This window comes from Rhodococcus sp. IEGM 1409 (assembly GCF_030056735.1).
GTDB lineage: Bacteria > Actinomycetota > Actinomycetes > Mycobacteriales > Mycobacteriaceae > Rhodococcus_F.
In genome coordinates this window covers 91412-147860 of the sequence record NZ_JASHKN010000004.1, presented here as the reverse complement: position 1 = coordinate 147860, position 56449 = coordinate 91412, and the positions used below count along the sequence as shown (strand labels likewise).

Below are 56449 nucleotides of genomic sequence, written 5' to 3'. Positions count from 1 at the left end.
TGTTTGCTGCCCTGGGGCAGTTCGCGTCGTACACGTTCTTCACACTTCTGGTGGAGCAGAGTCTTGGCTCGTCCGGTGGCATCCGTACCGCGATGCTTCTGGTTTACGGCGCCGCCGGCGCAGTCGGAGTGTGGGTCGCCGGAAAGTACTACGACCGCCGCCCGCGCCTCTTCACGCTCATCTCGATCGCGACGGTGGCAGGCGCGCTGGCCATCTTCTGGCTCTTGGCGCCGTCGATGGGAGCGTTCGCAGTTGTCGCCACGATCTTGTGGGGCGCGGCGTTCACCACCGTTCCGATCTGCCTACAGTCCTCGGTTCTGCGCGCCGTCCCGATCGGGACCGATCGTGCCTCGGCCGTTTACGTGGTCGTGTTCCAGATCGCGATTGCGACGGGCGCGTTGCTCGGCGCCGCTGTCGTCGACGGTGGTGGAATCTCGCATCTCGCGGGAATCGGGGTCGCCCTCATGATCGGTTCGTTGGTGATAGTCGGGTTCGGCCGACACGCATTTCCCCGCGAACCACAGCGGTCTACTCACTCCCCCACCGACGCGGCAGCCAACCTCGCGTCGTAGATCAGGGTGTAGCGCCAGAACAGTCGCCTCTTGATCCGGCTACCTGGCAAATACCGGGCGGCCGCGCGCCGGACGTCAGCCATCGACTCACCAGCTTCCGCGGTGGGAGCTGTCATCGACTTCAGCTGCTCCACCGCGGCCTGTCGATGCTTGACCACGCCGACGACGGGATTGCAGACGGCCGCCAACACCGAGAGGAGTCCGTCGGTCACTGTCGTCGATCGATAACACCCGACTACGACGAGCCGACCGCCTGGTTCGAGCAGGCTGCTCAGGCGTTTCATCGATTCTTCGAGTGGAAGATGGTGCAGCGCCGCTACGACCGTGATCGCGTCGTACTTCGCCACGGACGCGAAGTCCTCGATTCGCCGCGCTTCGATGATCACGTTCTCGTCATCGACAAACCTGGCGAGCACGGCGGCCGAGGTGGTGGGGTCGGGTTCCACACCGACCACCACGTCGAACCGCGTGCGCAAGAGGTCGATCAGATTGCCCGTCCCGCACCCCACGTCCAGGGCACGCCCGGACCTGATCCCGCCCAGATTGCGCAGAATCCACCGACCGTAGTGATCGTTGTGACTCCACGGATGGCGCCGGTTGAAACCGTCCAAGCGAGTAATCACACCCATACCCGACGGTATCAATCCGCGCCTCCGGAGCCAGACGTCACAATCGCGGGTCGACCGGCTCCGATTCGAGAGCCAACACCGCGAACACTGCCTGGTGTGCGCGCCATAACGGTTCGCGGTCGACGAGCCTGGATACCGCCTCCATGCCGAGCGCGTACTCGCGCAGCGCCATCGACTGCTTGTGCCCGAGGTTGCGATTGCGTAGCCGAGCAAGCGTCGACGGTTCGAGGTAGTCGGCGCCGTAGATCAGTCGCAGGTACTCACGACCGCGAACCTTGATCCCCGGCTGAACCTTCGCGTTGTACCCGCGAGGTCCGTGAATCTGATTCGCCAGCGGTTTGACGACCATCCCTTCACCGCCCTCACCGGTGAGCGACTCCCACCATTTTTTCGCTTCCGACACCGAGTCTTCGGAGCCGAGATCGACCACCAGTCGACGTGTGGTGGTAAATCGATTCGGCTCGGCCGAGGCCAGGCGGTCCGCAATTCCGAGGTGCCATTCGTGATCCCGATCCCCGTACGACTGGCCCTCGGTCGCCAAGACCTGAAACGGAGCGATGGTGACTCCGTCCAGCCCGTTCGTCGGCCACACGTACCGTCGGTAGGCCTCGCCGAAGCGCTCGATACTCACGGCCCGAACCGATGTCTGCTCGAACATTTCCGCCACGTCCAGACCCCTCGATCCTGCCTGCGCCAACATTGCCTCACGGGCGGCGAGGTCAGTTCGCCCCGCCGCCGCGACCGACGCGTACTGCGAGCGCAGCAGACCTTCCGCTTTGACGTTCCATGGCAACAGTTCGCAGTCGAGGAGCAGCCAGTCGGTGCCCAGCTCTTCCCACAACCCAGCGGAGGTGACTGCGGCGGCGATGTCGTCGACCAACTTCTGAGTCAGCTCGTCGTCGAAGAACTGGCGGCCGGTGCGGGTGTGCACCATGCCGGTGAGCGCATCCGGTGCGTCGAAGCGGGACCGAGCAACCGATCGATCACGGCACACGAGCACCACTGCCCGCGAACCCATGTGCTTCTCTTCGCAGATGACCGTTCCGATTCCGGCGGCCCGGTATGCGTCGAACGCGGTCGACGGGTGTTCGAGATAGTCGTCGGATTGGGCCGTCGCGCACGGCGCCATGGTCGGCGGTAGGTATCGAAGCCATTGCGGCGCGACCGCGAAGCGACTCATCACTTCCAAGGCGCCGGCGGCGTTATCGGTGCGAACGGACACTCGACCGCGGAGTTCAGTGTCGACGCCGGTCGTTTCGAGGACGTCGGCGAGATCGAGCACATCTGGATCGCGAGTCGGCGGAGCCAGCGGCACGATCGGCTCGTACCAAACCTGCTCGGCCGGAACCGACACGATCTCGCGCTCCGGGTATCGAAGTGCGGTCAGAGATCCACCGAACACACAGCCGGTGTCGAGGCAGGCGGTGCTGTTGATCCATTCCACCTCGTGTACCGGGGTATGGCCGTAGAGGACCATGGCAGATCCTCGGTAGTCCTGCGCCCACGGGTATCGAACCGGCAAGCCGAATTCATCCGTCTCACCGGTTGTTTCACCGTAGAGCGCGAAGCTCCGCACTCGTCCGGACGCCCTGTTGTGGTAGTCCTCCTTGAGACCGGCGTGCGCGACGACGAGTTTGCCGTCGTCCAGGACGAGGTGCGCCACCAGCCCGTCACAGAAGTCGACGACGCTTTCGCGGAACTCCGCCGTCTCGGTGGCGAGTTGCTCGAGCGTCTCGGCCAGTCCGTGACTCGCCGTGACCTTCTTGCCCCGCAGCGCTTTGACGAGTTTGTTCTCGTGGTTACCCGGAACCGCTATCGCATGTCCCGCCGCGACCATCCCCATCACCAGACGCAGCACACCGACCGAATCCGGTCCCCGATCGACGTAGTCTCCGAGGAAGACGGCAGTTCGCCCTTCCGGCGGCACGGCATCGACAGCGCCGCCATCCGTTCCGTAGTCGACGGTGTAGCCGAGTTTCGCGAGCAGCGTCTCGAGCTCACTTCGACATCCGTGGATATCGCCGATGACGTCGAACGGGCCACGCTCGACGCGCAGATCGCTGCGGAGCGGGTGACGCGAGAACTCGGCTTCGGAAACCGCGTCCGCGCCTCTGAGGACGTGAACCGAACGGAAACCTTCCTTACCCAACCCGCGAAGCGAACGAGTCAACTGCTGGTGCTGGCGGCGAATGACATCGCGTCCGAACGTCCGATCAGCGCGAGCCTCGTTACGTGCAGCACAGACCGATTCCGGAACGTCGAGCACAACCGCAACCGGCAGTACGTCGTGATCGCGAGCCAACGAAACGAGCCGCTTGCGCGCGGCGGGCTGAACGTTGGTCGCGTCAATCACCGTGAGACGTCCGCGTCGAAGACGCTTGGCTACGACGAACTCCAGCACTTCGAAAGCGTCGGACGTCGATTCCTGCGAATTCGGATCGTCACTGACCCACCCTCTGAAGGTGTCACTCGAAAGAGTTTCGTACTCACCGAAGTGACGCGCAGCAAAGGTCGACTTCCCCGAGCCACTGACGCCGATGATTACCACAAGAGCGAGGTCTGGAATCTCGTACACCGTCATGACGTTCGTGCCTCCTTCGTGAAGATCGCCAACTGCGTCGGCCCGCCGAGGACCGGATCGATTGTTCCGACAAATTCGAACTCCACGGAATAGCCATGGGCTCGGGCTGTTTCGGTTGCCCAGTCGCCGAATTGGGTTCGGGAAAACTCGAACCTGTGATCCGGGTGCCTGAACTCTCCCTCCGCCAACGCCGGATACAGCACGTTGTAGTCGGCATTCGGAGTAGTCAGCAGCACATACTGCGGCGCTGCGTCCACGAAGACCGATCTGACCAATGCCGGCAGGCGCGCCGCGTCGACATGCTCGACCACCTCCATCAGCACGGCTGCGTCGAAGCCTTTCAACCGTGCGTCGCGGTAAGTCGCGGACGACTGCATCAAAGACACACGTTCACGTTGGACGTCGGACATTTCGGTGAACTTCAATCTCCGCTGCGCCCGCGTCAGTTCGCGCGCGCTCACATCTACGCCGACAAGTTTGTCGAATTGTGCGTGGGGCATCAGCGCCTCGATCAGTTTCCCTTCGCCGCAACCGATGTCGACAATTGTTCGAGCATGTAGTCGCTGTAGCGTCGCCGAAACTGCGTCGACGCGAAGCCGTGCGAGCGGCGGATCCGGGCGCGGCAGTTCGATCTGCACCTCCGCTTGTTCGGGAATCAATCGGTCGACTACCGATTCGACCAGGTCACGTCGACGAGCCAGGTAGCGGGACATGATCAGCGCGGAATCCGGATGCGAAACCAACCACTCTCCGGCGACACGGATCAACTTGTCTGCCTCGTCCGGTCCCACCCAGTAGTGCTTCACGTCGTCGAGTACCGGCAACAGCACGTAGAGGTGCCGAAGGGCACTCTGCACGGTGTGTTCCCCGGTGAGTGTCAGCGACACGAAGTCGGAGTTTCCCCAATTCGGCAGGTGCGGATCAAGTTGCACCGGAGTCGCTGTCACATCCCACCCCAGCGGCTCGAACAGACGGCCCGGCAAGTCGGCATCGCCGCCGCACGGAACCACCGGAATCGACACCGTCAACGCGAGTTCTGCCTCGACGAGTTCCGGATGCGACTTGCACGTTCCCGTCAACGCGGTACGGAACAGCTTCGACAGAGCAACCGAGAGTATCGACGACGCCGCATACGGTCGGTCGTTGACGTACTCCCCCAGCGAAAAGTTGTCACCACTCTTTCCGCGCCGGTACCTACTCTGGACCAGCTCGATGGGATCGACATCCACAATTACTGCCACAGTTGTTTTTTCGGCCGAGGCTTCCGGGTACAGAACCGTGGCGGTGCCGATCGCCAAGTCGAAAGTTTGCACTCGGTCGGGATGTTTGTGCAGCAGGTAGCTCAACGCAGTCGCATCAGGAGTGCGTGAGGACGGGATGGACGTCAAAGTCAATAGCACCAGGCGAATGTAGCCTGGCAGACGTCCGGAGCGCCTCCGATTTACGCGCCCCGCAGCAGTCAGAACAAGGTAAGAGCTGCTCCCGCACCCACCAGTTCACGCGGCGCCTCGCGCGATTGCTTGCCAGATGCATTGACGTCTCGATGCTCCGAACGACCACCCAACCCATGACGCTCGACCAGTGGCTCGACCCGATTTGCGAGCCAACGCTTGTATTCGGGAGTGACATACGCACCCCGCCCGTACAGCTCTCGGTAGCGGCGGATGAGTGCCGGGTGTTCCTGAGCAAGCCAATTCATGAACCAGCCCCGAGTACTGCCGCGCAGGTGCATCGGGAAGACCGTCACACTCGTCGCACCCGCCTCGGACAGTGCCTCGAACAGACCGTCGAGGTGACTGGTGGAATCGGTGAGGAACGGAATGACCGGCGCCACCATCACATTGCAGGCGAATCCAGCGTCGGTGATAGCGCGGATCATCTCGAGGCGCGCCCGCGGCGACGGGGTGCCAGGCTCGATCTGCTTCTGAAGTGCTGCGTCGTTGATCGCCAACGACACCCCGATTCCGACGTCGACCTGCGCCGCCGCCATCTTCAACAGAGGCAGATCCCGTCGGAGCAGAGTTCCCTTCGTCAGGATCGAGAAGGGAGTTCCCGATTCGGTCAACGCGCGAATGATGCCGGGCATCAAGCGGTATCGCCCCTCGGCTCGCTGATAGGGATCGGTATTGGTGCCCAGTGCAACCGCTTCCCGTTTCCAGGACTTTCGCGCCAACTCTTTGCGGAGCACCGCGGCGATGTTCGTCTTCACAACCACCTGGGAGTCGAAATCCGCACCGGCGTCGAGGTCGAGATACTCGTGACTCGGTCTCGCAAAACAATATCGGCATGCGTGTGAGCACCCACGAAAAGCGTTGACGGTGAAGCTGAACGGCAACGTCGACTCTTCGGGCATCTTGTTGAGCGCGCTCTTGCAGAGCACCTCGTGAAACGTGATTCCCTCGAACTCCGGAGTCTGCACGGAGCGAACCAAGCCGGCCCGTTCCAGTCCGGGTAGCGCTCCGTCATCTGCATCCAATGCCTGACCCGACCACCTCATGGCCCCAAGTCGAACACTTGTTCTAAGCTATGTCAAGATGGAGCGAATACCCGACCGTGCCTCACCACGGCCGGGAAGTTGTTGGCAGAATTCGAGCCATGTCGAACACAAGCACGCCGAACAGAATCAACATTTCGTCCGGTTCCGAATGGGAACCGAAGATCGGTTACTCCCGCGCCGTGCGCATCGGTAACCAGATCGCAGTCTCCGGCACCACCGCTCCTGGTGAAACCCTCACCGATCAGACACGCACAGCGCTCGAAACGATCAAGGCAGCACTTGCCGAGGCCGGCGCCTCTCTCGGCGACGTCATCCGCACTCGCATGTACCTTCGCGACATGACGCAGTGGGAGCAGGCTGCTCTCGCCCACGGCGAAGTGTTCGGCGAAATTCGTCCCGCCACCACCATCCTCGAGGTCAGCTCGCTGATCGACCCCGCTCTGCTCATCGAGATCGAGGCCGACGCGGTCCTCAGCTGATCGCCAATCCGGACGTTTGCGACAGTGGGCGCCTAGTCTGAGCCGATGAAACCGATGCGGCTGTATCCATTGACGCTCGCGCTGGGCATCACCGCCGCATTCCTCTCGCCCGCCTTCCTCTCGCCCGGCTCTGCACTCGCAGAACCGGGCGAGAGTCTTTCGACGGCGTGCGGCAGCCCGCTGAGCAATGCCGAGGTGGACAGGATTGCCGAACTCAGCGACGTCACGACGCTGAACGGCGGCGGACTACTTCGCCTCGAGACCGCTGTCGAACGTCATCGGGAGATCACGTCGATCCTCGTCTCACACCACGATTGGCGGGGCCTGTTCTCCATCGGCCTCGACGCTGTCGAGCACGAGGCGGTGATGCCGCTGCAGCGAGATCCCGCAGCTTTCGACAATGACGAGTGGGCCCATTCGGTCAGCTATGAATTGCTGCGCAGGTACCTGGTGAACGTCCACGCGGAGTTCACGGGTACCCCCACCGACCCAGCGTGGAGCAACTATTTCACTCTGACGCGTCAGTGCGACGCCAGTCCCGCGCGGGTCGCCATGGCCGGCTACAACGCGCACCTCACCGTCGACCTCGCTCATGCCGTCGCCACCTCCGGAACCACTGCGGAGGATGTTCCCGATTTCTACAAGATCGTCGATTCCATTGCCGTCAAGGGTGGTTCGATCGTGACCCTCACCGAGGCCGAGTACGACGCAGACCTCGGGCCGCTCTGGCGGTTCTACTTCGTCGGCGAAGGACTCGACCGATTGGCCGGAAACTCGCAGCCCTCGGAACTGCTGCTCCGCGCAGCCGACAGCGGATACAACACCATCACACTTGCCAACGGGTTCGCCCTCCAGAATCCGCAGACCCGCCCCGGCGCCGAGCAGGAGATCGACGCACTCTGGCGCACCACGGATTCGGCTCTCGACGTACTCGCACGACTCGGCGGTCTGTGACTTCTCACCCTCTGCCGACCTGAAACGGACACACCTGAGACAATGACCCCATGACGGGGCACTCGGCGGGGCAAGGCATGCAGAGTCCCGCCATGCGCCGGGTACGAGACCTGTTGCGCGGGCCCGCAATTGTCTGCGGCGAACAGGCCACCATCCGTGAGGCCGCCAAGTTGATGACCGACGCGGGCCGCCGTGCTGTTGTGATCCCTACGGATACAACAGGTTTCGGAATCTTCACCGAAGGTGACTTGCGAGCTCGTGTGGTAGTCGGTGGAGTCGACAGCAATCAGCCGGTTTCGACGGTGATGACGCCGTCTGCGGTGACAGTCGACCCTGATCGACTGGGCGCCGACGCCGTGACCGACATGCTCGAGTACGGATTGCGCCACCTCCCGGTCGTGACCGAGGCAGGCACGTTGATGGGTGTGCTCGAACTCAGTGACCTCCTGACTTCGGCCACCAATCAGGGTTTCGAACTGCGAGCAGCACTCGCCACGGCGGAAGACGACGCGCACCTCATCGAAACGGCCCGTGCCGTACCGGTTCTGGTGACCGAGTTGGTGGCGTCGCGGGTCTCACCGCTCGACATCGGCGCCACGCTCGCCGTGCTGATCGACGTCACAGTCAGGCGAGCCATAGAGTTGGTGGTTGGCGGCGACGAACGGCCGGATTTCGCGTGGCTTTCGCTCGGCAGCGTCGCGCGGCGTGAAGCGCTCCCGTCTTCGGATATCGACAGCGCGCTGGTGTGGGGCGGCGAATCCCATCACGAGGGTGCCGACGCCGCGAAGCGCATCCACGACATCCTCGATCTCTGTGGGTTCCCGCGAGACACCAAGAACGCCGTCGCTACCCAGGCCAGGTTTGCTCGAACGCTGCCACAATGGCGCACTGCGCTGCGGAAATGGGTCTCCAATCCGTACCAGGACCAAGCGCTGGTCATGTTGTCGATGCTGGCGGATGCCCGCGTCGTCGCGGGCGACCCGGCGCTGGATCCCCGCCCTGCAGCGTTGGATCAACTCCGACTGCATCCGGCCGTGATGCGTGTACTACTTCGCGAAGCGGTCGGCGACAAGGCAAAACTTCATTCATTCAAGGACGTGATGACGCGTCGGACCGGAACCGTCGACCTCAAAGCCAGCGCAGTCCAACCGATCGTGAATATCGCTCGATGGGCGGGGATTTCCGTGGGCGCCCGCACGAGTTCGACACTCGAACGCCTCAAGGCCGCAGCGGGAAGCGGATTTCTTCTCGACGACGACGCCCAGGTGCTGATCGAGTCTTTCGAGGTGCTGCAGCAGATTCGCGTCCGCCACCAGACCGATCAGTTCTCCGCGGGTAGGCCACCAACCGACGAGGTCGTGATTTCCGAACTCACACCGCTCTCCCGCAGCTTGCTGAGCAACGCAGTGCGTGAGGTCGCGGGTGTGCAGCGACGCCTCGAGTACGCCGCGTCCGCGTCGGCGTTACCCGACATCGACCCGTGAATCGCACTGCGCTCGAAGAGGTTCTGGCCGCGGAACGGCTCGAAGGCTGGGATCCGAACGATGAGCAGATCGCGGAACTCGAAGCCGTCCTGATCGGGATGCTTTCTCGGCGTGAGTATTTCGAGCAGGAATTGGCGCGGGCTGTCGGCCTCTCGTCAGCGATTCAACCGCGGGTCCGCTGGCGAAGGTCAGCGCCGTACGTCTATCGCGGTACGTCGGTACTCAAGAACAACTTCGACGTACGAGATCCCGCGGCATTGCAGTCGCTGGAATTTGCGGCGACTGCACTGCGCCTGGGCGAGGCACATCTCGGAGACGACCTGGTGCCACACACAGGCGACACTGTCGAACTTCTCCTCCTTCACCAGCATGTTTTCCAAGACCTGTACCAGTGGGCCGGCCACATCAGAACCGTCGACATCAAGAAGGGCGCGGCCACCTTTGCTCCGGTTTCCGCGATCCGGAACTACCTGTCCGAGGTCGAAGAGATCATCGCCGCCGTCGACTGGGCCACGCTCGATCGTGGCGCTACGTCGTTCGCGCTCGCGTCGGTGTACTCGACGCTCAATCATGCCCATCCGTTTCGGGAAGGAAACGGCCGAACCGGGACCCTCTTCCTGCATCGACTCGCCGCCGATACCCGGTATCAGCTCGACCTGTCGGGGGTGAGCGGATCCGAATGGGTATCGGCATCGAGAGATTCTGCGCCTTTCCGGCCCTCCGGAACCCCGTCGCCGCGCCCGTTCATCGATCTGTTCAATCGCGCGCTGACTCGCCGGGGAGCCCTGTAGGGGGAGAACTGCTTTGCACGATCACCACAAGCATCCCCTCGTCCGAACCGGACTCGTGAATCTCCCCCGGGCTCCACAACACTGCATCGCCTGACTCCATCGAGACCCGTCGTCCGTCGGCCTCGGCTACCCAACCCGAGCCGTCCACGACGACGAACAACTGCCAGAGGTTCGCAGAGTGCTTCCCCAACAGGCTGTTCGGCCGACACCACGCGAAGTGACTCCTGAATTCTCCACCGTTCACCGAACGGGCGAGCTGCATCATGGTGATGTTCCGGCTGCCGTACTCGTCGGCGTCCAAGCTCCCTGTGGGCAGGGTCACGAATCGCATGGCTGAGTGTGGCCCACGTCGTCGACCAGCGCAACGGCCTGAGATGTCCGCCGGTGCGGACTGAACACCTTTTCTGTTGAGCGAGCACCGCCTCCGACACGCTGGATGCAGTTCTCACTCGGAGAAAACGGTGCTCACTCGTCGACCATCAACCGGGCAGCGAGAACTCCCCCGCATCCGACCATCGCTGACGCTCCGCGCCGAACGCGACGGACTGCATCGCGCGGAACTCCTCGATCGAGCGCGAGTTCGACGCCAGGAACTCCTGATGCTCGGCGAGGGAGAAACTTCCGTCCTCGATTTCGACTCCCCCGCCGCGGCCCGCGGCGGTGTCCGCACGCAGATCCATCAACTCTTCCGGCTCGACGGGATACCAGGAGATCCGGTCGAAGAATCGCAGTAGCCAGGGAGTGCCCTCCTCGAACGGGCCCGACTTCGCGGGGTGGCGGTGGTTCCACACCTGCGTCGTACGTCCGACGAACTGGTACCCACCCGGACCTTCCATACCGTAGATGCAGAGATAGGCACCACCGATCCCGACGGCGTTTTCCGGGGTCCAGGTGCGGGCAGGGTTGTACTTGGTCGTGACCAGACGATGACGCGGGTCGAGCGGGGTCGCGACCGGCGCCCCGAGGTAGACGTCGCCGAGGCCGAGCACCATGTACTCGGCGCCGAAGACGGTGTCGAACACGTCGTTCACGGATTCGAGACCATTCATCCGGCGGATGAACTCGATGTTCCACGGGCACCACGGCGCGTCGGCACGCACTCCGTGCATGTACCGCTGGATCGCTTCGCGCGTTGCCGGGTCGTCCCACGAAAGTGGCATCCGCACAGTGCGACTGGGCACCACGAGTTCGTTGGCCGCGGGCAAGGTGTCCTCCGCCTCGGCGAGCATTCCCATCAGTTTGTGGACGGGCAGTACGTCCGGGTCGACGCGGACCTGCAGGCTGCGGATTCCCGGTGTGAGATCGAGTAGTCCGGCCGGCTTCTCGAGTTCGAGTCGCTGATGTAGTGCGTGTGCACGCGCACGCAGGGCCAGGTCGAGATTCATGTCGCCGTATTCGACCAACACGTTGTCGTCACCCGAGCGGCGATATGTCACCGGGGTGTCACCGTCGCGGCGGGCGATGACGCCGTCGTCGCCGTCACCGCCGGTGGAATGCACAACCGAACTGGACGCTCGACGCGATACTCCCAGGTCACGGCGCGATGCCGCCCGTTCCGCACGGACCGGAACGAAGCGAATCTTGTTGCCGGGAGCCAACTGTCCGAGCTTCCATCGATCGGCGGAAACGACCGTGATCGGGCAGACGAAGCCACCGAGGCTCGGTCCGTCGGGGCCGAGGAGGATAGGCGTGTCGCCGGTGAAGTCGAGTGCACCGATCGAGTACGCGTTGTCGTGGATATTCGACGGGTGAAGTCCCGCTTCGCCGCCGGTGGTTCGGGCCCAATCGGGTTTCGGCCCGATCAACCGGACTCCGGTGCGGTCGGAGTTGAAGTGGACCTCGTACTCGGTCGCGTACAGCGTGTCGATGTCGGAGCGGGTGAAGAACTCCGGCGCCCCGTGCGGGCCCTCGGTCACCGCGAGTTCCCAGCACGTGTGTATCGCCGGAACATGCTCGGCCGGAACAGCTCTCGCGGCCACGGTCGCCTGTCCGAGTTTGAGAACGTCTCCCGCCCGCAGGGTCCTTCCTTCGTGTCCACCAAACCTGCCCAGGGTGAAGGTCGAGGCGCTGCCGAGATAGTCGTCGGTCTCGATTCCGCCTTGTACGAGTACGTAGATGCGCAGTCCCGGACCGCTGACCGTTCCGACGTCGAGCACCGCTCCAGCGGGGACGAAAACGGGTCGCCACTGACCGTGTGCGACGCCGTCGACGGTCACCGACACCGGAGCGCCCGTGACGCAGACTGTGGTGTCTTCGTCGAACGTCATCGCAGGTCCAGCCATTGCGGATTCGATTCCCGGAGCGCCTTCAGGATTTCCGAGTGCGGTGTTTCCCAACCGAAACGACAGGTCGTCCATCGGGCCAGATGGCGGAACTCCGATCTGCCAATACCCGACGCGTCCCGGATAGTCCTGAACCGTCGTCAGCATTCCGGGACGCACGATGGTCAGTTTTGCGTTCATTCGTCTGCTCCCGGCCGTGTGACGATCATGCGGACGGCCGTCGGATCGAAGCCGTTGCACGGGTTGTTGATCTGCGGGCAGTTGGACACGAGGACGAGGGCGTCGCGTTCGGCACGCAACGCGAGGCGCTTGCCTGGCGCTGACAGTCCGTCGACCATCCCGAGCGTGCCGTCGGGGTCGACCGGGACGTTCATGAAGAAGTTGATGTTGGACACCAGATCCCGCTTACCGAGCCCCCATTTGGCGCCCTCTACGAGGAAGTTCTCGACGCACGCGTGCTGATGCTTGGTGTGGTGGCCGTATCGCAGCGTGTTCGATTCCTGAGAGCACGCGCCGCCGACGGTGTCATGGTTTCCGACCTCGTCCGCAACAAGCGTCATGAGCGGAGTTCCGTCGTCGCTGCGGAGCACGGAGCCCGTGGTCAGAAACAGATTCTGCTGGGCTGAGACCGTCGCTGCTGCCGAATACCGAACGCTGTGATCGTCGCCGGCGTAAACGAGTGTGTCGACGGCTTGATTTCCATGCAGATCGACGATGGTCAGGACGTCACCGGCACGAACGAGCGCTGACCACGGCCCGAACGCGTCAGCGATCTCGTCGAGGATCACCGTTCCGGGAACGAGGGCAGGGACATCCAAGGTGGTGGTCATACGATCTCCTCCAGGTTCGAAGCCGTCCAGGCGTCTTCGGTATTGAGCACTGCGCGTTGGTATTCCGGCCCGCGATCGACAAGGCCGCCGAGTTCGTCGGCCGCGTTCCACGCGAGCACTTCGAGGGACGTGGTGGGAAACTCCGGCGCCGGGTCGAGTGGGTGCGCGGTGTTGGCAATGATCACGATGACGGGCAGGTGGATCACAAGGTCAACCGTTGCACCTGCTCCGGCGGATCCGGTGCTGGTGAGAGCGCCGTCGGCCTCGACGCGCACACCGTGGAAGAACGACAACGGAGGCGCTATGTCCTGCGGCCCGAGTCCGTTCTTCGCGGCAGCCACGGTGAAAAGTTCGCGTCCGGCGGGTGAGGCACTGTGCAACGAGCCCTGACCGTATTTCGCCTCGTTGGTGGCGCGCGATGTAGTTCCACAGAACGCGTCGTGGTGACCCGACGTGTCTGCGACGACGGTCGCGAGTACTCGCCCCTGATCGGAGAGCAATGGGTGCCCGACGCCGAGATATGCCTGCCACGGAACCTTGACGGTATCGGCGACGTTGAGCCGCTCCCAGGGAGCATCGGCGCGGTAGAGCAAGACATTTGCGCAGGCGCTGCCAACGACGTCGCGAAGTCGCAATCGGGTGCCACGGGCGAGAACCTTCGTCGTGTATCGCCCACCCGGCACCGTCTCAGCCCAGGTCAGACGCCCCGGGGCGACGTCCTCGGGTGGGTTCGGCCAACGCGTTGCAGGCAATACGGGCATGGAATCGGTGATCGTTCCGGCTTGGGACCGGGCATGCTCGCGGGCGCCGGCGGTGGTCTGGGTAGTCATGGTCAGGCTCCGATCGTGACGGGATTCGGGGTGGCGCGGCCGCGCGGGAAGCAGGCGACTCCAAGCCCGACCACCAGCGCAATCGTGATGGGGGCAGCCCACTGCAGGATGGGATATTCGCCGGTGGGATTGAAGATCTCGGCCCGCGGCCAGGACAGATTGATCACCATCAGCGCGCCGTACACCACCGCCGCGATATTGACCGGCACTCCCCAGATACCGAGGGAGAACAGCTTTTCACCCTCTGCATCGAACTTGGGGCCGGCAGCAGTGCGCGGCCATCCCTTGAGCCGCTGAACCAACAGCGGCACGGTCACCATGAGGTAGGCCAAGTAGATCAAGATGATGCATACGCTGGACAGGGTCGCGAAAATTGCCGAGTTGCCCACGTTGACGGCCAGAACGGCAATGCAGATCAGGCCGATGAGGATGGACGGTGCGATAGGTGTTCCGGTGCGGGGGTTCACCTTTGCCAGAATCGGCGAGGCCGGTAAACGCCCGTCGCGGGCCATGGAAAACATGAGCCGTGATGCAGCGGTCTGAATTGCCAAGGTGCACACGAACACTGCGATCGAGACGTCGATCAGCAGCACAGTGCCCCACGGCGAACTCAGGATAGACGTCAGTACGTACGGCAAACCTTCCGTGGCCAGGCGTCCGTCGGTGAGCGAGGGCGCCGCCATCAACGCGCCGAGGATCATCAAACCGCCACCGAGTGCGGACGCAGACAGGGCAAGACGGATCGTGCGAGGTGCAACGCGGCGGGGATTGCGGGTCTCCTCGGCCAGTTCCCCTGCCGAACCGAAGCCGACCATGACGTAAGCGGCCATCAGTCCGGACATGATCCACGCCCAGGCGTATCCGGGTTGGCCCCCGGCACTGCCGGTGTCGAAGACGACGTCCGGTCCGCGCTGAGCGTGGGTGAAGAACATCCCGACCACAGCGATGACACCGATGATTTCGCAGGTCACACCGATGTTGTTGATACGCGACATCCAGTTGACGCCGATGCAGTTGATGAAGGTGGTGAGAACTAGAAGTACCGAACCGAGCAGCACGGCATTGGCAGCGCCGCTCGAGGAGGTGAGTGCGCTGTCCTCGCCGATGATCTGGAACCCGCTCCACACATTGGGGAGCACGACCTGCAAGGCGATCGCGGCGGCCGACGCGGTGACGATCTGAGCGAGAATCATGAACCAACCGGCGAACCAGCCGACGATTTCACCACCCATCCGCCGAGACCACTGGTAGATGGCGCCCGAAATCGGATATCTGGCAGCAAGTTCCGCGAAGTTGAGAGCAACCATGAACTGACCGATGAATACGACGGGCCAGGTCCAGAAAAACGCCGGACCCGCGAAACCGAAACCGAGGCCGAACAGTTGGAAGATCGTGGTCAGGATGGAAACAAAGGAGAAGCCCGCGGCAAACGACGCGAACTTTCCCAGCGATCGATGCAGCTGCTGCTCGTAGCCGAACTCCGCGAGGTCACCGTCGTCGTGAGGCGAAGTGGCAGGCGAAGATGCGGTCGTGGACTGCGCAGCCGGGGTGGTTGCACTCAACGGCGTACTCCTTCGGCGAAGCGATTCAGAGGCGAATAACTGTCGATTGATAGTTTTCGCGAAATCCACTCGCCGCAGGTGACGCCCGCGTATACGATTCGCCAGATTCTGTAACAGGCTCGTTGAGTACGTTTCGAGCACGTGACCGAATGCTCACAGCGACGGCCACCCCGCATGTAAGGCCTCGGCCTGCCACTATGGAAGGCGTGACCAACGCCGGCCCCGGACGACCCCGCCTGACCGCTCGTCGACGCCCGGGTGGGACCGCCCGTGCAGAGATCTTGGATGCTGCCGCGGAACTGTTCACCACCCGAGGCTTCGCCGCGACGTCGACGCGCCACATCGCCGAAGCAGTCGGGATGCGTCAGGCGTCTCTGTACAACCATTTCGCCACCAAGGACGACATCCTGGTTGCTCTACTCACCGACACCGTGACTCCGGCGCTCGATTTCGCGGAGAATCTCAGGCTTCTCGACACCTCACCCGCGGTGAAGCTGTACGCGCTTTCGTACATCGACGCGGCGCAACTGATCACCGGACGGTGGAACCTCGGCGTCCTCTACCTCTTGCCGGAACTGGGAAGCGACAGGTTCATGTCGTTCCGGGCCGATCGCGACCAGCTTCGCGAGCAATACCGGGCACTCGCCCAGGCAGTGCTCGGCGCGATTGGCGATCCGGCATCGACACAACTGGCCGAGCTTCCGTTTCGCCTGGTCGAAAGCGTGATCAGCGCGCGAGCCGACGCGCTCGAAGGAACGCCGATCCCCGACGCCGCCGTCATCGCCGGGTCGGCGCTGCACATTCTGGGGTGGCACCAGGATCTTGCTTCCCTCCATACGGAAGCGGCAGAGCTCATTTCGAACGCAGAAACGCCGAAATTGTCCGGGGCTGCATCAGCTCCGGACAATTTCGACGCAATGAAGCCTTAGCGGCTTCGACGCAATCAGGCCTCAGCGGCCACGAGACTAGACCGAGAGGGACTGCCCCGGGAAGATCAGGTTGATGTTCGGAACCTGGCTGGCGAGGTTCTCGATCGAGATGCCGTGTGCAGCAGCGATCTTCGAAAGGGTGTCACCTGCCTTGACCACGTAGTTGCCGCTTCCGGTGCTTGCTGCCGGAGCCGACTCGACGGAAGCCTCAGCGGTGACGGGAGCTGCCGCCGCCTCGTAGTTGCCTGCGGTGGTGCCGGTAGTCAGGTACTGACCGCAGACGGGCCATGCGCCGACGCCCTGGCCTGCGAGAACGTTCTCGGCGACACGGATCTGCTCGGACTGGCTGGCGTTGGCAGCGTTGCCGGATCCGCCGAATGCGTTCCAGGTGCTCTGCGTGAACTGCAGTCCGCCGTAGAAGCCGTTGCCGGTGTTGGCGGCCCAGTTACCGGAGGACTCGCAGTTGGCGACTCCGGACCAGTCGTGGCCGGCTGCCGACGCGGTGCCGGTGCTCATGGCGAGCGGGATCGCGACGACTGCGCCTGCGGTTGCAACTGCGCCGAGGGCGCGCTTGAAGGTGATGCTGGTCATTGGGTAAATCCTCTCCGCCACCGCGGACGAGGTCGGCCGGACGCTTTCACGTCTCGTCGATCGACTCGCCTGTTTCACTCCTGCCCCGCGAAGGTTTCGGGAGTACCGGACCCGCGGGGCAGAAGCACGCAGTTGCGGGTCGGTGTTTGCCCGGTAGTTTCGGGCTGTCAACGACCGTAGGCGATGGTCACGGATTGGTCACGGGGCAGTTTTCCAGCACTGCCGTACCAGATTCTGCGAAAAATCGATCAATAGCCACAGGTCAACTGGTTGATTCGAGCTTCAACCATACCGATCGTTATCCGTCCGTTATGTGGCAACCGTCACTGCAATTTTGTGACCGACCGCACCGAAATCGGCCGTGTCGGACCACCGAACAGACTTGTAGGGATGTTAAGAGAGCTCTGGCAACGGGCAAAAACCAACCGCCCCAATCGTTATGGAGAATGAACAGGTGATCATCGCAGTAGAAGGACCCAGCGCCGCCGGCAAGACCACCTGGTGCCGAGCCCAACTCGGTGGAGAAACCGCGATGGAAGGATTCGTGGCCGAATACCAGCCCACCGGCCGCGAGCCGGACGGAACAAATTTCGAAGTACAGGCACGTTACTGGGCAACGGTCAACTCGATACGATGGTCGGAGGCGGAAGAACTCGCATCGAGAACCGGCATCGCGCTCTGTGACAGCGACCCACTGAAACTGCACTACAGCTGGTGCCTCGCCGCCGTGGGCGCGGCACCTCGGGAGCGATTCGAGCACGAACTCCTGGCAGTCGAAAGCGCTTTTGCGCAGCTGACACTAGGTTTCACGGATCTGACCGTCATCTCGATACCGTCACCGGAGCAACTTTTACTGCAGCGCGAACAAGACCACAGCCGCCGCCGACGCCACTTCGAGCTTCACGCGGCGCTCGCCGAGCCGCTCACTCACTGGTACTCGGCGGTCGACCGCGTAGATCCAGGTCGCGTTGTGTGGCACTTCCCGGCGCAGCTCGATCTTTCGCAGTGTCCCCCGAGCCGACCGCACCGCAGCGATCTGGGCCTTCTTCGCGCGGTGATCGACGAATTGCCGCCTCTCCCCAGGTAGGGAGCGGCTGCTCGATCTCAGCGCGCTCGTTCGACCCTGGCCTCGTCCCAAACTGGCGACTCACTCTCGTACACGTTCCCATCCGATCCGAAGACCAGGAACCTGTCGAACCCGCGTGCGAACCAACGATCATGGGTGACCGAGATGACGGTTCCGGCAAACTGGGCGATTCCCTGCTCGAGCGCATCCGCCGAATGAAGGTCGAGGTTGTCGGTCGGCTCGTCGAGCAAGAGCATCGTGGCGCCGGAGAGCTCGAGGAGCAGGATCTGCAATCGTGCCTGCTGACCACCTGACAGGTCGTCGTACTTCTGTTCCGCTGCTTGGGACAGTCCATAACGATCAAGAGCCCGGCTAGCCGCTTCACGCCCCATTCCGTTGCGGTGTTCGTCGCCCATATGCAGGATCTCGAGCAGCGTGTTTCCGGTCAGATCGGGCCTGGAATGTGTCTGCGCAAACAACCCGGGACGAACGCGGGCACCCAGCGTCGCGGTTCCGCCATGCTCAACCGGCGCGATATCGAGCGCCTCGACGGGTAGATGCTCGGTCCCAGGGTCTGTCCCACCGCCCGCCAAGAGACGGAGGAAATGCGACTTTCCGGACCCGTTGGAGCCCAGCACGGCAACGCGGTCTCCGTACCAGATCTCGGTGTCGAAGGGCTTCATCAGACCCGTCAGCTCAAGACTCTGGCAGACCAAGGCGCGCTTGGCAGTTCGCCCACCCGCCAGTCGCACCGTCACCTTCTGCTGCAGAGGAATTGCCTCTGGCGGTCCTGCCTCCTCGAATTTCGCCAACCTGGTTTGCGAAGCGTGATACCGAGCAGCGATGCCGTCGTTGAACTTGGCCTTTTCACGCAATCGCAGAACCAGGGCACGCAGTTTCGCGTGTTCTTCGTCCCAGCGCCGGCGCAATTCTTCGAAGCGAGCGTTGCGATCCTCGCGAGCCTGGTGGTAGCTGGCCAGCCCAGCGCCGTGGGTCCACGATGTCGCGCCGCTGATTCCGGGTTCGAGAGTCACGATGTGGGTGGCCGCATTGGCGATCAGTTCGCGATCGTGGCTGACGAACAAGACCACTTTCGGCGATTCCGAGATCGTTTTTTCCAACCACCTTTTCCCCGGAACATCGAGGTAGTTGTCCGGCTCGTCCAGAAGAAGTGCGTCGTCGGGCCCGGCAAACAGCGCTTCGAGAACCAACCGCTTTTGTTCGCCACCGCTGAGCGAGTTGGCAGCTCGCCACTTCGCACGGTCATAGGGAACACCGAGGGCCGAGGTAGTGACCTTGTCCCAGAAGTCTTCGGTCTCGTATCCGCCGACGTCGGCCCAATCGGCCAGCGCGTGCGAGTATTTCATCTGAGTTGATTCTTCGTCGCGCTCGATCATCGCGTTCTCCGCGGTGTCGAGCGCCAGTGCCGCGTCGCGGATCGGTGCCGGAGAGACGGACAACAGGAGATCACGCACAGTGGACTCGTCACGAACCTGACCGACGAATTGCCGCATCACACCCAGTGTTCCGGATCTGGTGACGGCGCCCTCGTCAGCGACGGCGTCTCCGGCAATGATCCGAAGCAATGTCGTCTTGCCGGTCCCGTTCGGGCCGATCAGTGCAGTCTTGGCACCGTTGCCGACCCGGAAGCTGACGCCGCTGAGCAGTTGTCGACCATCAGGGAGGAAGTAGTCGACGTCGGCGATGTTGAGGTGGGTCACGGGCTCAAGCGAACCCTATCGGCGTCGATCTGCCAAACCATTTGTTCGCTCGCCTGCCTCTAGCTCACTGCCGTCAGAAGAACGTGCGGCCGCGTCGAGTGCCGCCAGATAGCCGAAAACCATTGCGGGACCGATAGTTGCGCCAGGGCCTGCATAGGTATGACCCATCACCGGCGAACTGGTGTTACCGGCGGCATAGAGGCCGCCGATGACCGAACCGTCCGTGCGAAGCGCCCGCGCGCGAGCGTCCGTGTTGATACCGCCCTTGGTTCCCAGATCGCCCGGGACCATCTTCGCCGCGTAGAACGGCCCCTTGGTGAGTTCTCCGAGGCTGGGATTGGGCTTGTTGGTGCAGTCACCGTAGTAATGGTCGTATTTACTTGTCCCCCGGCCGAAGTCGCGATCAACTCCGTCGCGCGCATAACTGTTGAATCGTGTGATCGTCGCCGACAACGCATCCACTGGTACTCCGATCTCGGCAGCGAGTTCGGCAATCGATCCGGCTCGCACAATCGCGCCCGATTCGATCCACGACCGAGGTATCGGCCCGCGCGCCGGAACTCCTGCGAACAGGTAACGGTCACGGTAAGTCTGATCGAAAATCAGCCAGGCCGGGATGTTCTCGGCAGGGCCGTCACCTCGGCCATGTTTTCCGCCGAACATTGCGTGCGCCGCTTCGACGTAGGGAAGTGACTCGTTCATGAACCGATTCCCGCCGGCGTTGACCATCAGACTGCGCGGTAACGAACGTTCCGCCAAGGCGAACCACGGGCCCTTGGGCAGTGGAATCGACGGCGCCCACCACGCGTCGTCCATGTACGAAATTGCTGCGCCGACGCCCAGAGCTGCGCGGATACCGTCCCCGGTATTTGTCGGCGCCCCGAGAGTCCACTGCGCACTACTCGGTCGACGCTGATATTCGCTGCGCATGTCGTCGTTGTTGTCGAAACCGCCGCACGCGAGGATGACGCCGCATCGCGCGTGCAGCGTTGTCTGTACTCCCCCGGACTCGAGTCGCACGCCCACCACACGTCCACTGTCGGTAACCAAATCCACAAGCTTCGTTCCGAGCTTCACCGGCACTCCGGCTTCCCGAACTCCGAGCATCAGTTCCGCCATGAGTGCTGGTCCGAGCCCGATCAGCTTCTTCTTCCTGGCCTTCGCGGCCAGGGATCTCATTCCCACCCGAAGCATTCGTACCGGCCCGCGCCAATGCCGAATCCCCGTGCTCAGCCAACGGTAGTCAGATTGTTGGACAACCATGTTGAGCGGAACCTTCATGTACGGCGGATGAAGTGTCGCGAGATCGTCGCCCAGTGCTCGCGCGTCGAACGGACGCGGTTCGCACGATCGCCCGCTTGCAAGTCCGCCGGGCGCCTCGGGAAAGTAGTCGGAGTAACCCTTCACCCATTCGAGCTCCAGAGCGGAATGCCTGATCAGGAAATCGAGGGCTTCGGGACCTCGATCGATATACGTGTCAATGCGATCGGTGTCCGCGTCCTCGCCGACAATGCTCTTCAGATAGGTTCGCGCAGAGTCGATATCGTCTGCCGGCGCCTCGCGGCGAAGTATCGAATTTCCCGGAATCCACACTCCGCCCCCGGACCGGGACGACGAACCGCCCCAGTATTCGGACTTCTCCACGAGTATCGTCGAGAGTCCGTTGCGGGCTGCGGTGATGGCTGCGGACATGCCGGCCGCCCCCGATCCGACAACAACCACATCCACTACGGGCACATCTACTACGGGCGGCACGGCGCCCTGAGAGTTCTCGTCCATCACTGGTCACGACCTTTCGTGTCATCTTCGTCCTGCGTGTGCCACCGGGATCCTCGAACGGCATCGAGCGCCCCCTCGACGCACACCGGAAGTGATGCCCCGCGCTTTTGGGGGTTACGTATCCATTGCCGATAGCCGAACTCCGCCGCAGCCAACATCAAATGAACGAGAAGTCCTGGGCGGCTGTCGTTTTCCGGATCGAGTTGCATACGTTGTGCCACCAACTCGACCAACCGATCACGATGTTCGGGCGCGATCAGCGCGACTCGATCCATCAGGTGTGGCGCGGTACGGAACGCCGATCGCCACTGATCGATCTCCGAGGACTCGAAAGCATTGGAACGCTCGAGGATTGCCCGTGAGATCGCGAGATCAGCCGACTCGGATGCCGGGCGATCCTCGAGCAGTGTCACGATTCCGGCACCGCCCTGCCTGACCGGATCCAACAGCAGATCCTCCTTGTTACGAACGTGCCGAAAGTACGTGCTCGCCGACACCCCCGCCGCCGACGCAATCTGCTCGGTGGTCACGTCTTCGAAACCGTCACGCGCGAACAGTTCGAATGCCGCACGTTGAATGTCTGCTCGCACCTGCAACCGCTGTCTCTCCCGTAGTGACATCAGCAACGCCCTCTCGCCTCGGCCGAGATCCGGCCACTCTCGATAATGCGAGTCTCACCCATTATGACAGTTACTGTCAATATCCAATCTACTGTCAGATTTCGGCCGACTCCAGCATTTCCTACCCCAGCGTCTCGTTGACAGGGCATTCGATTCCACGACAAGCTTCGAAGATGAAACGATGGTTTGCGGCCGGCCTCGGAACGGCGATCGTCTCCCGATCGCTACTGCGCAAAGCCTTGCTCTTCAAGTTCAGGCGCGACGTCCGGGCGCTCAACTGCGGGAACTACCGTCCGCTACTGGGCTCATATCACCGTGACGCAGTACTGAGATTCGCCGACGGCGATCATCGGTGGGCCGGCGTGCACGACGGAAGGGACCACATTGCGAAATTTCTCCAGGAATTCGTCGCCGCCGGGCTTCAAGGTGAAGTCACCGAAGCGTATTTCGGTGGTCCACTCTGGCGCATGACTCTGCTCGCGCGTTTCAATGACCGAGCGCTCGGCCCCAACGGCTCCGTCATATACCAAAATCGGACAGTGCTTCTCGTTCGAACCAAGTGGGGGAAGATCATCGAGCAGGAGGACTATTACGAGGACACGGCCAGAATCGGTGACTTCGACAAGCGGCTTCGCGAAATCGAAGCCGGACGAACCTGTGGCACAGTCATGGAATGACAGACGTCAGGGCTGACCGGTACCGAAAACTATCGGGATTCCTGTCTTCCCAGAACGATGCCGACCTGGCCCAGCTGGTAGACACTGCTCAAGATTCGAGTGTCGGAGTGGGCGGCGCCGCAGGAATCGTCAGTGTCGGCGAAAACAGGCTCAACGGCGTTCCGGTATTCACCAAACGCATTCCATTGAGCGAACGAGAGCTCGCCGACGTGGGCTCCACTTCCAACCTCTTCGACCTACCCATGTTCTGCCAGTACGGCATTGGGGGCCCGAGCTTCAACGCCTGGCGAGAGCTCGCCGCAAACGTCATCGTCACCGATGCGGTTCTGGCCGGCGAAACACAGTCGTTCCCAATGCTTTACCACTGGCGGGTGTTGCCCGACCGCTCGCCTGTTGCGTCCGAACATGCCGACATCGACGCGGTGCTTGCCGCTCAGGGAGGCAGCCCGGCAGTGCGGGCACGCCTCGAGGCGCTCGCGGCTGCACCATGCAGCCTCGTTCTGTTCTGCGAGTACATCGCACACCCGATATCGGATTGGCTGCAAGACAACCCGGCCGGCAAGGCTGCCGAAGTCGAGCGACAGTTATCGGAGATCGTGGCGTTCTTACGCGATCGACAGTTGCTGCACATGGACGGACATTTCGGCAATATGCGCACCGACATGGAGCGGATCTATCTCAGCGACTTCGGACTGGCCACATCGCCTCACTTCGACCTGTCGACTGCCGAGCACGACTTCGCCCGGAGTCATGCCACTCATGACGCCGACTACGCCGCCATGCTTCTGGTCAACTGGTTGGTGACCGAGGTCTGCGGGGTACCGAGGCCGACGAGCGGCGGACCAGTCGCCCGCAACGAGTACGTACGCCGGTGCGCCACAGGTCATATCCCGGGCGATGTGGCACCGGAGGTGGCCGCGATCTTGACCCGCCACGCACCTGCCGCTGCGGAGATGAACGCCTTCTACTGGCGATTGTTCGACGGCGACTTCGACGCGCCCTACCCTCATATAGCGGCTGTTCCGAGATCCGGTCGAGGACAGGGTTTTCCCTGAACTGCCGTCTCCACATCTCAGGGTTCATGTCATCCTCCGGACCGATGCGCTGGTCAGTCCCGGTAGGGCACAGTTCTCCTCATGATTGAACTGAGGGGATTGACCAAGGTTTACGGACCGACGAAAGCGGTGGACGATTTGTCGTTCACGGTCAAGCCGGGCATCGTGACGGGCTTTCTGGGCCCGAACGGTGCAGGCAAGTCGACGACGATGCGGATGATTCTGGGTTTGGATCAGCCGACGTCGGGTTCGGCGTTGATCGACGGCAAGCCGTACCGCGAGTTGACGACGCCGTTGCGGACGGTGGGGGCGTTGTTGGATGCGAAGTGGGTGCACCCCAATCGCAGTGCGCGGGCGCATCTGCAGTGGATGGCCGCCTCGAACGGGATCCCGAAGTCCCGCGTCGACGAGGTGCTCGGGTTGGTCGGATTGTCCGAGGTGGCGGGCAAGAAGGCCGGCGGGTTCTCGTTGGGTATGTCGCAGCGTCTGGGGTTGGCGGGTGCGTTGTTGGGTGATCCGAAGGTGTTGTTGTTCGACGAGCCGGTCAACGGTCTCGATCCGGAGGGCATCGTCTGGATTCGTAAGTTCATGCAGCGGTTGGCGACCGAGGGTCGCACCGTGCTCGTGTCGAGTCACCTTCTCTCGGAGATGGCGTTGACGGCGGAGCAGTTGGTGGTGATCGGCCGGGGTCGGTTGATTTCTGATTCGACGGTGAAGGAGTTCGTGGATCGTTCGTCGGAGTCGACTGTGCGGGTGCGCAGCCCACAATTGGACGCTCTCCATGCCGCATTGACTGCCCACGGACTGACTGTCCGCGAGGACCATTCAGGCTCGGAGCCGGTGTTGGTGGTGGTGGATTCGACCACCGATGTGATCGGCGGTGTGGCTGGTTCGCAGGGAATCGTGTTGTACGAGTTGGCGTCTGTGCAGGGGTCGCTCGAGGATGCGTTCATGAAGTTGACCGGAGACGATGTCCAGTACCACGCGTCCGGTGTCGATCCGGGTGCTGGTGCACACCACGCAAACACACAGAACGCTATGGGAGGTGCACTGTAATGGCTGTTCTCAGTGCTGAACGTATCAAGATCACCACGACCAAGTCGCCGCTGTGGTGCACGATTACAATCATCGTCCTAGGGTTGGGCGTCGCCTGGATGATCGGGCGTTCGTCAAGTTCGAGCATTCAGGCGTACAACGATGAAGCCGCTACGGGAACTCCTGATTTCGAGAAGTTTCTCCCCACGTTCAATGACGCGGGGCTAGGAGTATCCGGATTCGGCGTCATGGTCCTGATGATCATGGCGGCCCTCGCGATCACCAGCGAGTACCGCTTCGGCATCATCCGTACTACCTTCCAAGCCATCCCGAGTCGGGCTTCGGTTCTGATCGCCAAAGCCGGCCTGATCGGGGCTTTCGGCGCGGTGCTGTCCTTCGTTCTCATGCTGGGCGCGGTGTTCATCACCAAAGCTGCTGCAGGCTCTGAAGGTTCCACCAATCTGGCGCTCGACAGTGCCGATGCCTGGCGCGCCGTTTACGGCGTACCGATCTTCGCGTTCCTCTGCGTCGCCCTTGCTATTGCCGTGGGAGCACTCCTGCGTCAGTCCGCCGGCGCTATTGCACTACTGCTACTGTGGCCACTCCTCATCGAGAGCCTGTTCGGCATGTTCGGATCCTTCGGAAGAAACGTCACACCGTTCCTCCCATTCGCCAACGCCGACCACTTCCTCTCTTCGGGTTCGAGCACCAATTTCCATTGGGGCCCTTGGGGAAGCCTGTTCTACTTCGCAGCATTTGTTCTGGTGATATTCGGAATCAGCATCGCTGTCGTCAACAAGCGCGACGCCTGACCGAGTCACAAACTAACCATGACCAGAACTGGCCGCACCGGAACCCTTCCGGTGCGGTTGTTTTTGCTTTGGCAGAACCCACGGTCCCCACAAATTAGGAAGGCTCACTTCTATTCGAATGGCAACGGACAGCGATGCAGACTCTGACAACCCAGACCATTTCCACTCCGAGCACCGAAATGCGTGTATTGCGCACGCCGGCGCTCGACCGAAAATGTGTGGTCTTCCTGCATGGCGCCGGAGTTGAACATCGAAGGTTCGACGACTTGAAGGAAGGCCACCGCGCCACTCTCAACACTGTGATCGACGACCTGAAGGTCATGCTCGACGTGCTCGAAATCGAACGCGCAACAATCGTCGGACACTCGTTCCGTGGGGCCCCTTTGCCCTTTACAGTGTACGCTAGTCGAGTTCCTGGCGGACTGACCTCACGCTTCAGCGTTCGAGTTGCGCGGCAAGCTCTTTCATCCAACCCAGGAATGCCTGCGGGCCGTCGAACTGGACGCCGTCGACGGCGGCAACTTCTGGTGCAATGTCATCGCCCTTGACCACCAGCGCTTCTCCCCCGGATGCGATGGCCGCAGCAAATGCTGGTAGATCGCCGCGGTCGTCACCTGCGTACGCGACGACGTCGACTCCCGCCGCCTCGATCGCACGAAGAAGACCTGTCCCCTTGTCCTCCTTGACGGGTGGGCGCAATTCTTCGACCAGCTTGCCGGGCTCACGATGCAACCCGGTCCGGCTCGCGATTTCTGTTGTCGCTGCTTCCACCAGGCGCTGCGCGGACGCTCGATCGGCAGCCCGACGCCAATGCACGGCCACCGCAAGGCCTTTGCTCTCGACATGGATGCCAGGAACTGCCGGAGAGTCGAACAAGCGGCGCAGTTCGGCTTCTGCTTCAGCGACGGCATCACTGAACGCCGCGACGGCCGGAAGCACGTCGATTCCGTTTTCGGTCCACGTTTCGACGCCGTAGGAACCCATGAGTACAACCGAATCCAGACTCAGCCGTTCTCGCAGAAACGACACCGGCCGCCCCGAAAGCAGGCCGACTACACCGAGGTGCTTCGTCAGAGTCGCGAGCACATCCTCGGCGCCCGGCAGGAGTGCACTCGCCGACGGATCATCGACGATGGGTGCAAGCACACCGTCGAAATCCATCACCAGTCCCGAACGAGCTGGATCGGACGTGAGTCGGAGGATGACGTCCGAAGCGGTTCGCATGGTTCGAGTGTGCCAAATCGATCGCACCCGCAATACCACCACCGGATCCGAATGTAATCTCTGCCACTTCGTCCAAGTTGTCCGGAACTGCTGGGGAAGTCGCGTTCTCTCCGTGCAAGGGCGGACTCTGGCCGATACAGTTCTCACGACGCTTACCAACTGGGGGGTAATGATGAGCGAATTGACTGTCGTCACTGACGACATCCGTAAGTACGGCTCGACGTCGGCCGAAGCGGCAGGACACATCGCGCAGGCCGCCGTCGTCGATCTGGGCGCCAACATCGCGGCCGTCGCACCGGCCGTTGGCCCCGTGGGGATCGAATTTCTCGAAGCATTCGCGCGCGCTCAGGCCACACACACCAAAGATGTAGCAGCACTCGCTACGTTCTACGCCGGCAACGCGGCGACTGCCGGTGCAGCCGCACAGGCCTACGACACGACAGACCATGCAATCGCGTCAGATCTGACCGGCGCAGCTGGATCGACGAGTGTGAGAGCGTGAACACCGATCGCGTCAACACCGAAGACGAATCGACTACGGTCCTCGAACTCCTTCAAGGTGGTGCGCCGGACCCGGCACTGACCTTGTCTGTGCTCGAGGATCTCTCGGATTTGCTCGCGTCACTTCCGAGCCTGCCGTCGATACCGAGCTTCCTCGGCACTCCACAGGCCCCGGCGCTGCCGAACAACGCGGTCGACTCGATGCTCGCGGGCAAACCGGTTCCGGCGCTCCCCGGAATCGAAGATCTGTTCGCGCCGTTGATCGAACTCGTGAGGAGTCTCGGCACAGGCGCTTTTCCCGGCATCGATCCCGTCGGCATCTTCAACCAGGCGTCCACGCTGATCGACCAAGCCATGGGACTGTCCAAAAGCGCGGTCGCCGAGGTGGGGCAGACATGGAACAGCACCGGCAGTGACGCCGCGACCGAACTGTCGCGATCCGCACAGAACAGCGGCGCAGAACTGAGCGAACGCGGAACCGCGATATCGAAAACCACTGTTGCCGCCGCGGAATCGGTGCAGCGAGGCAATGCAAATCTCGCGGCGATCGCGCAGTCCTTCGCCACCACGGTTGCGGCTGCTGCACCTATCGTGTGGACACCACCCGGGCAGGCGATGTTGCTCGCCTCCGCAGCTGAACACATGCAGGCAGCCGTCGCGGCGGTGACTCAGACTCGCGGCGAAATGCTCGGGCACACCGCTGCCATGAACGCCCTTGCCGGGTCGATCCCCGTTCCGACTCCACCGATCAGTGAGGCGATCGCCAATCTTGCCGGCCCGGAGACAATCGCCGACGCCGCCCGCCAGATCGCCCAACCTCTATCGGCATCAGCTGCGTCGGCGTCGCAGCTGTCTGCATCAACCGATGCCGGCGACGCACCGTACTCCACCCACCCAGGCGCCGACGCAGTTCGGACCTCGGCAGCGCAGGCAGGCGCCGGACTTCCGACCGGCGTCGACAAGCTGTGGGGCGCAGGTAATCCGTCGACGTCACTCGCAGCCGGCGGGTCGCCGTCACCCGGTGCGACAGCGAGATCCGGTGGAGCATGGGTGGGTGGGAACGGCGCGAGCGGTGGAATGATGAGAGGCGCAGCGGGAGTTGCTGCAGTTCAACCGGTTCCGGCGGCAACGCCCGGCCTGGGTGCAACTTCGGCGGCGGTCGGCGGCGGAGGTATGACCCCCGGGGGAATGACGCCCGGGGGAATGATGGGCAGCGGATCGCGGGACGCCGAGTCGTCACGCACCACACCGGGGTATCTCGTCAATGCCGGCGACGAAAATTCGATGGTCGACGATTTACCGATGGTGTCGCCGCCCGTGCTCGGCGCCGAGGATCCCGATCAGTACCTGTTCCGAGATCTCTGATCGGGACTCCCCGGTCGGGTGTCACCGGACCGGGGGGGCAGTTCAACTCAGACGAAGCCCAGCTCCCGGACCGACGCACGCTCCTGCTCCAATTCGCTGACGGACAGGTCGATCCGTTCGCGCGAGAAGTCGTCGATCGCGAGGCCCTGAACTATGGCGAATTCACCACCGGCACAGGTCACCGGGAAGGACGAGATCAATCCTTCGGGTACTCCGTAGGAACCGTCCGAACACACGGCCATCGATACCCAGTCATCCTCGGCAGTACCGATCACCCAGTCGCGGACGTGGTCGATCGACGCGCTGGCCGCACTTGCCGCAGAAGACGATCCGCGCGCAGCGATGATGGCGGTGCCTCGCACCTGCACTGTCGGGATGAAATCGTTCTCCACCCAGTCGTGATCGTCGATCACCGCGAGCGCAGGCTTGCCCGCGACGGTCGCATGTGACAGATCCGGGTACTGCGTCGCCGAATGGTTTCCCCAGACGGACACTTTGCGGACCCACGACGCACGAACGCCGGTCTTCTTCACCACCTGGGCGATCGCTCGGTTGTGGTCGAGACGCGTCAGTGCACTGAACCGAGTGTCGGGTACATCCGGCGCGTTGTTCATCGCGATAAGTGCGTTGGTATTGGCCGGGTTTCCCACAACCAGCACCTTGACGTCCGAGGCTGCGTTGTTGTTGATCGCCTTCCCGTGCGCTGCGAAAATCGCGCCGTTCGCGCTCAGCAGGTCGGCGCGCTCCATCCCCTTGCTCCGCGGACGCGCACCGACCAGCATGCCGACGTTCGCGCCGGAGAAGGCGACTTCTGGATCGTCGGTGATGTCGATGGAGCTCAGCAAGGGAAATGCGCCGTCTTCGAGTTCCATCGCAACGCCTTCGGCAGCGGACACGGCGGCGGAAATCTCGAGCAGTCGAAGTTTGATCGGGACGTCAGCGCCGAGCATCTCCCCCGCAGCTATGCGGAAAAGCATGCCGTATGCGATCTGACCCGACGCTCCGGTCACCGTGACGGTTACGGGCGCAATACTCATTGCCGACTCCTCACCTGCCGTTTTCACGACTGTCCGTTCTACAACGCTGTAAGAACGGTTTCCACGCTAGTCGAGTAATCCGGCCACTTCGTGGTCTGTCAGTGTGGTTCTCGGCACTCGACCCTCCGCCGTCACGAGTTCGACGGCGCGGTACAGCGGACGCTCGGCCAGTCCGGCGCCGCGGGCTTCGGCACGCAACTGTTCGATCAGCACCGAAGACAACGCGGCAGCCGGTACCAACTCGCTGGCAGCGAGGGCGTTGGCGAGCTTGCGGAGTGCAAGGATCTCCAACTCACGCCCACCCCCCGCGGTATACAGCGCGAGCGGGATCCGAACGGTGGACCGTCCGTCGCCGAGTGTCAGGCTGACCTCGCTGATCCGCCCGGATCGCACCGTCAACGCCGCTGTGAGTACCTCGGCCACGTCGACGTCATTGGTTCGAAAACCAGCTTGCGCACGAACCCTGTTGCCGTACAACGTGATGTGTCGTCGCAGCGTCATCAGAATCGCCAGTGACGTCGGCACCGCGATGACGGCGCCGACGATCACTCCAACGGTCGCCGTCGAGAACACACTGACGATCAACCCGACGACCACACCGAACACCACGACAACAACGGCGAACTTCTTCAGCCGCGGCGCGATCAACGCCACGGGAACCAGATCGAGCGAAACCGGTTCGGCCTCAGTGCTCAACGAGATCCCCGAGCTTGTCGACAACCTGGTCGAGCGCAACCGTCTCCTGCTCACCTGTTGCCAACTGTTTGACAACGACGAGGCCCTCTTCGAGCTCACGCTCGCCGAGAACCAACGCGATTGCGGCACCCGAACGATCAGCTGCTTTCATCGAGCCCTTCACGCCACGATTTCCGTACGCCAGGTCGACACGAATTCCGTTGGCACGCAACTGATGCGCGATCTTCACCAGTGCCGCCTTCGCATCGGCGCCCATCGGCACACAGAAGACATCGACACGTGCCGGTGGCGCAACCGACTTTCCCTCGGCCTCGAGAGCGAGAACCGTGCGGTCGACGCCGATTCCGAACCCGATCCCCGAGAGCGGCTGTCCGCCCAGTTGTTCCATCAGACCGTCGTAACGACCACCGCCGCCGATTCCGGACTGCGCGCCCAGTCCGTCGTGCACGAATTCGAAGGTCGTCTTGGTGTAGTAATCGAGGCCGCGAACCATGCGCGGGTTGACGACATAGGGCACACCCAAGGCGTCGAGGTGCGCGAGCACCTCGTCGAAGTGGGCCTTGCAGCTCTCCGACAGGTGATCGAGCATGAGCGGTGCGCCCGCAGTCATCTCACGTACATCCGGGCGCTTGTCGTCGAGCACCCGGAGCGGGTTGATCTCCGCGCGTCGACGCGTGTCCTCGTCGAGCGGAAGTGCAAAGAGAAACTCCTGCAGCAGTTCGCGGTACTGCGGGCGGCAGGTGTCGTCGCCGAGAGAGGTGATTTCGAGGCGGAAGCCGTCGAGCCCCAACGACCGGAACCCGGCGTCGGCGATCGCGATGACCTCAGCGTCGAGTGCGGGGTCGTCGATCCCGATGGCCTCGACGCCAACCTGCTGCAACTGGCGGTAGCGACCGGCCTGCGGGCGCTCGTAGCGGAAGAACGGGCCCGCGTAGCTGACCTTGACAGGCAACTGTCCACGATCGAGGCTGTGCTCGATGACGGCACGCATGACGCCGGCGGTTCCCTCGGGACGCAACGTCACCGAACGGTCGCCACGGTCGGCGAACGTGTACATCTCTTTGCTGACGACGTCGGTGGACTCGCCGACGCCGCGCGCGAACAAGCCGGTGTCTTCGAAGATCGGCAATTCGATGTGGCCGTACCCGGCCAACCTGGCGGCGCGCGTCAAACCGTCACGAACGGCGACGAATTCGGCTGACTGCGGCGGAACGTAGTCCGGAATGCCTTTGGGTGCAGAAAAGGTGCTGGCTTTACTCACGAGAGGTACTTTTCCTTATTCTTGTGCGCTGAGTCGAACGAGAAACGGGTTCGAGCGTCGCTCGGCGCCGATCGAACTGTTGCCGCCGTGCCCGGGCAGGACCACGGTCTCGTCACCGAGTACCAGTAGCTTGCGGGCGATCGAGGCGAGCAACTGCTCGTGATTTCCGCCGGGCAGGTCGCTGCGCCCGATGGAACCCTGGAACAGGGTGTCACCGGTGAACGCCAAGTCCACGGGTCCGTCCTCGGTGTTCGCCTGGGTTCGGAACACCACGGATCCCTGCGTGTGCCCGGGTGTGTGGTCGACGACGAACGTCATTCCCGCCTCGGTGATCTTGTCGCCGTCGGCCAGTTCGATCACCTCGTCCGGCTCCACGAATGTCATGCCTTGGATGAATTCCTTCATCGTCGGGCCGATCCCCCGTGCCGGATCGCTGAGCATGTAGCGATCCTCGGGATGGATGTACGCGGGTACGGAATACCGCTCACAGACCTCGCGGGCCGACCACACGTGATCGAGATGACCGTGTGTCAGGAGGACCGCGTTGACCGTCATGTCCTTCGAGTCGAGATATTCGAAGAGCGGCTCGGCCGCATCCTGCCCCGGGTCGACGACTACGCATTCGCACGCGTCGTCCTGGGCGAGTATGTAGCAGTTGGTTTGGAACATCCCGGCCGGAAAACCAGTGACGAGCACGGGGGCAACTCCTCTTCGAAGGGCGGAAACGAACAACACGGTGTCGGTTACAGCCTAAGCTGCTGCCCCGCCAGTAAGTTCTCAGGTTGCAATGGGAGACTCTGACGACGAGTAGAGCCGCTTGCCGAAGCCGACCACAGGGTGTCGCTCGGCCGGCCGACCACGATCCACCCGCGATACGGAGGACTACAGCAGTGCCGAGTAACGAGCAACGCCGCGAGGCGGCGAAACGCAAGCTCGAGCGTCAGCTCGAACGTCGCGCAGAACGTGCCCGCAAGCGCAAGCAGATGACGATAGCCGGAACTGCACTCGGCGTAGTTGTCGTAGTCGGTGTCGTCGGCGGCCTCATCTGGTTGAGCAACCGCAGTGACGACGACGCGAACACCACCAACACTGCAGCCGACGACTCGAGCCTCACGCCGCAGACTGCGGGTGCGATGCCTGCTGGTCTGTCGACGCCACTGGCCGACACGGTTTCCTGCTCGTACCCGGCCGACGGTGCTACCGCGTCCAAGGCCAACAACCCTCCTCGTACCGATGGCATCCCCACCACCGCACCGGACGCGACGCCGAGCATCAGCGTCGAAACGTCACAGGGGAACATCGGGCTCACGCTCGACGGAACGAAGTCTCCGTGCACGGTCAACAGCTTCGTGAGCTTGGCGCAGCAGGACTACTTCAACGACACCACCTGCCACCGTATGACGACGAGCCCCTCGCTCCAGGTTCTTCAGTGCGGTGATCCCTCCGGCACCGGCAGCGGCGGCCCGGGGTACGGATTCGACAACGAGTTCCCCACCACGGCGTACGCCGCCACCGACCCCGCAGCGCAAGAGGCAGTCACCTACGCGCGCGGCACGGTTGCAATGGCAAACACCGGGGCACCCGGTAGCAACGGCAGCCAGTTCTTCCTCGTATACGGCGACTCGCAGCTTCCGCCCCAGTACACGGTTTTCGGCACGATCGACGAGACCGGGCTCGCCACTTTGGACAAGGTCGCGGCCGGCGGATCGACGCCCGAGGGTGACGGCAAGCCGAATCTGACCACCGACATCAAGACAGTAAGGCTCGACTGATGCGACACAATCCTGTGATGCGCTTTCCCGTGATCCGCTTTCCCGTGATCATTGCCGCTGCAAGTGCCGCGGCTCTGCTTCTGGCCGGTTGTTCCAGTGATTCCGGTAGCTCGGACTCGCCGTCCAGCACCTCCAAGGCGAAGACCACAACGGCTGCCATGCCGCCGCTCGACATGTCACAGTTCGAGGCACTCCCGCCGGTCCCGGCTCAGGCCGCTGCAACCGTCGACTGCTCGTACCCGAGCGCGGCGGGTGCAGCGAAGACCGTCAATCCACCGAGCTCCACCGGCGTGTCCACCGAGGGCATCGTCACCGTGGCCTTGACGACGACGGCCGGCCCGATCGGGATGCAACTGAACCGGGCCGAAGCCCCGTGCACGGTCAACAGCATCGTGAGTCTGACCGAGCAGAAGTACTTCGACGACACCCCGTGCCATCGACTCGTGACCAGCCCCGGTTTGCAGATCCTGCAGTGCGGCGATCCGTCGGGCAAGGGAACGGGCGGACCGGGCTACGGCTTCGACAACGAGTACCCCACCACTGCGTACTCCGCGAACGATCCGGCGCTGTCCTCGCCGGTCGTCTACCCCCGCGGCACGCTGGCAATGGCCAACTCGGGTGCCCCGGGTAGCAACGGCAGCCAGTTCTTCCTCGTCTACGAGGATTCGGTCTTGCCGCCCAACTACACGGTTTTCGGCACCATCGACGACGCAGGCCTGGCGACCATCGAGAAGATCGCGGCCGACGGCGACGACGGTGGCATGGGCGCAACCGGTGGCGGCGCACCGAACACCCCGATCACCATCGAGACTGCAGTAGTCGCCTGACCCCTTGTGCGCCTTTATTAACCGCCCGCGGTCAATAAAGGCGCACAGCAGTCTACGAGGCAGAAGTCACGCGGTAGACGTCGTAGACGCCTTCCACGTTGCGAACCACGTTGAGCACATGACCCAGGTGCTTCGGGTCGCCCATCTCGAAGGTGAACTTGCTGATCGCCACCCGGTCACCGGAGGTGGTGACTGAGGCGGACAGGATGTTCACCTTCTCGTCGGCCAACGCCTTGGTGACGTCGGAAAGCAACCGATGACGATCGAGCGCCTCGATCTGGATCGCAACCAGGAACACCGACGTCGCTGACGGCGCCCATTCGACGTCGATGATTCGCTCCGACTGATCGTGGAGCGAGTTGGCGTTGGTGCAGTCGGTACGGTGCACGCTGACTGCCCCACCGCGCGTGACGAAGCCCAGAATCGAATCGCCCGGAACCGGTGTGCAACACTTCGCCAGCTTTGCCACCGTGCCGGGAGCCCCGGGAACCAGGATTCCGGAGTCGCCCGTGCTGCGTGTGCGCACCGGCATGGTCGACGGCGTCGAACGCTCGGCCAGTTCCTCTTCGACGGCGCCGACGCCGCCCAGATGAGCAACCAGACGCTGCACGACGTGGTGCGCCGACACCTGACTCTCGCCTACGGCCGTATACAACGCGGAGACGTCGGGATAACGAAGTTCGTGCGCAATGGTGCTCATCGATTCGGCATTCATCAACCGCTGCAACGGAAGTCCCACACGGCGGACTTCCTTCGCGATCTGATCCTTGCCGGACTCGAGCGCCTCCTCACGGCGTTCCTTCGCGAACCACTGCCGGATCTTCGCCTTGGCGCGTGGGGAGACGACAAACGTCTGCCAATCGCGACTCGGCCCGGCGGTGGCAGCCTTCGACGTGAAGACCTCCACCACTTCGCCGTTTTCGAGAGTTCGTTCGAGCGCGACCAATCTGCCGTTGACCCTGGCACCGATGCATCGGTGCCCGACTTCGGTGTGCACGGCGTATGCAAAATCGACGGGAGTCGATCCGGCAGGCAACGTGATGACGTCACCCTTCGGTGTGAAGACGAAGATCTCCTTGACCGCGAGGTCGTAACGTAGCGATTCGAGGAACTCCCCCGGATCAGCCGCTTCACGTTGCCAGTCGAGTAGCTGACGCATCCACGCCATGTCGTCGACCTCGGCGATGTCGCCCGCGTGCTTGCCCTTGGTCTCCTTGTACCGCCAGTGCGCGGCGATACCGAACTCCGCGGTCCGGTGCATGTCCTGGGTCCGGATCTGGACCTCCAGTGGCTTGCCTTCCGGTCCCACGACGGTGGTGTGCAGCGACTGGTAGACGCCGTAGCGCGGCTGTGCGATGTAGTCCTTGAAGCGACCGGCCATCGGTTGCCACAGCGAGTGGACAACGCCGACCGCGGCGTAACAGTCACGCACTTCTTCGCACAGAATGCGGACGCCGACCAGATCATGGATGTCGTCGAAGTCGCGGCCCTTGACGATCATCTTCTGATAGATCGACCAGTAGTGCTTGGGCCGGCCCTCGACGATGGCGTTGATCCGTGAGGCGGACAGAGTCGAGTTGATCTCTGCCCGAACCTTGGCCAGATAGGTGTCACGAGACGGCGCGCGATCTGCGACCAGTCGAACGATCTCGTCGTACTTCTTCGGGTGAAGGATCGCGAACGAGAGGTCCTCGAGTTCCCACTTGACGGTAGCCATACCGAGACGATGCGCAAGTGGCGCAATGACTTCGAGAGTCTCTCGCGCCTTGCGCGCCTGCTTTTCGGGCGGCAGGAATCGCATCGTGCGCATGTTGTGCAGTCGATCCGCAACCTTGATCACGAGCACGCGCGGGTCCCGCGCCATTGCGATGATCATCTTGCGGATGGTTTCGCCCTCGGCTGCGGTGCCCAGAACGACCTTGTCGAGCTTGGTGACTCCGTCGACGAGGTGAGCGACCTCGTCACCGAAATCCTTGGTCAACTCTTCGAGTGAGTAACCGGTGTCCTCGACCGTGTCGTGCAGAAGGGCGGCAACGAGAGTGGTGGTGTCCATTCCCAACTCGGCCAGAATGCTTGCGACGGCCAACGGATGCGTGATGTACGGATCGCCGGACTTGCGCCGCTGGCTCGAATGTCTGTCCTCGGCGACGTCGTACGCACGCTGGAGCAGCGCGAGGTCGGCCTTCGGATACAGCTCACGGTGGAGGCTGACCAACGGCTCGAGCACCGGGCGGATGGTGGCGTTGCGCTGACCGGTGATGCGCCGAGCAAGCCGAGCGCGCACCCTACGAGAGGCGGAAGCGGGCACGGCCAGGTTCTGCCCACCCCGATTGCCAGTAGTTTGCGCAGATCCCGAATCGTCGGGCACCGCGGACTTCGATGGTGTCGTCTCCGGAGCGGGAACTGCACCCGTCTCCTGCGACACTGCACCCGAGTTCTGTGATCGATCAAGATTCGACGTCATGTCGCCACCTCCTACCACCGAGTTGGATGAGGCAACCGCCCTGCATCGGGTAATTGCCCTGGAGGTCTAACTCGACCCCCAGGAGACAACTTTAATACTCAGACCTTCACCAGGGATGTCAGTGGGTACTTCGAGAAGCGATCTCGACCGCGCAATTCCTCGATCTCGAGTACCACTGCGACGCCGACGACGTTCGCTCCACCCAACTCAACCAACTGTACAGCCGCCTCGAGTGTCCCTCCGGTAGCCAGAACGTCGTCGATCACCAGAACGTTCCGCCCGGTGAGATCGAAGCCGTTTGCCGGGATCTCGAGAGTCGACGATCCGTACTCGAGGCTGTACGAGCGAGAGAGCACCGGCGGCGGCAATTTGCCGACCTTGCGCACGGCCACCACCCCAGCACCCATCTTCGCGGCTGCGCCGGCACCGAGCAGGAATCCGCGGGCATCGACGGCCGCGATCGTGTCGGCGTCCGGGGCACAGGCGACAAGAGCGTCGAGCACGGCGCCGAATCCCTCGGCGTCGGCGAACACCGGAGTCAGATCGGCGAACCGCACTCCAGGGCCCGGGAAGTTGTCTGCCCAGCGGGTCAGCCGAACAACGGCGTCTCCGGCAGCCCGGTGGATTGCGATCAATTCTTCAGGCGTGTGCATTGCAACGCCATTCGAGACGGTCATCTGCGTAGTACCCATCTGTCCATGTTCCAGCCGGTAGCGGCCCGAGTCGGATTGACCAAGACTGCCGACATGCCTGGAGCTACAGCGACAGTTCGTAGTTGATTGAACAGTGGAATCGTAGGCACCTGAGTCCAGAGGATGTTCTCCGCCTCCACCGAGAGTCCCAATTGCGCACTCGTGCTCGCATCCACGTTCAACTGATCGATGATCTGATCGATCCTCGCGTTTCCGTAATTGCCTAGGTTCGCGCCGTTGCCCGATCGCAACGCGCCGCGCGCGTCGATCATGCTCGCTGTTCCCCCTGCCCCGACTTTGCCGGCCATGCCGGAAAGCACAGCGTCGACTCCCCCTGACGACAGATTCGCAGGATCGAAGCTCTCGCTACTCGCGTCCTCGATCGTGATTCCCGCCGGAGCACACGCGGCTTTGGCTTCGGAGACGATCTGCGCCCGCACCGGGTCCGGCGCCAGGTACCCGACTCGGACGGTCAACTGTTCGAGGTCCGCTTCCGACAACGAAGTCTTCGCAGCCTCGACGTCGGAATTGGCGTACCGATCACCGTCGACCGCAGCGGCGTCGCTGTAGACCAGTGAATCCGGCGCCATCAGTCGCGAATCGACCACGCCGGAGCCCAGGCCGGCCTGCGGCGCATTCTCCGTCTGCCCGAACTTCTCGAACAACGCTGACCGCGGAACACAATGCGCGAACGCTCGCCGCGCGGCTTCGTCGCCCAGAGAACCAGACGTCGCGAGAACGAACTGCTCGATCGACCGCGACGGAATCTGCTGGACGTCGAAACCGGACGGCGTACCGAGCTCGCCTGCCGACCCGGAAGCGACGTCGACGACCTCGATCGAGTTCTTGTCGAGATCCTCGTTCAGATTCACACCACGCGGCCAGACGACGATGCGATCGGTCGCCGGCTGGTTACCCCACCACCGCTCGTTCGCGACCAGCACCAGACCGTCGTCGGCACTGTACGAGTCGATTCGATACGGTCCGGCGGAAGGCAGTACCGAAGTGTCCACCTGACCTGGAGTCAGGTTCCACCCGATGTTCCAGAAGTCCGCGATCTTCGACAACGCTTCGGTGTCACCGGCATTCACCGCGCTCACCACGTCGCTGACGCCCGTGCGCTGCGTCACGATGTGTGAAGGCATCAACGCAGTCGCACCGAACAACGAACGCCAATCGGTGAACGATCGCCCGGGTTTGAAGAACACCGTCGCGTCCTTCGACCCGCTCTGGCAGTCGATCCGGTCGATGTCCGCGTAACCGAGATTGTTCGCCGTGTCGAACATGGGCTTGACGGCACCGTCGACGTCTTCGGTGAACCTGCCACTCGACGCTGCCCACGTGAGGACCAGATCGTCACAGGACATCGGAATCCCGTCGGAGTACACGGAAGCCGGATTGAGCTTGTACGAGACGGTGAGCACGTCACTGGGCAACTCCGACGCCGTTCCGATGTCGGTGTCCGACACAGGCGCCCCCGCCGGACCGGTGAACGTGAAACCGGGAAGCACCCGGCCGAACGCGGCCATCGCTCCGGACACCGACCCAGCTGTCGTGTTGGCGTTGTACGTGGTGATGGAGTTGTCGATGGCGTATCCGATGGACGGAACCTGCTCGGCGCTTTCCGAGCAGGCCGCCAACGAACCCGCAGCCACCGCGGTGGCTGCAACGAACGTCATCGATCGAACCAGTGTGCGTGTTGGGAGCATGTTCAGTGCCCCTTCTTGTTTCGCTTTCCGGTCGGCCGCGCACCCGGCTGCGGAGCAACCGGCGCACGACGTGCAACTGGAGCGCCGACGGCAACCGTCTGCGTACCCTTCTCGGCCAGCGTAGCCCGGCGGGAGAGCACCTTACGAGTGTGGGCGGCGACGGGTCCCCAGCGTTCCTTCATCGACACCAGGAGCGGCGTCGCGAAGAAGATCGAGGAGTACGCACCCACGATGATTCCGACGAGCTGAACGAGCGCAAGGTCCTTGAGTGTGCCGACGCCGAGCATCCAGACCGCGACCACCATCAGTGCGATCACGGGAAGCACACTGATGACAGTCGTGTTGATCGATCGCATCAGGGTCTGATTCACCGCGAGGTTGGCCTGCTCGCCGTACGTCCGGCGCGTCAGGTGCAGAACACCGCGAGTGTTCTCTTCGACCTTGTCGAACACGACCACCGTGTCGTACAGCGAGAAGCCGAGAATGGTGAGCAGGCCGATCACCGTCGCGGGAGTCACCTCGAAACCGACGAGCGAGTAGACGCCGGCGGTGACGATGATGTCGAAGAACAACGCGACGATCGCGGCTACCGCCATGTCTCTCTCGAAGCGGACTGCGATGTAGATGCTCACGATCACCAGGAACACGATCAGCGCGATCAGCGCCTTCTTGGTGATCTGGCCGCCCCAGGTTTCACTCACGTCCGCGAAACTGATGGCTTGCGCCGACGGGTTCCCGTCCTTGTCCTTGGGCTGGAACTCGTCGAAGAGTGCCGACTGCAGTTCGTTGATCTGCGTCGCGTTCAACGTCTCCGACCGAATCTGCACGGTGGCACTGGCACCCGAGCCGACCGTCTGCACCGTTACCGGCTCGAACCCGAGCGTGTCGGAGTAAACGGTTTCGACCGCCGATGTCTCGACTCCACCCTCGGCCGGGAACTGAATGCGCGATCCACCCTCGAAATCGATACCGAAGGTGAAGCCGCGCAGGATGATGCTCAGCAGCGCGATAGCGACCAGAGCGCCGGTCAGTCCGTAGTAGAAGCGACGCTTGCCGACGACCTCGAACGCACCCGTTCCGGTGTACAGCCGTGAGAGCCAGCTGTGCTTGGGCATCGCGCCCTGATCGACGCCCGAGTCGGTGATCTCCGATCGGGCTGTGGCGTCTGCGGACTCCGCCGAGGAACTGTTGGAGGACCCCACTGAGGCATTGTTGTTGGACTCGCTCATGCTCGTGTCTCCTTAGCCGACGCAGCGGCGGCAACCTTACGTTCGCGGGCAACCTCTTGCACTGCGCCGAGACCGTTGACGCTGGGCTTGGACCAGAACGCCGAACGGGACGCCATGCTGACCAGTGGCCACGTCACGAGGAACACGACAATCACGTCGAGGATGGTCGTCAGGCCCAAGGTGAAGGCGAAGCCTCGCACCTGACCGACCGCCAGCACGTACAGAACTGCAGCGGCGATGAAGCTCACCGCGTTGCCGGAAAGAATGGTCCGACGCGCTCGCGCCCAACCGCGTGGCACCGCCGAGCGGAAGCTACGGCCCTCACGCATTTCGTCCTTGATGCGTTCGAAGAACACGACGAACGAGTCGGCGGTCATACCGATACCGATGATCAGACCAGCCATACCGGCCAGGTCGAGTGTGAAGCCGATGTATCTACCGAGCAAAACCATGATCGCGTAAACCATGACTCCCGAGAGAATCAGCGACAACGCCGTCAGGACGCCGAGCATGCGGTAGTAGACGAGGCAGTACAGCAGAACGAGCACAAGACCCACCGCGCCGGCGATCAGTGCCGCCTGCAGTGACGCCAGGCCGAGCGTGGCCGAGACCGTCTCGGCTTCCGAGGCCGCGAACGACAGCGGAAGCGAACCGTACTTGAGCGTGTTGGCCAATTCCTTGGCACTGTCAGCGGTGAAGCTGCCGGTGATCGAGGTGGCGCTGCCCGCGGGCGTTGCGCCTTGAATCGTGGGAGCGCTGACGACCTTCGAGTCGAGCGTGAACGCTGCCTGCTTGCCGATGTTGGCTGAGGTGAACGCGGCCCATGTGTTGCTGCCCGTCGTCTTGAACGAGAGGCTGATCTCGTGACGCGACTGCTGTGAGTTGAAGACCGACGAGGCGTCGGCGATCTCCTGGCCGTCGATGATCGAGGGACCGAGGAGATAGATGTTCAGTCCGTCTTGCGAGCACGCGACCAGCGGCAGCGTGGGGTCGTCGTTTCCACGAAGTGGATCTGCGACGGAGCAGTCGAGGTTCGCCACTGCTTGCTGCTGGACGGTCGGATCACTGCTCTGCCGGAGGGCGCGCGCTGCGGCGATTTCCGCTGCTGCTGCGTCGCCTTCGTCGGTGCCGTCGCTCGACGCGTCCCCGGTGGGTGCCGGAGTCGTTGTCCCCGGCGCGGGCGCTACCTCGGGAGTTGTCGGGTCCTGAGCCAGGAACGGACGGTTCTGCGGAGTCTGAGTCCCGTCAGCGGGCGCTTCGGGAGCCGGAGCATCAGTAGCCGGAGTTTCGGCCGCTGGTGTCTCGGGTGTCGCAGTCCGGCTCGCGTCACGGGTGGCGACATCGATCGAACCGGTCACCGGCCGGATGTAGAGGCGGGCGGTCTGACCGAGCGAGCGGGCCTGTGCGCTGTCGTCACCGGGAACGGTGATGACGAGGTTGTCACCGTCGATGACGACCTCGGAGCCGGAAACGCCGAGACCGTTGACCCGGGTCTCGATGATCTCCTGCGCCTGCTTGAGACTGTCCTGACTCGGAGCGCTGCCATCCGGGGTACGAGCGGTCAACGTGACGCGCGTTCCACCCTGCAGGTCGATGCCGAGTTTCGGCGTGGCCGACTTGTCTCCAGTGAAGAACACCAGGGCATACAGTGCCACCACCAGGACCCCGAAAAGGGCCAGGTAGCGGACCGGATGCACCGTTCCGGTGGAAGGTGCCACGATCTTTAAGTCTCCTCAGTATGTGCAGAGCTTCAGTAAGTGCACGGCTCGGGTGGTCGACGACCACCCGAGCTGCGGCGTTCGAACTGCAACGATTGATCAACGGGGTGAACTGAGCTGTGGGTGAAAGAACTGCCCTGGTGAAAGAACCACTACGGTGAAAGAACTACTACGGACAAACCGATATGGACGCGTGTCCGAGTTCACAACTCGAGAGCACGTACCAGGTCGACGAAGTCAGGACTCCTTGGTGAGCCGGATTTCGGTGTCGGTAGCGGACTCTTCGATCTCGGAAATCGAGTCGTCGTCGTACTCGTCGGTCTCGGTCGTCTCGACGACGCGCTCACGGATGACCAGACGCGACCAGGTGGTGATGACACCGTCCGCGATCTCGAGGTCCACGGTGTCGTCGTCCAGCGAAGCGATCGTGGCGTAGAGCCCGGCTGTGGTCTGCACCCGATCGCCGACCTGCAGCGAGTCCTGCATCTCGGAAGTCGCGGCCACGGCCTTCTTCTGCTTGCGCATGCCCAGGAACATGGGCACGAGCAGTGCGAGGATCAAGAGGGGGAAAAGCAAACTCGACATGTGTTGATCAACCTCGGTTGTGTTGCACGTTTTACGCCGCGCCGGTCCCGGATGGACCTACGCAATACACCAGTGTGCCATTAGTTGCTGAGGATTCCTGACAGATCGGCCGACAAATGCGGCCTTTCCGGTCGAAATTCACGCTCCGTTCGGATCGAACAACGTGGCTTGCGGTTCGTTGACTCGAACCTCGATCCCACCCGCGGCGGCATCCGGCGGTGGCGTCATTCCGAGTTGAGTCCAGGCAGCGGCGGTGGCCACACGACCTCGCGGCGTCCGGGCGATCATCCCGGCACGGACCAGGAACGGCTCACACACTTCTTCCACCGTCGACGGTTCCTCGCCCACGGCCACGGCAAGCGTCGACACGCCGACGGGCCCGCCGCCGAACGAACGCACCAACGCACTCAGGACGGATCGGTCGAGACGGTCCAAGCCCAATTGGTCCACGTCGTAGACAGCCAAGGCGGCCTGAGCGACGTCCATGGTGACGATTCCGTCGGCACGAACCTCCGCGAAGTCACGAACCCGTCGCAGCAATCGGTTCGCGATACGCGGCGTCCCCCTCGAGCGTCTCGCGATTTCGGCGCCGGCGTCAACTTCGAGATTGACTCCCAGAATTCCCGCCGAGCGCATCAGAATCTGTTGCAGCTCTTCGGGTTCGTAGAAGTCCATGTGAGCGGTGAACCCGAAGCGGTCGCGCAATGGACCGGTAAGGGCACCGGATCGGGTTGTCGCACCGACCAACGTAAATGGTGCGACCTCCAGAGGAATCGACGTGGCACCGGGCCCCTTTCCGACGACGACGTCGACGCGGAAGTCCTCCATCGCCAGGTACAACATCTCCTCGGCCGGACGAGCGATTCGGTGAATCTCGTCGATGAACAACACGTCGCCCTCGACGAGATTGCTCAGCATCGCCGCCAAGTCCCCGGCGCGTTCGAGCGCCGGCCCGGACGTCAGCCGCAGGGAGGAGCCCAACTCCCCCGCGATGATCATCGCCATCGACGTCTTACCGAGTCCGGGCGGACCGGACATCAGAATGTGGTCAGGCGTGCTGCCGCGAAGTTTTGCTCCGGTGAGCACGAGCTGCAATTGCTCGCGGACTCGAGGTTGCCCGATGAAGTCGTCGAGACTCTTGGGGCGCAAACTCGCTTCGACGTCGCCGTCTCCCGCCACCAATTCGGCAGAGACCTGCGATTCCTCGTCAAAATCGTCGATCGGATCGAAGTTCATCGAGTCTTACCGAGCAGCGACAGGGCAGAACGCAGTGCTACCGACGTAGTGGCCTCGGGCGATTCCGCCAGAACCGAATCCGTGGCCTGCTCGGCCTGCTTGATCGGGAAACCCAAACCTTCGAGAGCTTCGACGATCTGATCGCGGATCGAACTGCCGGCGACGACACCGGAGGCCGTGCCAGCCGTCGTCGCGACCGCGTCGACCTTGTCGCGCAGTTCGACGACCATGCGCTCAGCACCGCGTTTGCCGATGCCGGGGACCCTCGTCAACGCCGTCAGGTTGCCTTCCGAAAGTGCACGCCGTAATGCGTCGGGTTCGAGAACTGCGAGAGTTGCCATCGCCAGGCGCGGCCCGACTCCCGAGACCGTCTGCAAGAGGCTGAACAGGTCCTTCGACTCGGTATCGGAAAAACCGTAGAGCGTCATCGAATCTTCGCGAACGATCATCGTCGTGAACAGGCGCGCTTCGCTTCCGCGATGGAGCGCACCGAGAGTCACCGGGGTGGCATTGACCCGATAGCCGACACCCGACGCTTCGATGACCGCATGGTCGAGCGCAATATCGAGTACCTCGCCGCGTACCGACGCGATCATCGTGAACCTGCCTTCTTCATCTCGGCCAATTTTGCCTGATACTTACGCATTTGTTCGGCGGCCATCGCCTCGGCGCGGGCCATTCGCTCGATCATGGGCGCTCGCCAGCAGTGACAGATCGCCAGCGCCAGAGCGTCAGCGGCGTCGGCCGGTTTCGGCGCCGTCTTCAGATTCAGGATTCGAGTCACCATCGCGGTGACCTGCGCCTTGTCGGCGTTACCGCTACCGGTGACGGCGGCCTTCACCTCACTGGGAGTATGGAAACACACCGGGATGCCGCGTCTGGCGGCAGCGAGCGCCACAACTCCGCCTGCTTGCGCCGTCCCCATCGCCGTACTGACGTTGTGCTGCGCGAACACACGCTCGATCGCAACCACCTCCGGCTTGTACTGCTCGATCCACAGTTCAGCCGCATCGGAAATCCGTAGGAGCCGAGAACCGAGGTCCATCTCTGCCGGGGTCCGCACCACGTCGACAGCAATGGGGCGCACTTTCCTGCCGTTGCTCCCGTCGACCACACCCAACCCGCAGCGAGTCAAGCCTGGGTCCACTCCGAGCACGCGCACTTTGTCACACCTCTCCATACCGAACAGCTGTTCGATAGCTTAGCGGTGCGCGGGACCACTGCCCCGCATCAACACGCAACCCGGCCGTGACGAGGACGTCAGGGCCGGGTTGCGTTGAAAGGCAATCAGTCTTCGAGGGCCGCAAGAACCTCGTCGGACAGATCGATGTTGGTGTAGACGTTCTGCACGTCGTCCGAGTCTTCGAGTGCATCGACGAGCTTGAAGATCTTGCGTGCACCGTCGACATCCAGGGGAACCTCGACGGAAGCGCGGAAATCGGCTTCGGCCGAGTCGTAGTCGATGCCGGCTTCCTGCAGTGCGGAACGCACTGCAACCAGATCCTGTGGCTCACTGACGATTTCGAAGGTTTCACCGAGATCGGTGACCTCTTCGGCGCCGGCGTCGAGCACAGCCATCAGGACGTCATCCTCTGACTGGCCGTTCTTCTCCAGCGTGACGACGCCCTTGCGAGCGAACAGGTAGGAGACCGAACCCGGGTCAGCGAGGTTGCCACCGTTGCGGGTCATCGCGGTGCGAACTTCACCGGCTGCGCGGTTGCGGTTGTCCGTCAGGCACTCGATCAGAACGGCGACACCGTTGGGTCCGTAGCCCTCGTACATGATGGTCTGCCAGTCTGCGCCGCCCGCTTCTTCACCGGCGCCGCGCTTGCGCGCACGCTCGATGTTGTCATTGGGAACTGACGTCTTCTTCGCCTTCTGGATGGCGTCGAACAAGGTGGGGTTGCCCGTGGGATCGCCACCGCCGGTTCGTGCCGCCACCTCGATGTTCTTGATCAGCTTCGCGAAGGATTTGCCACGACGTGCGTCGATCACAGCCTTCTTGTGCTTGGTGGTGGCCCATTTTGAGTGGCCGCTCATGCGATTCAAGCCCCTTTCCTGCTGCGTTGCGCACGCCGAATGCGCGTCTTTCAGCTCTGCCGATGTTACCCGTCCCACGTCACAACTCGCTGCATCCCCCGACACGAATTGACCAAACACTGCATTGTTCGCATAGAATGCAAACATGTTGGTGCGAATCGATCACGCCTCCACAACTCCACTCGCGGAACAGATTGCCGCCGGGGTTCGTGGCTCGGTCATCCGCGGCGAAATCGGCCCGGGCGATCGACTACCGTCCGCTCGCGCTCTCGCCGAGTCGATCGACGTCAATCTCCATACGGTTCTTCGTGCGTACGCAACACTCCGCGACGAAGGCCTGATCGACCTCCGACGCGGACGTGGCGCTGTCATTCGCGCCGAATTCGACTCGGGAAGAACGGCTCTCAACGAATCTGCACGTGAATTCGTTCGGCAGGCCCGAAATCTGGGACTCGACACCGCGCACATGCTCGACCTCATCAAGGAGACCAGCACACAATGACGACCAGCAAGATCCGACTCTGGACAGCAGCCTCGCTGACTCTGATCCCGACCCTGATCCTGGTTCTCGCGCGCTTCGCGTGGGGCGACCGGCTACCCGAGACCGTCGCCAGCCATTGGTCCGGATCGACCCCGGACGGGTTCAGCACCACGTCGACGTTCTTCGCCATAGCACTGGCGCTTTCACTGGTGGCAGTCGTTTTCGCGTGTGTTGTTGCGGCCCGTTCGAGCGCTGACGCGCCCCTGTTTCTGGCCGTCACCTCGATCGCGAGTGCGACGTTGGCAACGATCTGGATTCTGAGCGTTGCCCTCACGATCGATGCCGGAGCCCCGGAAGACGCTCGTATCGGTTGGTGGATTCTTGCGCCGATCGCGGCGGTACTCGTCGGAGTTCTGGCGTATACACTGCCCGACCAGCAACGAGACGACCCTGAGTCACCACTGCCGACCCCGACGCTGGACACGCCGCTCGCGGCCTCCGAACGTGCAGTGTGGGTCGGGCAGGTCCGCAGCATCTGGCCGTGGATCCTCACCGCCTGCCTCGTAGTTCTCTTGATCGCCACTGCCGCGTACTCGGACTGGTGGGTTGCCGTGATCCTGGGTGTCTCCACCCTCGCCATCACGGCTTTCGCTTCGGTCACCGTGCGCGTCGACCGTCACGGTCTCGGCATCAGTTCCTGGGGCGTTCGATGGAAGAAAATCCCCATCTCGAAGGTGAAGTCCGCATCAGTCGATTCGATACGTCCGGCCGAATGGGGAGGATGGGGTTACCGGATCACACCGCGCGGAACAGCCGTCACACTCCGCTCGGGTGAGGCGATCGTGGTCACTCTCGAGAACGGACGACTGTTCGCCGTGACCGTTGATCACCCGGAAGACGGTGTGAAGCTGATCAATTCGTTGGTTCAAGCTGGCTGATTCACGAACAACACGGCAGCGGCATTGCCGGCGAGGTAGAAGCCGGCAATGCCGAACACCCATCCGATCGCACTGTCGCCGTAGCGAGACATCAACGAGTCCACCTGGCGCAGCGGCTTGTCCAGGCGGTTCCCGGCCACGACCCGACCGCACAGAAGAAGGACTGCCGGCGCGACCATGATCAGGCAGTAACCGGCAAGTATCGACGCAGACATTACTGGGGACAGCCCAGCAGCTGTGATCATCGCGATCGCCGCCAAGTAGGGCAGCATCGTCACCAATTCGGCGGTTCCGGCTGCAATTGCCAGAAGTACGGCGCTTCTCGCCGAACGACTCGAATCGAGTACCCGCTCCCGCCAGGCTTGCGTTCGATCGGCCTGACCGGATGTGCGCCGCTTCTCGGAGTCGAATCGAAAACTCAACGCGAACAACGCGATACCGAGAATCAACTGCGCCCCGCGGGCTGCCGGAGTGTCGAGAAGCGGGGCGACAACCGGCATGCCTACCCGTGCCGTCGCCCAGACGGTCACCCCGACAACAAAATAGAACGTCGTGATGACTACCAGGTAGATCAGCAGCCTGCGAACCTGCGGCCGTCCCGGTGTCAACAACATCCACACCGGGACGACCAATGTTCCGATGCTCGTACTGTCCAACAGGGCGAGGCCGCCCAGGGTCGTGAGAAGGACGAGTTCCACGTCAGTCGTGTCGCCGTTCGGGTGTCACCGTGCCTCTCGTCCGGACTGCGTTCACGATGTCGAAAGCACCGATGATCGCCAGAATCACGCCGAGCGGTCCGCCGCGAAACCAGAAGAACTCGGCGTCACGTGCGAACAGCCACAGACCGGCGCCACCGACGACGAGGAGAATGCCGATCATCAACTCGAAACGAATTTTCATACCTCGAGCGTGTCTTCTCTCTCGGATCCGCACATCAGCCGTCGGAACAACGCCGACCTCATCATTTGGTATGACAAGTCAGGGGCCCCGATGTGCTCTGATAAGTCTGTGGTGACCAGAAGTCGGAGCGTCGGCAAGTGGAACGATCCGCTCATCGCCATCGGCCTGTTCGCGGTCGGGGTAGTTCTCTACCTCGTCGGCCTGTACAAAATGTGGAGCGATGTCGGAGGTGTCGCCGACGTTCCCGTCGGGGTTCGGATCGGGATGCTGGCTCTGCTCTGTGCGATCGACTCGTTCCGGCGGGTGCGTCCGGCAACGGCCTTGGCGGCGGGGGCCGTCATCGTCGCGGTCGACGCCGCCCTGGGACCGACTCTGCCGATGTGGCTGGTCCTCTCGGATCTCACCTACGCTGCGGTTCTGTACGGGACGGCACGGTTGGGCCGGGTGGTGTGTTCTCTGACCGCGGTGTCGGTTGCCGCGCTCACCGCACTCGTTTACCTGTCCACCAGGGACGTCCGCGCTGCGGCTGGGGCGGGCGTCGTGACCGCTCTGTTCTTCGGAACGCCCGTGTGGTGGGCACTGGTCATCCGTCGACAAGTCGAACTGACGGAGGCGGAACGCGAGCGTTCCAGAGTTCACGAAGCACTCGCCGCTCTGGACCGCGAGACCGCGGTCGCTCACGAACGGGCAACCATGGCGCGGGATCTGCACGACGTGATCGCAAGCCACCTCTCCGCCATCGCAATCCACTCCGAAGCTGCACTCTCCACCACAGCGCTCTCCGCTGAACGGGGTGAACCAGACGATGGCTTGCGGGAGATGATCGGGGCGATCAGATCAAGCAGTCTCGCGGGCCTTTCCGAGATGCGATCGATGATCGAACTGCTCCACGCCGGGGACGGCGAGACGCCTGATCCTCGTTCCTCTCCCCCGCGGTTGACCGAGTTGCCCGTCGTCCTGGACGCAGCTCGGGCCGCCGGCAGCACAGTGGACGTAGCGATCGACGTCGATGCCGCCGACCTGCCGAGCGTCGTCGATCACACGGCGTATCGGATCGCGCAAGAGGCGTTGACCAACGCACTCAAGCATGCGCCTGGCGCGCCGATCTCGATGTCGCTCTCTCTCCAGCACAATGCACTACAGATCGAGATCCGAAACCCCGTCGGTCCCGACATATCCAGTCCGCGGGCAAGAACGCGCGGACTTGCAAACATGCGTCATCGTGCCGAGCTGCTGGGCGGTTCACTCGACGCACTTCCGGTCGACGGAGAATGGAAGGTATGCGCGCAGCTACCCGTCCACACACCGAACGGAACGGATCGGTGATCACCGTCGCCCTGGTCGACGACCACGCCGCGATCCGCTCCGGGCTGGCGATGATTCTGCGACAGCACGAGGACATCGATGTAGTTGCGGAAGCAGGAGACGGAGCGTCGGCGATCACCGTCACTCGCACACATCAACCCGACGTCGTGTTGATGGACATCCGGATGCCGGGCACCGACGGCATCGAAGCGACCCGTCAGATCATCGGTACAACCCGCAGCCGCGTTCTCGTGTTGACCACCTTCGACCTCGACGAATACGTCTTCGCAGCTCTGCGGGCCGGTGCGTCGGGCTTCCTGCTCAAGACTGCGACAGCGGACGAGCTGAGCAGCGCCATCCGCAATGTCGCGGCCGGCGATGCAGTGCTCGCTCCCCGAGCCGCCCGCGCACTGATCGGCGAGTTCGTTCAGCGCGCTCCCAAGCTCGCCGAGCCGCTCGGCCTGAGCGAGCTCACCGATCGCGAACGCGAAGTGCTCGTTCTACTGGGTATGGGTCTGTCCAACGCCGAACTGTCGCGCGAACTCGGTGTCGGTGCTCCGACGGTGAAGTCGCATGTGTCGCGAGTTCTGTCGAAGCTGCACCTCACCTCACGCGTCCAGGCGGCGATCCTTGCCCGCCAACTGGAACTGTAGGTTCGGCCGAAGTGAACAATCGCCCTAGCCGCGCACGAGATCGACGAACATCTCGTGGACTCGACGGTCGCCGGTGACCTCGGGATGGAACGAAGTGGCGATCACCGAGCCCTGCCGAACCGCGACGATGCGCCCCGCAGCTTCCCCCGCCGCGGCGGGAACCTGCGCGAGCACCTCCACGCCCGGACCGACCCGCTCGACCCACGGTGCGCGGATGAATACTGCGCGGATGGGATCACCGATGATTCCCTCGAACTCCAGGTCGGACTCGAAGGAATCGACCTGACGACCGAAAGCGTTGCGGCGCACCGTCATGTCGATGGCGCCGAGATGCTCGGCGTCCGGCCGGGTGTCGAGTACCTCGCTGGCGAGCAGAATCATGCCGGCACACGAACCGTAAGCCGGCAGCCCGCCGCGGAGACGATCACGAAGCGGGTCCAGCAGCTCGAAAACCTGCAGAAGCCGGCTCATGGTAGTGGATTCGCCACCCGGGATCACGATTCCGTCGACCTTGTCGAGTTCTTCGGGTCGCCGGACACCGACCGCGTCCGCTCTCGAATCATCGAGTGCGGCAAGGTGTTCGCGAACATCACCTTGGAGGGCGAGAACACCGATCAACGGACGAGTCATCACACAGTTCCTGTCTTGTTCTCACGGCTGTTCTTGTTCTCACGGCTGTCGGGTTCGCGTTCCAGCCGCGTCAAACCCTCCTGAACCACCGCTGCCACCATGTTGCCATCGCGATCGTAGATACGCCCTTGAGTGAGCGCGCGACCGAAACCTGCCGACGGTGAGGTCTGGTCGTAGAGCAACCACTCGTCGGCCCGGAAGGGCCGCAGGAACCACATCGCGTGATCGAGCGAAGCAGTTTGCGTCTTCACGCCCCGGTGTGGGACTTTCGAAGTTCCGAGCAGGGTCATGTCACTGAGGTACGCGAGGGTGCAGATGTGCAGCAGCGGACGATCCGGCAGAGCCTCGCGGTAGCGCATCCATACACGCTGCTGGGCGGCCAGATCCGGCGCTGACGCACTCTGCTCGGCCGGCACAATTCGAATGTCCCAGTTCTTCCACTCCTGGTAGAACTGCGATTCCGCCAACTCGGGAACGGTCTGCGCATCCGGCAAGTCCTCCGGCGCCGGAACGGAGGGCATCCGATCCTGGTGCTCGATACCGTCGTCGTCGACGTGGAACGAGGCCGACATCGTGAAGATCGTCTTACCATCCTGGACTGCATTGACCCGACGCGTGCAGAACGAGCGCCCGTCGCGAATCCGGTCGACCAGGTAGACCGTCGGAATCTTCGGGTTGCCCGGGCGCAGGAAGTATCCGTGCAACGAATGCACGTGGTAGCTCTCGTCGACGGTGCTCACGGCAGAAACCAACGACTGCCCGGCAACCTGCCCGCCGAACGTCCGTTGAAGTGCAGTGGGGTGGACCGCACCGCGGAAGATGTCCTTCTCCAGGTGTTCGAGCGCGAGGATCTCCTCGATACCAACCATGAGTCCTCCGGAAACATTGACCGCATACACAGACCGCCGCAGTGGGCGCGATGACGGTTCACAATATCGCCTTGGCGAGCGGGCACGGCACCATGGTGGGCGTGAGTACATTCATCCCGTCCACTCCCCTCGCTCTTGCCGAGCAGATCGCAACGCTGAGCGGATCATTTCCATCGGTGGTGGTAGTAGCGATCGACGGACCTGATTGTGCGCAACCGTCGCGGCTCGCGGAACTGGTCGGGGTTGCAGTCGAGTCGCACAGCAGGCCGAGTGCCGTTGTGTCACTGCACGACTACGTGCGGCCGGCGTCGCTGCGATACGAGTTCGGTCACGAGGATGCGCTGAGTTACCGCACCATCTGGTTCGACTACCCGGCACTCGATCGTGAAGTGATCACCGCGGCCCGCATCAAAGGGACGCTCTTGCCGAAACTCTGGGACGAAACCACTGATCGCTCGACTCGCTCGACCCGTATCCCTGTCCACGAACGCGCGGTCATCGTGATCGTCGGTCCGATGTTGCTCGGGCGCGGACTGGAGTTCGACGTCACCGTCCGCCTGGACATGAGCGAAGCTGCCATGCGGAGGCACACACCGCAGGCGGATCTGTGGACAGTCGACGCACTCCTCGAGCACCGCTCAGCGGTGTCCGAGGAGGTCGATTTCGAAATCAGATACGACCATCCGGCCCGGCCTGCGGTGCGCTCTCGCCCGTGAAGGACTCGCTGCGATTGATTCCACTTCGGGCGACCTCACTTCGGCCGACCTCACTTCGGGCGATACAGCCTGGTCAGGCCTTCCTGGACGACTGCAGCAACCATATTTCCTCGGCTGTCGAAGATTCGTCCCTGCGTCAATGCGCGACCGAAGCCCGCTGACGGCGACGTCTGGTCGTACAACAGCCACTCGTCGGCCCGGAACGGCCGCAGGAACCACATGGCGTGATCGAGCGAGGCGCTTTGCATGGCGACGTCCATGTGAGGGCCTCGGGAAGATCCGAGCAGCGTCATGTCGCTCATGTACGCAAGCGTGCACACGTGAAATACCGGGTCGTCCGGGAGAGCCTCGCGGGAACGGAACCATACTTGCTGCTGTGCGGCAGCGCCCGGACGTTTGTTGATGTCTGCCTTCGGCACCATTCGCAGGTCCCAGTCGGACCACTCGCGAGCCAACCACGCGGTCTCGGGGTCTTCGGAATCCTGGGCGATGGCCAGCGTTTCAGGGTCAGGGACGGGCGGCATCTCGTCCTGGTGCTCGATGCCTTCGTCCTGGACGTGGAAGGATGCCGACATAGTGAAAATGGCTTGTCCGTCTTGGATTCCGGTGACCAGGCGAGTCGCGAACGATCGTCCGTCGCGAACACGATCCACCAGAAAGACGGTCGGTTCCATCGGATTGCCCGGACGCAGGAAGTATCCGTGCAACGAATGAACTGAGTAGGCCGGATCGACCGTTCGTACTGCCGACACCAATGCCTGTCCGGCGACCTGACCGCCGAAAGTGCGGGTCAGGGTGGTTTCCGCGATGATTCCTCGAAAGATGTCACGCTCGAGGCGTTCCAACTCCAGAATTTCTTCGATCCTCGCCATCGATGCTCCACATCTTCCCGTGTACCGACGTCTACTGACCTTCACACAATGCCTGATGCAGCCCCGGCCACCAAAGTGGGCATCCGAAAACTGGGCATCCGAAAACACTGAGCGACGGGGCGCATCTATTCAGAACGGCGGTGGATCGTCTCCTCGATCGACGGTCCTCCTCTGGACCTTCTTCTTCACCCGCAGGTGCATCCGTATCCGCTGGCGCCGGCGTTCACCCCGCACGCGGGCCGCCTTGTTCTCCAAACGTGTACGTCGACGCCGACCGCCCTCGGGCAGTACAGGCTCGAGCATTCCTGCGAGCAGACCTGACGGCCGAGTTCGGTAACAATGTCCGGTCGCCGAGGTCAGCGTAACGCTCCGGTCCGGATTCGAGGTGTGCACCCACTGACCGGAATGCTTGAGGCGGTGATGATTTCGACAATAGGCACTCAAGTTGGAGGTCACGGTCTTTCCACCACGTGCTGGATCGCGATGATCGAAAGGTTCGGTGTGATCGAGATCGGAATTCCATGCCGCGACATCGCAGTGCAGCCACTGACAGCTACCCGAGATCACCCTCACCCATGTGTCGAGGACAGCGCCCGGGCGGTATACCAGCGCCGAAGGAACTACAGGCGAAGGAACTACAGGCGAAGGTACTGGCTCGCCCTCACCGGCAGACTCGAGCGCCGCGTCGGCTGGTACCTTCACCTTTCGAATCAACGCACCCGCGGCGATGTCACGCGCATGCTCTGCACTGATCACTCCATAACCGTCGAGGTGAGCGGGTTCGTCTGTACCTGGTGAGTCACCGCCCTGGAGCGCGGATTCCACCATGACCACGTGCACTAATGGCCGACGCACCACAACAATCCCGCTGCGGTCTTGTGGGCAGTCGGCCCGGCCACAATCGCACGGCAGAATTGTCGACCCAGCTACCAACGCTCCCAAGGCGTCGGCTCGTCGCTGCTCGTATTTACGGGAATCGTGTCGGCACACCGACATCGCCAACTCCCGCAACCGCCCGTCGAAAGCCCGTGCGTCCTCCGCCGGAATACTCCCCAAGATCCGCGCCATTCCGTCTTCGGCAGCGCTCACACCTACGAACCGATCAGCCAGGGCGCGGCGTCGACGCTCCCGCATCCCCTCCGGATCCACCACGGCGACGATTCGGTCGATGACCGCCGTCAATCGGCGGCCGGTCAAGCCGGTACCGCCATGTATCGGTGGTGCTGAAATCTTCTCGAGGAGTTGCCGTTCCACCTCGTCTATCAGATCGTCATCGACGTTGGCTGTAGCGGAGTCGATCAATCCGACTCGATACAAATCCAGTTCTCCGCGTGCCATAGCGGCACGCGTGCGGTGGAGTCGAGTCTTCAGCGAAAAGCCGAGGCCGATCAACTTTCCCGCCGCGGCACGGCCCATGGTCAACGCTGCGCCGAGCTCGGCCTCAGCTAGTTCGTGCGCGGTGGACGACCACGCGCCGGCATCGGAGTGTTCAGCGCTGCGACGCTCGAAAAACTCGGCAATGGCAGCAAGTTTCCGTTCCACGAGCATCGACTCGCGCGCATGCAGTTCGGCAATGAGATCGATGAGGGCGCAGTCGGATTCAGCACCGAACAGCTGCGCTGCGGCACTCGAACTTCCCACTCCGTCATCGAACATTCCTCCACAATATTCGAAACTATGTTCGAACCTCTACAGTTTCCAGAAATCAGTCCGAAGAATCCCGTTTGACCGAACATTTTTGCGGAGCAACCCTTGCGGCCACTCTTGTTCCAGCGACGGATTCCCCTACTGAACCAGAGCGTTGATAATGCGGGAGACTTCGGCCGGGTAGATGGGGCGGTCGGACCTACCCGTCAATACCCAATGGACCGGACTACCTTCGTCGAGGACTCGGAGTTGGACGTCGAGCGGAAACGCATCGATGTCAGCTGAGTCGACTGCAAAGACATGGACAATCTCATGCCCAAGTCGCCCCTCGAACTCGAAGATATTCTCGACGACCTCGAGCAACTCGACGCTTCCCAACGTGACGCCTAGTTCCTCCGCGAACTCGCGTCGCAGCGCTGCCTCGGCCGTCTCACCGAACTCGATACCGCCACCGATCAATCGATGGAACTTCTCCCCCGTGACAGAGTCCGTGCCGTCGAGCATGAGTACGTGACCGGAACGGACAGGTAGCCCCAGTGAGATGTTGCGAATTGACGACATACGACACAGTTTAGGTGGCCGATTCGAACACCATTTTAGATCCGACGACAGTGAGTATCACCAAAAGTGATGGGGTGGGCGCAAATACGACTTGGACTTGCCGAGACTCCCGATGACAGACTCGAACATCATTCCCAGACAAAAGAATCCATTGAGGAACTCGATGAACGACGCCAGTACCTGGACCGCACGACTCGCCGCACTCGATCTGACGCTTCCGCCGGTCGCTTCCCCCGCCGGCTCCTACCTCCCCGCCGTTCAGACGGGGGCACACGTCTACACGTCGGGACAATTGCCGCTCGTCGACGGCGCCACGACGTGCATCGGCAAGTTAGGCGAAGGTGTCTCCGTCGAAGACGCCGCCCAGGCGGCGCGGTTGTGCACGCTCAACGGACTCGCGGCCGTCGACGACTTGGTCGGGCTCGACCGCATCGTTCGTGTCGTCAAGGTCGTTGGATTTGTTGCTTCCGGATCCGGATTCTCACAGCAACCCCAGGTGATCAACGGTGCGTCCGACCTGCTGGCCGAGATCTTCGGTACGGCAGGACAACACGCCCGCTCTGCGATCGGCGTGGCCGAACTCCCCCGAAACAGTGCCGTCGAGGTGGAATTCGTGTTCGAGGTCTCCGAAAGCATCTGACGGTCTGCCCCCCACACACGACGAAGGGGCGGGGGGGGGGGGGGGGGACCCCCCCCCCCCCGCGGCTGGGGCGAACATCACGCCGGCTGGGCCCGCGGCGACCCC

The 56449-nt window shown here is 62.7% G+C and carries 56 protein-coding genes (1 of these 56 only partly in view); 21 read left to right on the top strand and 35 right to left on the bottom strand.

The genetic code is table 11. The features are described 5' to 3' along the window. Nucleotides 1-572 carry the final stretch of an MFS transporter gene (locus tag QM716_RS13460; RefSeq protein WP_283304595.1) on the top strand. The gene continues 658 nt to the left of window position 1, outside the view, so 572 of the gene's 1230 nt are visible here — the last part of the coding sequence; the start codon falls outside the window, past its left edge; its stop codon occupies nucleotides 570-572. Here QM716_RS13460 and QM716_RS13455 read toward each other — a convergent pair. The 4 genes from QM716_RS13455 to QM716_RS13440 are packed head-to-tail and all read right to left on the bottom strand — an operon-like array spanning nucleotide 533 to nucleotide 6279. After that, nucleotides 533-1201 carry a class I SAM-dependent methyltransferase gene (locus QM716_RS13455; RefSeq protein ID WP_283304594.1) on the bottom strand — a complete coding sequence of 223 codons (669 nt, stop codon included), beginning with the start codon at nucleotides 1199-1201 and terminating at the stop codon, nucleotides 533-535. The genes QM716_RS13460 and QM716_RS13455 overlap by 40 nt on opposite strands. Before the next feature lie 37 nt (nucleotides 1202-1238). Further along, nucleotides 1239-3782, bottom strand: a complete 2544-nt coding sequence (locus tag QM716_RS13450; protein ID WP_283304593.1) for a polynucleotide kinase-phosphatase — start codon at nucleotides 3780-3782, stop codon at nucleotides 1239-1241. Beyond that, nucleotides 3779-5203: a 3' terminal RNA ribose 2'-O-methyltransferase Hen1 gene (locus QM716_RS13445; protein WP_283304832.1), complete on the bottom strand. Its 1425-nt coding sequence runs from the start codon at nucleotides 5201-5203 to the stop codon at nucleotides 3779-3781. The genes QM716_RS13450 and QM716_RS13445 overlap by 4 nt, the downstream gene beginning before the upstream one ends. Nucleotides 5204-5241: 38 nt before the next feature. After that, nucleotides 5242-6279, bottom strand: coding sequence for an Rv2578c family radical SAM protein (locus tag QM716_RS13440; protein WP_283304592.1), 1038 nt, complete (start codon nucleotides 6277-6279; stop codon nucleotides 5242-5244). Nucleotides 6280-6377: 98 nt separating this feature from the next. Here QM716_RS13440 and QM716_RS13435 point away from each other — a divergent pair, with 98 nt between their 5' ends. From QM716_RS13435 to QM716_RS13420, 4 genes are read left to right on the top strand one after another with little or no spacing between them, the layout of a single operon-like run. Further along, nucleotides 6378-6758 (top strand): RidA family protein, encoded by a 381-nt coding sequence (locus QM716_RS13435; protein WP_283304591.1) that lies wholly within the window; start codon nucleotides 6378-6380, stop codon nucleotides 6756-6758. A 54-nt stretch (nucleotides 6759-6812) separates the two neighbouring features. Continuing rightward, the gene (locus QM716_RS13430; RefSeq protein ID WP_283304831.1) at nucleotides 6813-7712 is read left to right on the top strand and encodes a DUF5995 family protein; all 900 of its coding nucleotides are present in this window, start codon (nucleotides 6813-6815) and stop codon (nucleotides 7710-7712) included. 50 nt (nucleotides 7713-7762) lie between these two features. Further along, nucleotides 7763-9196: a putative nucleotidyltransferase substrate binding domain-containing protein gene (locus QM716_RS13425; protein WP_283304590.1), complete on the top strand. Its 1434-nt coding sequence runs from the start codon at nucleotides 7763-7765 to the stop codon at nucleotides 9194-9196. Continuing rightward, nucleotides 9193-9987: a Fic/DOC family protein gene (locus tag QM716_RS13420; RefSeq protein ID WP_283304589.1), complete on the top strand. Its 795-nt coding sequence runs from the start codon at nucleotides 9193-9195 to the stop codon at nucleotides 9985-9987. Before QM716_RS13425 ends, QM716_RS13420 begins: the two co-directional genes overlap by 4 nt. Here QM716_RS13420 and QM716_RS13415 read toward each other — a convergent pair. The 5 genes from QM716_RS13415 to QM716_RS13395 form a co-directional block, all read right to left on the bottom strand. Beyond that, a complete protein-coding gene (locus QM716_RS13415; protein ID WP_283304588.1) occupies nucleotides 9953-10318 on the bottom strand; it encodes a cupin domain-containing protein in 366 nt (121 codons plus the stop codon). The genes QM716_RS13420 and QM716_RS13415 overlap by 35 nt on opposite strands. Nucleotides 10319-10466: 148 nt before the next feature. Next, nucleotides 10467-12449 (bottom strand): 5-oxoprolinase/urea amidolyase family protein, encoded by a 1983-nt coding sequence (locus QM716_RS13410; RefSeq protein ID WP_283304587.1) that lies wholly within the window; start codon nucleotides 12447-12449, stop codon nucleotides 10467-10469. Continuing rightward, a complete protein-coding gene (locus QM716_RS13405; RefSeq protein WP_283304586.1) occupies nucleotides 12446-13099 on the bottom strand; it encodes an urea amidolyase associated protein UAAP2 in 654 nt (217 codons plus the stop codon). The genes QM716_RS13410 and QM716_RS13405 overlap by 4 nt, the downstream gene beginning before the upstream one ends. After that, nucleotides 13096-13929: an urea amidolyase associated protein UAAP1 gene (locus tag QM716_RS13400; protein ID WP_283304585.1), complete on the bottom strand. Its 834-nt coding sequence runs from the start codon at nucleotides 13927-13929 to the stop codon at nucleotides 13096-13098. The genes QM716_RS13405 and QM716_RS13400 overlap by 4 nt, the downstream gene beginning before the upstream one ends. Nucleotides 13930-13931: 2 nt before the next feature. After that, nucleotides 13932-15491 carry an amino acid permease gene (locus tag QM716_RS13395; protein WP_283304584.1) on the bottom strand — a complete coding sequence of 520 codons (1560 nt, stop codon included), beginning with the start codon at nucleotides 15489-15491 and terminating at the stop codon, nucleotides 13932-13934. A 197-nt stretch (nucleotides 15492-15688) separates the two neighbouring features. On the opposite strand from QM716_RS13395, the gene QM716_RS13390 reads away from it, so the two are divergent. Next, on the top strand, nucleotides 15689-16420 hold the full coding sequence (locus QM716_RS13390; RefSeq protein ID WP_283304583.1) for a TetR/AcrR family transcriptional regulator: 732 nt from the start codon (nucleotides 15689-15691) through the stop codon (nucleotides 16418-16420). Nucleotides 16421-16456: 36 nt separating this feature from the next. Here QM716_RS13390 and QM716_RS13385 read toward each other — a convergent pair whose 3' ends face one another. After that, on the bottom strand, nucleotides 16457-17011 hold the full coding sequence (locus QM716_RS13385) for a LysM peptidoglycan-binding domain-containing protein (RefSeq protein ID WP_283304582.1): 555 nt from the start codon (nucleotides 17009-17011) through the stop codon (nucleotides 16457-16459). Between the two features lie 439 nt (nucleotides 17012-17450). On the opposite strand from QM716_RS13385, the gene QM716_RS13380 reads away from it, so the two are divergent. Beyond that, nucleotides 17451-18098: a hypothetical protein gene (locus QM716_RS13380; protein WP_283304581.1), complete on the top strand. Its 648-nt coding sequence runs from the start codon at nucleotides 17451-17453 to the stop codon at nucleotides 18096-18098. Between the two features lie 17 nt (nucleotides 18099-18115). On the opposite strand, the gene QM716_RS13375 is transcribed toward QM716_RS13380, so the two are convergent. From QM716_RS13375 to QM716_RS13365, 3 genes are read right to left on the bottom strand one after another with little or no spacing between them, the layout of a single operon-like run. Further along, nucleotides 18116-19798, bottom strand: coding sequence for an ABC-F family ATP-binding cassette domain-containing protein (locus QM716_RS13375; protein ID WP_283304580.1), 1683 nt, complete (start codon nucleotides 19796-19798; stop codon nucleotides 18116-18118). A gap of 15 nt (nucleotides 19799-19813) precedes the next feature. Beyond that, nucleotides 19814-21577, bottom strand: coding sequence for a 3-oxosteroid 1-dehydrogenase (gene kstD / locus QM716_RS13370; RefSeq protein ID WP_283304579.1), 1764 nt, complete (start codon nucleotides 21575-21577; stop codon nucleotides 19814-19816). Continuing rightward, complete coding sequence (locus QM716_RS13365; protein ID WP_283304578.1) at nucleotides 21577-22197, bottom strand: TetR/AcrR family transcriptional regulator; 621 nt, start codon at nucleotides 22195-22197, stop codon at nucleotides 21577-21579. Before QM716_RS13365 ends, kstD begins: the two co-directional genes overlap by 1 nt. A gap of 173 nt (nucleotides 22198-22370) precedes the next feature. Between QM716_RS13365 and QM716_RS13360 the strand changes: the two genes are divergently transcribed. The 4 genes from QM716_RS13360 (at nucleotide 22371) to QM716_RS13345 (ending at nucleotide 25776) form a co-directional block, all read left to right on the top strand. Next, a complete protein-coding gene (locus QM716_RS13360; protein ID WP_283304577.1) occupies nucleotides 22371-22874 on the top strand; it encodes a nuclear transport factor 2 family protein in 504 nt (167 codons plus the stop codon). Next, on the top strand, nucleotides 22871-23929 hold the full coding sequence (locus tag QM716_RS13355; protein ID WP_283304576.1) for a BUD32 family EKC/KEOPS complex subunit: 1059 nt from the start codon (nucleotides 22871-22873) through the stop codon (nucleotides 23927-23929). The genes QM716_RS13360 and QM716_RS13355 overlap by 4 nt, the downstream gene beginning before the upstream one ends. An 81-nt stretch (nucleotides 23930-24010) precedes the next feature. Further along, the gene (locus QM716_RS13350) at nucleotides 24011-24985 is read left to right on the top strand and encodes an ABC transporter ATP-binding protein (protein WP_283304575.1); all 975 of its coding nucleotides are present in this window, start codon (nucleotides 24011-24013) and stop codon (nucleotides 24983-24985) included. Next, entirely contained in the window at nucleotides 24985-25776 is a 792-nt protein-coding gene (locus tag QM716_RS13345) for an ABC-2 transporter permease (RefSeq protein ID WP_283304574.1), read from the top strand. The genes QM716_RS13350 and QM716_RS13345 overlap by 1 nt, the downstream gene beginning before the upstream one ends. A 435-nt stretch (nucleotides 25777-26211) precedes the next feature. Here QM716_RS13345 and otsB read toward each other — a convergent pair whose 3' ends face one another. Beyond that, a complete protein-coding gene (gene otsB / locus QM716_RS13340) occupies nucleotides 26212-27000 on the bottom strand; it encodes a trehalose-phosphatase (RefSeq protein ID WP_283304573.1) in 789 nt (262 codons plus the stop codon). A gap of 172 nt (nucleotides 27001-27172) precedes the next feature. Between otsB and QM716_RS13335 the strand changes: the two genes are divergently transcribed. Both QM716_RS13335 and QM716_RS13330 read left to right on the top strand, forming a co-directional pair. Continuing rightward, nucleotides 27173-27502, top strand: a complete 330-nt coding sequence (locus QM716_RS13335; RefSeq protein WP_283304572.1) for a type VII secretion target — start codon at nucleotides 27173-27175, stop codon at nucleotides 27500-27502. Beyond that, the gene (locus tag QM716_RS13330; protein ID WP_283304571.1) at nucleotides 27499-28866 is read left to right on the top strand and encodes a hypothetical protein; all 1368 of its coding nucleotides are present in this window, start codon (nucleotides 27499-27501) and stop codon (nucleotides 28864-28866) included. The genes QM716_RS13335 and QM716_RS13330 overlap by 4 nt, the downstream gene beginning before the upstream one ends. A 47-nt stretch (nucleotides 28867-28913) precedes the next feature. Here the strand turns inward: QM716_RS13330 and QM716_RS13325 are convergent, their stop codons facing one another. The 4 genes from QM716_RS13325 to QM716_RS13310 all read right to left on the bottom strand — a co-directional run bounded on the left by QM716_RS13325 (nucleotide 28914) and on the right by QM716_RS13310 (nucleotide 32556). Further along, entirely contained in the window at nucleotides 28914-29903 is a 990-nt protein-coding gene (locus QM716_RS13325) for a malate dehydrogenase (protein ID WP_283304570.1), read from the bottom strand. A 66-nt stretch (nucleotides 29904-29969) separates the two neighbouring features. Further along, nucleotides 29970-30599, bottom strand: coding sequence for a hypothetical protein (locus tag QM716_RS13320; RefSeq protein ID WP_283304569.1), 630 nt, complete (start codon nucleotides 30597-30599; stop codon nucleotides 29970-29972). Further along, nucleotides 30589-31860, bottom strand: a complete 1272-nt coding sequence (gene hisS / locus QM716_RS13315; protein ID WP_283304568.1) for a histidine--tRNA ligase — start codon at nucleotides 31858-31860, stop codon at nucleotides 30589-30591. Before hisS ends, QM716_RS13320 begins: the two co-directional genes overlap by 11 nt. 15 nt (nucleotides 31861-31875) lie before the next feature. Beyond that, entirely contained in the window at nucleotides 31876-32556 is a 681-nt protein-coding gene (locus tag QM716_RS13310; RefSeq protein ID WP_283304567.1) for an MBL fold metallo-hydrolase, read from the bottom strand. A gap of 194 nt (nucleotides 32557-32750) precedes the next feature. Between QM716_RS13310 and QM716_RS13305 the strand changes: the two genes are divergently transcribed. Continuing rightward, nucleotides 32751-33632, top strand: a complete 882-nt coding sequence (locus tag QM716_RS13305; protein ID WP_283304566.1) for a peptidylprolyl isomerase — start codon at nucleotides 32751-32753, stop codon at nucleotides 33630-33632. 17 nt (nucleotides 33633-33649) lie between these two features. Continuing rightward, nucleotides 33650-34459, top strand: a complete 810-nt coding sequence (locus QM716_RS13300; RefSeq protein WP_502942030.1) for a peptidylprolyl isomerase — start codon at nucleotides 33650-33652, stop codon at nucleotides 34457-34459. Between the two features lie 52 nt (nucleotides 34460-34511). Here the strand turns inward: QM716_RS13300 and QM716_RS13295 are convergent, their stop codons facing one another. From QM716_RS13295 to QM716_RS13250, 10 genes are all read right to left on the bottom strand, one after another. After that, nucleotides 34512-36923 carry a RelA/SpoT family protein gene (locus tag QM716_RS13295; protein WP_003943344.1) on the bottom strand — a complete coding sequence of 804 codons (2412 nt, stop codon included), beginning with the start codon at nucleotides 36921-36923 and terminating at the stop codon, nucleotides 34512-34514. A 98-nt stretch (nucleotides 36924-37021) separates the two neighbouring features. Beyond that, on the bottom strand, nucleotides 37022-37600 hold the full coding sequence (locus tag QM716_RS13290) for an adenine phosphoribosyltransferase (protein WP_502942049.1): 579 nt from the start codon (nucleotides 37598-37600) through the stop codon (nucleotides 37022-37024). Continuing rightward, nucleotides 37597-39324, bottom strand: coding sequence for an ABC transporter substrate-binding protein (locus QM716_RS13285; RefSeq protein ID WP_283304565.1), 1728 nt, complete (start codon nucleotides 39322-39324; stop codon nucleotides 37597-37599). Before QM716_RS13285 ends, QM716_RS13290 begins: the two co-directional genes overlap by 4 nt. Nucleotides 39325-39326: 2 nt before the next feature. Next, nucleotides 39327-40553, bottom strand: coding sequence for a protein translocase subunit SecF (gene secF / locus QM716_RS13280; RefSeq protein ID WP_283304564.1), 1227 nt, complete (start codon nucleotides 40551-40553; stop codon nucleotides 39327-39329). After that, nucleotides 40550-42271, bottom strand: coding sequence for a protein translocase subunit SecD (gene secD, locus QM716_RS13275; protein ID WP_283304563.1), 1722 nt, complete (start codon nucleotides 42269-42271; stop codon nucleotides 40550-40552). The genes secF and secD overlap by 4 nt, the downstream gene beginning before the upstream one ends. Nucleotides 42272-42508: 237 nt before the next feature. Continuing rightward, nucleotides 42509-42856 carry a preprotein translocase subunit YajC gene (gene yajC, locus QM716_RS13270; protein WP_283304562.1) on the bottom strand — a complete coding sequence of 116 codons (348 nt, stop codon included), beginning with the start codon at nucleotides 42854-42856 and terminating at the stop codon, nucleotides 42509-42511. 138 nt (nucleotides 42857-42994) lie between these two features. After that, nucleotides 42995-44092, bottom strand: a complete 1098-nt coding sequence (ruvB, locus tag QM716_RS13265; protein WP_283304561.1) for a Holliday junction branch migration DNA helicase RuvB — start codon at nucleotides 44090-44092, stop codon at nucleotides 42995-42997. Next, on the bottom strand, nucleotides 44089-44688 hold the full coding sequence (gene ruvA, locus QM716_RS13260; RefSeq protein ID WP_283304560.1) for a Holliday junction branch migration protein RuvA: 600 nt from the start codon (nucleotides 44686-44688) through the stop codon (nucleotides 44089-44091). The genes ruvB and ruvA overlap by 4 nt, the downstream gene beginning before the upstream one ends. Beyond that, complete coding sequence (ruvC, locus tag QM716_RS13255; protein WP_243617247.1) at nucleotides 44685-45254, bottom strand: crossover junction endodeoxyribonuclease RuvC; 570 nt, start codon at nucleotides 45252-45254, stop codon at nucleotides 44685-44687. Before ruvC ends, ruvA begins: the two co-directional genes overlap by 4 nt. A gap of 125 nt (nucleotides 45255-45379) precedes the next feature. Continuing rightward, nucleotides 45380-46132 (bottom strand): YebC/PmpR family DNA-binding transcriptional regulator, encoded by a 753-nt coding sequence (locus QM716_RS13250; protein ID WP_230817251.1) that lies wholly within the window; start codon nucleotides 46130-46132, stop codon nucleotides 45380-45382. Between the two features lie 145 nt (nucleotides 46133-46277). Between QM716_RS13250 and QM716_RS13245 the strand changes: the two genes are divergently transcribed. Continuing rightward, nucleotides 46278-46634 carry a GntR family transcriptional regulator gene (locus tag QM716_RS13245; RefSeq protein WP_003943322.1) on the top strand — a complete coding sequence of 119 codons (357 nt, stop codon included), beginning with the start codon at nucleotides 46278-46280 and terminating at the stop codon, nucleotides 46632-46634. Continuing rightward, the gene (locus QM716_RS13240; RefSeq protein ID WP_283304559.1) at nucleotides 46631-47551 is read left to right on the top strand and encodes a hypothetical protein; all 921 of its coding nucleotides are present in this window, start codon (nucleotides 46631-46633) and stop codon (nucleotides 47549-47551) included. Before QM716_RS13245 ends, QM716_RS13240 begins: the two co-directional genes overlap by 4 nt. Here the strand turns inward: QM716_RS13240 and QM716_RS13235 are convergent. Further along, on the bottom strand, nucleotides 47539-48249 hold the full coding sequence (locus tag QM716_RS13235) for a GAP family protein (protein WP_283304558.1): 711 nt from the start codon (nucleotides 48247-48249) through the stop codon (nucleotides 47539-47541). The two genes, QM716_RS13240 and QM716_RS13235, sit on opposite strands and share 13 nt — an antisense overlap. Before the next feature lies 1 nt (nucleotide 48250). Beyond that, nucleotides 48251-48451, bottom strand: a complete 201-nt coding sequence (locus tag QM716_RS13230) for a hypothetical protein (RefSeq protein WP_283304557.1) — start codon at nucleotides 48449-48451, stop codon at nucleotides 48251-48253. A gap of 111 nt (nucleotides 48452-48562) precedes the next feature. On the opposite strand from QM716_RS13230, the gene QM716_RS13225 reads away from it, so the two are divergent. Both QM716_RS13225 and QM716_RS13220 read left to right on the top strand, forming a co-directional pair. Then, on the top strand, nucleotides 48563-49777 hold the full coding sequence (locus QM716_RS13225) for a sensor histidine kinase (protein ID WP_283304556.1): 1215 nt from the start codon (nucleotides 48563-48565) through the stop codon (nucleotides 49775-49777). Beyond that, entirely contained in the window at nucleotides 49732-50409 is a 678-nt protein-coding gene (locus QM716_RS13220) for a response regulator (protein ID WP_283304555.1), read from the top strand. The genes QM716_RS13225 and QM716_RS13220 overlap by 46 nt, the downstream gene beginning before the upstream one ends. Before the next feature lie 24 nt (nucleotides 50410-50433). Here the strand turns inward: QM716_RS13220 and pdxT are convergent, their stop codons facing one another. Beyond that, entirely contained in the window at nucleotides 50434-51039 is a 606-nt protein-coding gene (gene pdxT, locus QM716_RS13215; RefSeq protein WP_283304554.1) for a pyridoxal 5'-phosphate synthase glutaminase subunit PdxT, read from the bottom strand. Then, nucleotides 51039-51908, bottom strand: coding sequence for an acyl-CoA thioesterase II (gene tesB, locus QM716_RS13210; RefSeq protein WP_283304553.1), 870 nt, complete (start codon nucleotides 51906-51908; stop codon nucleotides 51039-51041). Before tesB ends, pdxT begins: the two co-directional genes overlap by 1 nt. A 50-nt stretch (nucleotides 51909-51958) precedes the next feature. Between tesB and QM716_RS13205 the strand changes: the two genes are divergently transcribed. Then, the gene (locus tag QM716_RS13205; RefSeq protein ID WP_283304552.1) at nucleotides 51959-52624 is read left to right on the top strand and encodes a nucleoside/nucleotide kinase family protein; all 666 of its coding nucleotides are present in this window, start codon (nucleotides 51959-51961) and stop codon (nucleotides 52622-52624) included. Nucleotides 52625-52674: 50 nt separating this feature from the next. On the opposite strand, the gene QM716_RS13200 is transcribed toward QM716_RS13205, so the two are convergent. From QM716_RS13200 to QM716_RS13190, 3 genes are all read right to left on the bottom strand, one after another. Next, the gene (locus QM716_RS13200) at nucleotides 52675-53496 is read right to left on the bottom strand and encodes an acyl-CoA thioesterase (RefSeq protein WP_019748291.1); all 822 of its coding nucleotides are present in this window, start codon (nucleotides 53494-53496) and stop codon (nucleotides 52675-52677) included. 129 nt (nucleotides 53497-53625) lie between these two features. Next, on the bottom strand, nucleotides 53626-55152 hold the full coding sequence (locus QM716_RS13195; protein ID WP_283304551.1) for an HNH endonuclease signature motif containing protein: 1527 nt from the start codon (nucleotides 55150-55152) through the stop codon (nucleotides 53626-53628). Between the two features lie 129 nt (nucleotides 55153-55281). Next, complete coding sequence (locus tag QM716_RS13190; RefSeq protein ID WP_283304550.1) at nucleotides 55282-55704, bottom strand: NUDIX domain-containing protein; 423 nt, start codon at nucleotides 55702-55704, stop codon at nucleotides 55282-55284. A gap of 163 nt (nucleotides 55705-55867) precedes the next feature. On the opposite strand from QM716_RS13190, the gene QM716_RS13185 reads away from it, so the two are divergent. Further along, nucleotides 55868-56344, top strand: a complete 477-nt coding sequence (locus QM716_RS13185) for a RidA family protein (RefSeq protein WP_283304549.1) — start codon at nucleotides 55868-55870, stop codon at nucleotides 56342-56344. Nucleotides 56345-56449: the final 105 nt, after the last annotated feature.

Bases quoted from the DNA above. Each gene is read 5' to 3' on its own strand.
- QM716_RS13455 (WP_283304594.1), bottom strand. From the start codon at position 1,201: ATGGGTGTGATTACTCGCTTGGACGGTTTCAACCGGCGCCATCCGTGG.
- QM716_RS13450 (WP_283304593.1), bottom strand. From the start codon at position 3,782: ATGACGGTGTACGAGATTCCAGACCTCGCTCTTGTGGTAATCATCGGC.
- QM716_RS13440 (WP_283304592.1), bottom strand. From the start codon at position 6,279: ATGAGGTGGTCGGGTCAGGCATTGGATGCAGATGACGGAGCGCTACCC.
- QM716_RS13435 (WP_283304591.1), top strand. From the start codon at position 6,378: ATGTCGAACACAAGCACGCCGAACAGAATCAACATTTCGTCCGGTTCC.
- QM716_RS13430 (WP_283304831.1), top strand. From the start codon at position 6,813: ATGCGGCTGTATCCATTGACGCTCGCGCTGGGCATCACCGCCGCATTC.
- QM716_RS13425 (WP_283304590.1), top strand. From the start codon at position 7,763: ATGACGGGGCACTCGGCGGGGCAAGGCATGCAGAGTCCCGCCATGCGC.
- QM716_RS13415 (WP_283304588.1), bottom strand. From the start codon at position 10,318: ATGCGATTCGTGACCCTGCCCACAGGGAGCTTGGACGCCGACGAGTAC.
- QM716_RS13410 (WP_283304587.1), bottom strand. From the start codon at position 12,449: ATGAACGCAAAACTGACCATCGTGCGTCCCGGAATGCTGACGACGGTT.
- QM716_RS13405 (WP_283304586.1), bottom strand. From the start codon at position 13,099: ATGACCACCACCTTGGATGTCCCTGCCCTCGTTCCCGGAACGGTGATC.
- QM716_RS13400 (WP_283304585.1), bottom strand. From the start codon at position 13,929: ATGACTACCCAGACCACCGCCGGCGCCCGCGAGCATGCCCGGTCCCAA.
- QM716_RS13390 (WP_283304583.1), top strand. From the start codon at position 15,689: ATGGAAGGCGTGACCAACGCCGGCCCCGGACGACCCCGCCTGACCGCT.
- QM716_RS13385 (WP_283304582.1), bottom strand. From the start codon at position 17,011: ATGACCAGCATCACCTTCAAGCGCGCCCTCGGCGCAGTTGCAACCGCA.
- QM716_RS13380 (WP_283304581.1), top strand. From the start codon at position 17,451: ATGGAGAATGAACAGGTGATCATCGCAGTAGAAGGACCCAGCGCCGCC.
- kstD (WP_283304579.1), bottom strand. From the start codon at position 21,577: ATGGACGAGAACTCTCAGGGCGCCGTGCCGCCCGTAGTAGATGTGCCC.
- QM716_RS13365 (WP_283304578.1), bottom strand. From the start codon at position 22,197: ATGTCACTACGGGAGAGACAGCGGTTGCAGGTGCGAGCAGACATTCAA.
- QM716_RS13360 (WP_283304577.1), top strand. From the start codon at position 22,371: ATGAAACGATGGTTTGCGGCCGGCCTCGGAACGGCGATCGTCTCCCGA.
- QM716_RS13355 (WP_283304576.1), top strand. From the start codon at position 22,871: ATGACAGACGTCAGGGCTGACCGGTACCGAAAACTATCGGGATTCCTG.
- QM716_RS13350 (WP_283304575.1), top strand. From the start codon at position 24,011: ATGATTGAACTGAGGGGATTGACCAAGGTTTACGGACCGACGAAAGCG.
- QM716_RS13345 (WP_283304574.1), top strand. From the start codon at position 24,985: ATGGCTGTTCTCAGTGCTGAACGTATCAAGATCACCACGACCAAGTCG.
- otsB (WP_283304573.1), bottom strand. From the start codon at position 27,000: ATGCGAACCGCTTCGGACGTCATCCTCCGACTCACGTCCGATCCAGCT.
- QM716_RS13335 (WP_283304572.1), top strand. From the start codon at position 27,173: ATGAGCGAATTGACTGTCGTCACTGACGACATCCGTAAGTACGGCTCG.
- QM716_RS13325 (WP_283304570.1), bottom strand. From the start codon at position 29,903: ATGAGTATTGCGCCCGTAACCGTCACGGTGACCGGAGCGTCGGGTCAG.
- QM716_RS13300 (WP_502942030.1), top strand. From the start codon at position 33,650: ATGCGCTTTCCCGTGATCCGCTTTCCCGTGATCATTGCCGCTGCAAGT.
- QM716_RS13295 (WP_003943344.1), bottom strand. From the start codon at position 36,923: ATGACGTCGAATCTTGATCGATCACAGAACTCGGGTGCAGTGTCGCAG.
- QM716_RS13290 (WP_502942049.1), bottom strand. From the start codon at position 37,600: ATGACCGTCTCGAATGGCGTTGCAATGCACACGCCTGAAGAATTGATC.
- QM716_RS13285 (WP_283304565.1), bottom strand. From the start codon at position 39,324: ATGCTCCCAACACGCACACTGGTTCGATCGATGACGTTCGTTGCAGCC.
- secF (WP_283304564.1), bottom strand. From the start codon at position 40,553: ATGAGCGAGTCCAACAACAATGCCTCAGTGGGGTCCTCCAACAGTTCC.
- yajC (WP_283304562.1), bottom strand. From the start codon at position 42,856: ATGTCGAGTTTGCTTTTCCCCCTCTTGATCCTCGCACTGCTCGTGCCC.
- ruvB (WP_283304561.1), bottom strand. From the start codon at position 44,092: ATGAACTTCGATCCGATCGACGATTTTGACGAGGAATCGCAGGTCTCT.
- ruvA (WP_283304560.1), bottom strand. From the start codon at position 44,688: ATGATCGCGTCGGTACGCGGCGAGGTACTCGATATTGCGCTCGACCAT.
- QM716_RS13250 (WP_230817251.1), bottom strand. From the start codon at position 46,132: ATGAGCGGCCACTCAAAATGGGCCACCACCAAGCACAAGAAGGCTGTG.
- QM716_RS13245 (WP_003943322.1), top strand. From the start codon at position 46,278: ATGTTGGTGCGAATCGATCACGCCTCCACAACTCCACTCGCGGAACAG.
- QM716_RS13240 (WP_283304559.1), top strand. From the start codon at position 46,631: ATGACGACCAGCAAGATCCGACTCTGGACAGCAGCCTCGCTGACTCTG.
- QM716_RS13230 (WP_283304557.1), bottom strand. From the start codon at position 48,451: ATGAAAATTCGTTTCGAGTTGATGATCGGCATTCTCCTCGTCGTCGGT.
- QM716_RS13220 (WP_283304555.1), top strand. From the start codon at position 49,732: ATGCGCGCAGCTACCCGTCCACACACCGAACGGAACGGATCGGTGATC.
- pdxT (WP_283304554.1), bottom strand. From the start codon at position 51,039: ATGACTCGTCCGTTGATCGGTGTTCTCGCCCTCCAAGGTGATGTTCGC.
- tesB (WP_283304553.1), bottom strand. From the start codon at position 51,908: ATGGTTGGTATCGAGGAGATCCTCGCGCTCGAACACCTGGAGAAGGAC.
- QM716_RS13205 (WP_283304552.1), top strand. From the start codon at position 51,959: ATGACGGTTCACAATATCGCCTTGGCGAGCGGGCACGGCACCATGGTG.
- QM716_RS13200 (WP_019748291.1), bottom strand. From the start codon at position 53,496: ATGGCGAGGATCGAAGAAATTCTGGAGTTGGAACGCCTCGAGCGTGAC.
- QM716_RS13195 (WP_283304551.1), bottom strand. From the start codon at position 55,152: ATGTTCGATGACGGAGTGGGAAGTTCGAGTGCCGCAGCGCAGCTGTTC.
- QM716_RS13190 (WP_283304550.1), bottom strand. From the start codon at position 55,704: ATGTCGTCAATTCGCAACATCTCACTGGGGCTACCTGTCCGTTCCGGT.
- QM716_RS13185 (WP_283304549.1), top strand. From the start codon at position 55,868: ATGAACGACGCCAGTACCTGGACCGCACGACTCGCCGCACTCGATCTG.